Source organism: Bacillus sp. JJ1533, assembly GCF_036965045.1.
GTDB lineage: Bacteria > Bacillota > Bacilli > Bacillales > Bacillaceae_L > Ferdinandcohnia.
The window spans coordinates 1-57,671 of the sequence record NZ_JBALOV010000001.1; the positions used below are offsets into that span (position 1 = coordinate 1).

Annotated in this window: 48 protein-coding genes and 3 riboswitches (1 of these 51 running past the window's edge); of the genes, 11 read left to right on the forward strand and 37 right to left on the reverse strand. The window is 38.6% G+C overall.

Annotated elements, in window-relative coordinates:
- Positions 1 to 109 precede the first annotated feature (109 nt).
- The 10 genes from coaA to xylA all read right to left on the reverse strand — a co-directional run bounded on the left by coaA (position 110) and on the right by xylA (position 13,908).
- Positions 110 to 1,033, reverse strand: coding sequence for a type I pantothenate kinase (gene coaA / locus V7138_RS00005; protein WP_335393015.1), 924 nt, complete (start codon positions 1,031 to 1,033; stop codon positions 110 to 112).
- 276 nt (positions 1,034 to 1,309) lie between these two features.
- Positions 1,310 to 2,467 carry an acetyl-CoA C-acyltransferase gene (locus V7138_RS00010; protein WP_335393018.1) on the reverse strand — a complete coding sequence of 386 codons (1,158 nt, stop codon included), beginning with the start codon at positions 2,465 to 2,467 and terminating at the stop codon, positions 1,310 to 1,312.
- 20 nt (positions 2,468 to 2,487) lie between these two features.
- Positions 2,488 to 3,813, reverse strand: coding sequence for an MFS transporter (locus tag V7138_RS00015; RefSeq protein ID WP_335393022.1), 1,326 nt, complete (start codon positions 3,811 to 3,813; stop codon positions 2,488 to 2,490).
- A 49-nt stretch (positions 3,814 to 3,862) separates the two neighbouring features.
- On the reverse strand, positions 3,863 to 4,282 hold the full coding sequence (locus tag V7138_RS00020; RefSeq protein ID WP_335393024.1) for a Zn-ribbon domain-containing OB-fold protein: 420 nt from the start codon (positions 4,280 to 4,282) through the stop codon (positions 3,863 to 3,865).
- Complete coding sequence (locus V7138_RS00025) at positions 4,279 to 5,445, reverse strand: thiolase family protein (protein WP_335393027.1); 1,167 nt, start codon at positions 5,443 to 5,445, stop codon at positions 4,279 to 4,281. The genes V7138_RS00020 and V7138_RS00025 overlap by 4 nt, the downstream gene beginning before the upstream one ends.
- A complete protein-coding gene (locus V7138_RS00030; RefSeq protein ID WP_335393030.1) occupies positions 5,445 to 7,409 on the reverse strand; it encodes an acetoacetate--CoA ligase in 1,965 nt (654 codons plus the stop codon). The genes V7138_RS00025 and V7138_RS00030 overlap by 1 nt, the downstream gene beginning before the upstream one ends.
- A gap of 141 nt (positions 7,410 to 7,550) precedes the next feature.
- Entirely contained in the window at positions 7,551 to 9,350 is a 1,800-nt protein-coding gene (locus V7138_RS00035) for a PLP-dependent aspartate aminotransferase family protein (protein ID WP_335393034.1), read from the reverse strand.
- An 88-nt stretch (positions 9,351 to 9,438) separates the two neighbouring features.
- Positions 9,439 to 9,550: riboswitch (SAM riboswitch) on the reverse strand.
- 257 nt (positions 9,551 to 9,807) lie between these two features.
- Positions 9,808 to 9,913, reverse strand: a riboswitch (SAM riboswitch).
- 87 nt (positions 9,914 to 10,000) lie between these two features.
- A complete protein-coding gene (locus V7138_RS00040; protein ID WP_335393036.1) occupies positions 10,001 to 10,984 on the reverse strand; it encodes an aldo/keto reductase in 984 nt (327 codons plus the stop codon).
- Positions 10,985 to 11,029: 45 nt separating this feature from the next.
- Positions 11,030 to 12,529, reverse strand: a complete 1,500-nt coding sequence (xylB, locus tag V7138_RS00045; protein ID WP_335393037.1) for a xylulokinase — start codon at positions 12,527 to 12,529, stop codon at positions 11,030 to 11,032.
- A 62-nt stretch (positions 12,530 to 12,591) separates the two neighbouring features.
- On the reverse strand, positions 12,592 to 13,908 hold the full coding sequence (xylA, locus tag V7138_RS00050; RefSeq protein WP_335393040.1) for a xylose isomerase: 1,317 nt from the start codon (positions 13,906 to 13,908) through the stop codon (positions 12,592 to 12,594).
- A 268-nt stretch (positions 13,909 to 14,176) separates the two neighbouring features.
- Between xylA and V7138_RS00055 the strand changes: the two genes are divergently transcribed.
- A complete protein-coding gene (locus V7138_RS00055; RefSeq protein ID WP_335393043.1) occupies positions 14,177 to 15,322 on the forward strand; it encodes an ROK family transcriptional regulator in 1,146 nt (381 codons plus the stop codon).
- 68 nt (positions 15,323 to 15,390) lie between these two features.
- On the opposite strand, the gene V7138_RS00060 is transcribed toward V7138_RS00055, so the two are convergent.
- The 7 genes from V7138_RS00060 to V7138_RS00090 all read right to left on the reverse strand — a co-directional run bounded on the left by V7138_RS00060 (position 15,391) and on the right by V7138_RS00090 (position 24,677).
- On the reverse strand, positions 15,391 to 16,059 hold the full coding sequence (locus V7138_RS00060) for a P-II family nitrogen regulator (protein ID WP_335393046.1): 669 nt from the start codon (positions 16,057 to 16,059) through the stop codon (positions 15,391 to 15,393).
- Positions 16,049 to 17,539 carry a DUF1538 domain-containing protein gene (locus V7138_RS00065; protein WP_335393049.1) on the reverse strand — a complete coding sequence of 497 codons (1,491 nt, stop codon included), beginning with the start codon at positions 17,537 to 17,539 and terminating at the stop codon, positions 16,049 to 16,051. Before V7138_RS00065 ends, V7138_RS00060 begins: the two co-directional genes overlap by 11 nt.
- A gap of 253 nt (positions 17,540 to 17,792) precedes the next feature.
- A complete protein-coding gene (locus V7138_RS00070) occupies positions 17,793 to 18,965 on the reverse strand; it encodes a diflavin oxidoreductase (RefSeq protein ID WP_335393050.1) in 1,173 nt (390 codons plus the stop codon).
- Positions 18,966 to 19,323: 358 nt separating this feature from the next.
- Positions 19,324 to 20,712, reverse strand: a complete 1,389-nt coding sequence (locus V7138_RS00075; RefSeq protein WP_335393052.1) for a sugar porter family MFS transporter — start codon at positions 20,710 to 20,712, stop codon at positions 19,324 to 19,326.
- A 193-nt stretch (positions 20,713 to 20,905) separates the two neighbouring features.
- Positions 20,906 to 22,321, reverse strand: coding sequence for an L-arabinose isomerase (gene araA, locus V7138_RS00080; protein WP_335393054.1), 1,416 nt, complete (start codon positions 22,319 to 22,321; stop codon positions 20,906 to 20,908).
- Between the two features lie 20 nt (positions 22,322 to 22,341).
- The gene (locus V7138_RS00085; protein WP_335393055.1) at positions 22,342 to 23,052 is read right to left on the reverse strand and encodes an L-ribulose-5-phosphate 4-epimerase; all 711 of its coding nucleotides are present in this window, start codon (positions 23,050 to 23,052) and stop codon (positions 22,342 to 22,344) included.
- A gap of 14 nt (positions 23,053 to 23,066) precedes the next feature.
- Positions 23,067 to 24,677: a xylulokinase gene (locus V7138_RS00090; protein WP_335393057.1), complete on the reverse strand. Its 1,611-nt coding sequence runs from the start codon at positions 24,675 to 24,677 to the stop codon at positions 23,067 to 23,069.
- A 360-nt stretch (positions 24,678 to 25,037) separates the two neighbouring features.
- On the opposite strand from V7138_RS00090, the gene V7138_RS00095 reads away from it, so the two are divergent.
- Both V7138_RS00095 and V7138_RS00100 read left to right on the forward strand, forming a co-directional pair.
- Positions 25,038 to 26,129 carry a GntR family transcriptional regulator gene (locus V7138_RS00095; protein WP_335393059.1) on the forward strand — a complete coding sequence of 364 codons (1,092 nt, stop codon included), beginning with the start codon at positions 25,038 to 25,040 and terminating at the stop codon, positions 26,127 to 26,129.
- 305 nt (positions 26,130 to 26,434) lie between these two features.
- Positions 26,435 to 27,484, forward strand: coding sequence for a 2,3-butanediol dehydrogenase (locus V7138_RS00100; protein WP_335393062.1), 1,050 nt, complete (start codon positions 26,435 to 26,437; stop codon positions 27,482 to 27,484).
- Between the two features lie 135 nt (positions 27,485 to 27,619).
- Here V7138_RS00100 and V7138_RS00105 read toward each other — a convergent pair whose 3' ends face one another.
- From V7138_RS00105 to V7138_RS00130, 6 genes are all read right to left on the reverse strand, one after another.
- On the reverse strand, positions 27,620 to 29,350 hold the full coding sequence (locus V7138_RS00105; protein ID WP_335393064.1) for a glycine betaine ABC transporter substrate-binding protein: 1,731 nt from the start codon (positions 29,348 to 29,350) through the stop codon (positions 27,620 to 27,622).
- 1 nt (position 29,351) lies between these two features.
- A complete protein-coding gene (locus V7138_RS00110; protein ID WP_335393065.1) occupies positions 29,352 to 30,560 on the reverse strand; it encodes a quaternary amine ABC transporter ATP-binding protein in 1,209 nt (402 codons plus the stop codon).
- A gap of 198 nt (positions 30,561 to 30,758) precedes the next feature.
- Complete coding sequence (locus tag V7138_RS00115; protein ID WP_335393067.1) at positions 30,759 to 31,577, reverse strand: alpha/beta fold hydrolase; 819 nt, start codon at positions 31,575 to 31,577, stop codon at positions 30,759 to 30,761.
- Between the two features lie 131 nt (positions 31,578 to 31,708).
- Positions 31,709 to 33,094 carry an LLM class flavin-dependent oxidoreductase gene (locus tag V7138_RS00120; RefSeq protein ID WP_335393069.1) on the reverse strand — a complete coding sequence of 462 codons (1,386 nt, stop codon included), beginning with the start codon at positions 33,092 to 33,094 and terminating at the stop codon, positions 31,709 to 31,711.
- Positions 33,095 to 33,120: 26 nt separating this feature from the next.
- Complete coding sequence (ssuE, locus tag V7138_RS00125; protein WP_335393071.1) at positions 33,121 to 33,666, reverse strand: NADPH-dependent FMN reductase; 546 nt, start codon at positions 33,664 to 33,666, stop codon at positions 33,121 to 33,123.
- A gap of 105 nt (positions 33,667 to 33,771) precedes the next feature.
- Positions 33,772 to 33,954: a YezD family protein gene (locus V7138_RS00130; RefSeq protein ID WP_335393074.1), complete on the reverse strand. Its 183-nt coding sequence runs from the start codon at positions 33,952 to 33,954 to the stop codon at positions 33,772 to 33,774.
- A 135-nt stretch (positions 33,955 to 34,089) separates the two neighbouring features.
- A riboswitch (SAM riboswitch) is annotated at positions 34,090 to 34,190 on the reverse strand.
- Positions 34,191 to 34,438: 248 nt separating this feature from the next.
- Between V7138_RS00130 and V7138_RS00135 the strand changes: the two genes are divergently transcribed.
- A complete protein-coding gene (locus V7138_RS00135; protein ID WP_335393076.1) occupies positions 34,439 to 34,594 on the forward strand; it encodes a hypothetical protein in 156 nt (51 codons plus the stop codon).
- Positions 34,595 to 34,802: 208 nt separating this feature from the next.
- Here V7138_RS00135 and V7138_RS00140 read toward each other — a convergent pair whose 3' ends face one another.
- Positions 34,803 to 34,958, reverse strand: coding sequence for a Fur-regulated basic protein FbpA (locus V7138_RS00140; RefSeq protein ID WP_335393078.1), 156 nt, complete (start codon positions 34,956 to 34,958; stop codon positions 34,803 to 34,805).
- A 547-nt stretch (positions 34,959 to 35,505) separates the two neighbouring features.
- Positions 35,506 to 35,778: a hypothetical protein gene (locus V7138_RS00145; RefSeq protein ID WP_335393079.1), complete on the reverse strand. Its 273-nt coding sequence runs from the start codon at positions 35,776 to 35,778 to the stop codon at positions 35,506 to 35,508.
- Between the two features lie 354 nt (positions 35,779 to 36,132).
- Here V7138_RS00145 and V7138_RS00150 point away from each other — a divergent pair, with 354 nt between their 5' ends.
- Entirely contained in the window at positions 36,133 to 37,848 is a 1,716-nt protein-coding gene (locus V7138_RS00150) for a choice-of-anchor I family protein (protein ID WP_335393080.1), read from the forward strand.
- A gap of 361 nt (positions 37,849 to 38,209) precedes the next feature.
- Here the strand turns inward: V7138_RS00150 and brnQ are convergent, their stop codons facing one another.
- The 8 genes from brnQ to V7138_RS00190 form a co-directional block, all read right to left on the reverse strand.
- A complete protein-coding gene (gene brnQ, locus V7138_RS00155; protein ID WP_335393081.1) occupies positions 38,210 to 39,517 on the reverse strand; it encodes a branched-chain amino acid transport system II carrier protein in 1,308 nt (435 codons plus the stop codon).
- Between the two features lie 341 nt (positions 39,518 to 39,858).
- The gene (locus V7138_RS00160) at positions 39,859 to 40,713 is read right to left on the reverse strand and encodes a glycerophosphodiester phosphodiesterase (protein WP_335393084.1); all 855 of its coding nucleotides are present in this window, start codon (positions 40,711 to 40,713) and stop codon (positions 39,859 to 39,861) included.
- 130 nt (positions 40,714 to 40,843) lie between these two features.
- A complete protein-coding gene (locus tag V7138_RS00165) occupies positions 40,844 to 42,211 on the reverse strand; it encodes an ABC transporter substrate-binding protein (RefSeq protein WP_335393086.1) in 1,368 nt (455 codons plus the stop codon).
- 200 nt (positions 42,212 to 42,411) lie between these two features.
- Positions 42,412 to 43,221 carry a carbohydrate ABC transporter permease gene (locus V7138_RS00170; RefSeq protein ID WP_438824294.1) on the reverse strand — a complete coding sequence of 270 codons (810 nt, stop codon included), beginning with the start codon at positions 43,219 to 43,221 and terminating at the stop codon, positions 42,412 to 42,414.
- Between the two features lie 2 nt (positions 43,222 to 43,223).
- A complete protein-coding gene (locus V7138_RS00175) occupies positions 43,224 to 44,090 on the reverse strand; it encodes a carbohydrate ABC transporter permease (protein WP_438824295.1) in 867 nt (288 codons plus the stop codon).
- Positions 44,091 to 44,164: 74 nt separating this feature from the next.
- Positions 44,165 to 45,286, reverse strand: a complete 1,122-nt coding sequence (locus tag V7138_RS00180; protein WP_335393090.1) for an ABC transporter ATP-binding protein — start codon at positions 45,284 to 45,286, stop codon at positions 44,165 to 44,167.
- 242 nt (positions 45,287 to 45,528) lie between these two features.
- Positions 45,529 to 46,773, reverse strand: a complete 1,245-nt coding sequence (locus V7138_RS00185) for an MFS transporter (RefSeq protein WP_335393093.1) — start codon at positions 46,771 to 46,773, stop codon at positions 45,529 to 45,531.
- A 399-nt stretch (positions 46,774 to 47,172) separates the two neighbouring features.
- A complete protein-coding gene (locus V7138_RS00190; protein WP_335393094.1) occupies positions 47,173 to 47,373 on the reverse strand; it encodes a hypothetical protein in 201 nt (66 codons plus the stop codon).
- A gap of 524 nt (positions 47,374 to 47,897) precedes the next feature.
- Between V7138_RS00190 and V7138_RS00195 the strand changes: the two genes are divergently transcribed.
- Positions 47,898 to 49,832, forward strand: a complete 1,935-nt coding sequence (locus V7138_RS00195; RefSeq protein WP_335393095.1) for an endonuclease MutS2 — start codon at positions 47,898 to 47,900, stop codon at positions 49,830 to 49,832.
- 101 nt (positions 49,833 to 49,933) lie between these two features.
- Here the strand turns inward: V7138_RS00195 and V7138_RS00200 are convergent, their stop codons facing one another.
- Together V7138_RS00200 and nhaC are read right to left on the reverse strand one after the other, a co-directional pair.
- Complete coding sequence (locus tag V7138_RS00200; protein ID WP_335393097.1) at positions 49,934 to 50,800, reverse strand: MBL fold metallo-hydrolase; 867 nt, start codon at positions 50,798 to 50,800, stop codon at positions 49,934 to 49,936.
- Positions 50,800 to 52,218, reverse strand: a complete 1,419-nt coding sequence (nhaC, locus tag V7138_RS00205) for a Na+/H+ antiporter NhaC (RefSeq protein WP_335393099.1) — start codon at positions 52,216 to 52,218, stop codon at positions 50,800 to 50,802. Before nhaC ends, V7138_RS00200 begins: the two co-directional genes overlap by 1 nt.
- 326 nt (positions 52,219 to 52,544) lie before the next feature.
- Here nhaC and V7138_RS00210 point away from each other — a divergent pair, with 326 nt between their 5' ends.
- The 3 genes from V7138_RS00210 (at position 52,545) to V7138_RS00220 (ending at position 55,537) form a co-directional block, all read left to right on the forward strand.
- Positions 52,545 to 53,732, forward strand: a complete 1,188-nt coding sequence (locus tag V7138_RS00210; RefSeq protein WP_335393101.1) for a glycerate kinase family protein — start codon at positions 52,545 to 52,547, stop codon at positions 53,730 to 53,732.
- Complete coding sequence (locus tag V7138_RS00215; RefSeq protein WP_335393105.1) at positions 53,732 to 55,177, forward strand: SLC13 family permease; 1,446 nt, start codon at positions 53,732 to 53,734, stop codon at positions 55,175 to 55,177. Before V7138_RS00210 ends, V7138_RS00215 begins: the two co-directional genes overlap by 1 nt.
- 198 nt (positions 55,178 to 55,375) lie before the next feature.
- Entirely contained in the window at positions 55,376 to 55,537 is a 162-nt protein-coding gene (locus V7138_RS00220; RefSeq protein WP_335393108.1) for a hypothetical protein, read from the forward strand.
- 81 nt (positions 55,538 to 55,618) lie between these two features.
- Here the strand turns inward: V7138_RS00220 and V7138_RS00225 are convergent, their stop codons facing one another.
- Both V7138_RS00225 and V7138_RS00230 read right to left on the reverse strand, forming a co-directional pair.
- A complete protein-coding gene (locus tag V7138_RS00225) occupies positions 55,619 to 55,948 on the reverse strand; it encodes a hypothetical protein (protein ID WP_335393221.1) in 330 nt (109 codons plus the stop codon).
- A gap of 18 nt (positions 55,949 to 55,966) precedes the next feature.
- Complete coding sequence (locus tag V7138_RS00230) at positions 55,967 to 56,134, reverse strand: hypothetical protein (protein ID WP_335393110.1); 168 nt, start codon at positions 56,132 to 56,134, stop codon at positions 55,967 to 55,969.
- A gap of 178 nt (positions 56,135 to 56,312) precedes the next feature.
- On the opposite strand from V7138_RS00230, the gene V7138_RS00235 reads away from it, so the two are divergent.
- Both V7138_RS00235 and V7138_RS00240 read left to right on the forward strand, forming a co-directional pair.
- Positions 56,313 to 56,747: a CBS domain-containing protein gene (locus tag V7138_RS00235; RefSeq protein ID WP_335393112.1), complete on the forward strand. Its 435-nt coding sequence runs from the start codon at positions 56,313 to 56,315 to the stop codon at positions 56,745 to 56,747.
- 533 nt (positions 56,748 to 57,280) lie between these two features.
- Positions 57,281 to 57,671 carry the 5' portion of an SGNH/GDSL hydrolase family protein gene (locus tag V7138_RS00240; RefSeq protein WP_335393115.1) on the forward strand. 290 nt of this gene lie beyond the right edge of the window, so the window shows 391 of its 681 coding nt (coding positions 1-391); it begins with the start codon at positions 57,281 to 57,283; its stop codon lies off the right edge, out of view.

Consider the following 57,671-nt stretch of genomic DNA (forward strand, 5'->3'; position numbering starts at 1 on the left):
ATAGACCGCTAACTGCCTATACAGAGATCACCAGACCGTAAAACGGTAAACGATATACCGCAAACCGAGTAAACAGCATATCACCTGTGACCGGCTCGTCTCAATCCACCTAAAACTTCTTCAAATAGACTTTCTCCATTAAATGATCCTGGCCTTTTTTTAATACGATTTTGGCTCGGCGGCGTGTTGGCAGGATGTTTTCTCGTAAATTTTTCGCATTGATTTCTTCCCAGATGTCGGTCGCTTTTTGGATAGCTTCTTCAACTGACAATGTTGTGTAACGATGGAAGTATGACTTTGGATTTTGAAAAGCTGTTTTTTGTAGCATTAAAAATCGTTCAATATACCAATTTTTGATATTCCGTACATCTGCGTCAATATAAATGGAGAAGTCAAAGAAATCGCTAACGAACACAGAGTGAGCCTTACTTACTTGCAGGACATTAATTCCTTCTACTATTAAAATATCGGGTCGATCGATTACTTCAACTTTATCTTTCAGCACATCATATGTTAGATGGGAATACAATGGTGCTTCCACTTTTGGCTTACCTGATTTCACTTTCATCATAAACTGAATTAATTTTTGAGTATCATAGCTTTCCGGAAACCCTTTTCGACTCATAAGCCCCTTGCTTTCTAGGGTTGCATTTGGATATAAGAAACCATCAGTTGTAACTAATCCTACTTTTTTATGATTTTCCCACCGGGATAATAGAGTTTGGAGTACTCTCGCTGCAGTACTCTTACCTACTGCAACACTTCCCGCAATCCCAATAATATATGGAATCTTTTTCGCTTTATAGTCTAAAAAGGAGTTCGTTACTCCTTCCAACTGTTGGGAGGCTTCTACTTTTAAATTAATTAAACGAGTTAACGGCAGATAGATTTCTTCTACTTCTTGAAGTGAGATTTCCTCGTTTATACCTTTTATACGTTCAAGCTCTTCAGCGGTTAGCAACAAAGGAGTCTTATTGCGTAACTCCGCCCATTTTTCTCTATTAAATTCAATATAGTTTGATAACGGATTCATAATATTTACCTCAAATTTAGATTCTCGTTCATTTTATCAAATAGATACTCGTTTGAATACTTTAAAAAAATGATAAGAGTAAGCCTACCTATATAAATGGCGATGCAATTAGCCATGTTTCCTTCTTCTGAAAAATATTTCAAAATAATTACTTAATTATAACACTATGTCGAGAAAATACATAAAAAAATCGGAATCTATTCCCAAGGGAAAGACGCCGATTTTACGAAAATCATTTGACACTTTATTAAGTTATTAAATTATAAAAAAACCTTTTTAATCTACTTCAATCAAGACAGCTGCTCCTTGGCCACCACCACCGCACATGGATGCAATGCCTCTTCCGCCCCCACGTCTTTTAAGCTCATGGGCAAGAGTTAACACAAGACGGAAACCGCTCGCACCTAGAGGATGACCAAGCGCAATTGCCCCTCCGTTCACATTGACTACATCAGATGGGAGCCCTAACTCGCGCTGACTTGCGATAACTACACTTGCAAAAGCTTCATTAATTTCGAACAAGTCAATATCTGAAAGACGTAAATTTGTACGATTCAATAAGGCTTTAATCGCATTTGCTGGCTGAAGATGCAAGGATGGATCAGGACCGGCCACATATGCCCAATCGACGATTGTAGCAAGCGGCGACCTTCCTAATTTTTCACATCTATCTAAACTGGAAAGTAGGCCAGCACTAGCGCCATCAGACATTGCACTAGCGTTTCCAGGAGTAATTGATCCTCCCTGTTCAAATGCAGGATGAAGATTTTGTAATTTTGAAATGGTGGTTCCAGGTCGAATACACTCATCTTCTGTGACAATTTGCCCTGAAACATTAACTCCCGCAATTTCATCCCTAAAAACTCCAGCACTTTGGGCCTTTGCAGCAAGTAATTGTGAATTTAGGGCATATTCGTCTTGATCGACTCGACTAATATTTAGTTCACGATTTGTTTTTTCAGTTAACCCGCCCATTGATTGATCGGATAGTGCACACCATAAACCGTCATTTAATGTATCATAGAATTCTACTGCACCCATTTTAACTTCCCTGCGCAGGTTAGATACGTGAGGAGCATTTGTCATGGATTCAAACCCTCCGACAACGAACAGGTCCCCTTCTCCTCTTTCAATGCGACGGGCAGCATCAGATACAGCTGCTAAACTAGCAATACAAACACTGTTTAATGTTAAGGCTGGTGTGTGTATTTCAATTCCAGCATTAATCGCTACTTGACGTGCCGGATTTTGTCCTTGGCCTGCCTGTATCACTTGACCTAGGATAACACCATCGGCTTTGGCAGTTTCAGGCACACGGCGGACGAGCTCTGAAACTGCTGTTGCTCCAAGTTCAGCAGCGGTTTTTGTTTGAAAACTTCCCTTGAACCGTCCAATAGGAGTACGAACCCCATCAATTAAAACAGTTTTTTTCAATGAGATCACCTATCCTTTCTCTAGGTTAGTGAATCACGGTAAGTTTCCCGTGCGAATAACGTTGAAATGATGCTTATCACACCCAGTGCTACTAAATATAGAATGATTGGTAAGCTTTGCCCATCGTATTTTGCTAGTAACCAAGTCGCAATTAGAGGAGAGAATCCACCTGCTAAGATAGCCCCGATTTGATACCCAATGGAAGCACCGCTTAAACGAACCTTCGACCCAAATAACTCAGAGTAGTACACTGCCTGAGGGCCGTAAACCGAATCATGTATAACATTCAATCCCAGCACGATACCGATTGTGATCCAAAGTACGGATCCTGTGTCCATCAGCCAGAAAAATGGAAAAATGAACAGCGTCGTAGCGATTGTACCACCCAAATACACAGGTTTGCGACCAATTTTATCAGATAAGTAGGACCATAGTGGCATGGTTACAAAACCAACTGCTGAAGAGATCATAACCGCATTAAGACCAATAGATCGATCGACATTAACTGTACCTACGAGATACGTTAGCACAAATACAGAATAGATATAGAACGTTGCGTTTTGAACTAATTTCATACCAATTGTTAAGAATAATGGCTTTTTTTGAGCGCGCAGAACAGTAAGCACAGGCTTTTCCTCTATCTGCTTCTTTTCTGCCAATTCCTCAAATACAGGCGATTCACTCACTCTTAAGCGAATCCAAAGTCCAATGATGACAAGTATCGCACTGAGTAAAAATGGAATACGCCAGCCCCAGGCGAGGAAAGCCTCGTTTGACATACTATTATTTACCATTGAGAATACCAACGTGGATAAAAGAAGACCAGCAGGCACTCCCATTTGTGGAAAACTACCATATAATCCCCGTTTTCCTTTCGGTGCATGTTCAACGGCCATTACCACCGCTGAACCCCATTCACCTCCAACCGCAAATCCCTGTACAATGCGTAGAAGGCTTATTAATAGTGGGGCCATTAATCCAATCGTTTGGTATGATGGAATCAGACCCATTAAGAATGTAGCCACTCCCATTAATAAAAGAGACAAAGTCAGCATTTTTTTCCGGCCAATTTTATCTCCGAAATGCCCAAATACAGCACTTCCTAATGGACGGGCAATAAAACCTGCTGCATATGACCCAAAGGCCGCAAGTGTCCCATATAGAGGATCGAAAGTTGGAAAGAACAAGGCTGGAAATACTAAAGCAGCAGCTGTGCCATATAAGTAGAAATCATACCATTCAATCGTTGTACCAATAAAGCTAGCTAATCCGACCTTGCGATGTTCTTTAGAAAAACCTTTTTTCTCTGAATTTATATCCTCCTGAATTACTGGAGCTGTAGACATCGTTTTCCCTCCCTGTTTACGATGGTGTAATATGTCTTAAGGCCATTTTTTAGTCCTTACTTTCGAAGAATGGTAACCAGACATCATTAATCTTTATAGTTTTGACTTTCAACGGAAGGCCAATTTTTAATTCTTGATTAGGTTGAACCAATAGATGGGTCAGCATTGTTGGGCCTTCTTCTAGTTCAACAACCCCTAAGACATAAGGAGCAACTTCTGCCCATGCTAGGTGGCCCGGTCTATGTACAACGCTCCACGTCTTTAATCTTCCATTTCCAGAAGCCGGTTTCCACTCGAGGTGATTACTCCAGCAATGCGGACAGTGAGAACGAGGATAAAATACCCATTTTCCACAATCCTCACATTTTTGCAAAATAAATTCATTGCGGGCCACTGCATCCCAAAATGGTTTTGTTATAGGTGTCACCGTCGGTCCGGGAACTGTTAAATTCTCTAACTTGTCAATCATGATTCCACCCCCAAGATCAGAGCTGCGGCTTCACTCAGTGTCGCCCCATTCCCTGTAATGAGAGCGTGTCGCGCATTTGGAATTTGTCTTAGATGTGCTTCATGGCGCAATTGGCGAACCGCCTCAATAATATGTGACATGCCACCAGCAAGATCTGCCTGGCCAAATCCTAATTGTCCCCCGTGTGTATTCAGTGGCCAATCGCCATCATGACCGAAAGAATGCTCTTTCATCCAGGAACCAAATTGTCCTGGTGGGCATAAACCTGCATTTTCCAATGTTTGCGCCACTACACTCGTATAGCAATCATATATAGATAGTAAATCCATGTCTTTTACAGATAGACCAGCTTGATCAAGCGCAGCTGGGATTGCATAACTTAGTGGTGCATTTTCTAATGAAGGGGCTTGACTTGCAGCACGATGGGTGATTTTTTCTCCTGCACCCATTAAATAAACAGGCGGATGTCCTCCCTTTGATGCATTTTTAACGGAGGTAACAACAACTGCTGCGCCACCTGCTACTGGCATTACAATTTCAAATAGATGTAAGGGATCCACAACTAACGGTGAATTCAGCACATCCTCAACTGATGCAGGTTTTCCGTAAAAAATGGCTTCTGGATTTAGTTGTGCATTCTTTCGTGCCCAGTGGGCGATAAGTGCAAACTCTTCCTGAGTCGATCCATACTGCTCCATGTGTCGACGTTTTAATAGCGCATAGGAGGTGTTCGCTCCTGAAGCACCAAATGGTACATCAAATTCTCGAATCGGGTTTCTGTTTGGTGAACGTAAGGTTTTACCTTTTTCATTAATGTTTGCAAGCACACAAACGACCGTCTCACACATTCCCGCTTCAATCGCAGCTGCCGCCCTCCAAATCATCCCAGCGCCAGTCGCACCTCCAAGATCAACTACATTTGACATAGTCGGCTGGAGGCCGAGATATTCTGAGACTGTAGCTGGCACATGCTGCGGGGTCTCACCAACTTGAGGTCCAATTAACAGACCATCTATCTCGTCTTTTTCAATTCCTGCATCTTGAACGGCTTGCACAACAGACTCTGCAATCAGTCCGAGAGTTGTAGTACCCTCGGAATAACGAACTGGGGTCAGTTCACCAATTCCGATAATTGCAGCTTTTGGAACTCGTTTTCTACCCATTATAAGAAACTCCTTTCAGACAAGCTGCTATATTCTTCTAGGCATTCTGGATTGATAAGGGATCCCTTGTTCTTTACCGGTTGACCAACCGCACTTGAACGGGCTGCACCTTCAACCTTCTTGCCGTTAATTGTATAAGGAATTTCTTTCACACTGTAAATACGTTTAGGCACATGACGCGGTGAAGCTTTTTTCCTAACTTCCTTCCGAATCTGGTCCACTAATGAATGGTCAAGTTCCCCATCCTTAACAACGACACATAGAACGATCTCTTCATCATTATCGATTGGCAAACCGAAAACGATTGAGTCTTGTACCTGCGGAAGTTGCTCAACAACACGATAGATCTCTGCAGTGCCAATACGAACTCCACCTGGATTAAGAGTAGTATCAGCCCTTCCGTAAATGACCATCGTTTGTTCTACTGTCTGTTCAGCAAAGTCACCGTGAGTCCAAATTCCAGGACGTTCCGCAAAATATGCGGAAAAGTATCGCTTATCCCCGTCCTCTCCCCAGAAAGTAAGGGGCATACTTGGGAATGGTTTCGTACAGACTAACTCCCCTTTTTCATGAAGAACAGATACTCCACGATCATCGAGTACATCGACTGCCATCCCAAGTGCTTTACAGGTAATTTCCCCTCTCCTTACCGGATGTACGGGTGAACCCATTACAAAACAACCAATAATTTCGGTACCACCGGAAATAGATGCAAGCATCATATCCTGCTTGATATTCTCATATATCCAGTCATATTGTTCTGCCGATAAAGGTGCTCCGCATGAAAGGACGCTCTTCAAACGGAACAAATCATGCTTATGCCCGATCTGATATCCTGCCTTTGCTAAGGTATCTAAATACTTTGGACTTGTTCCGAAATGCGTCATACCAATTTCTTCAGCAATCTCCCAAAGAATCCCCATATTCGCCTTAGGTATTGGTGACCCATCATAGAGCAAAATCGCAGCACCACTTGCTAATCCAGAAATAAGCCACGGGTACATCATCCAAGCAGTATTTGTGTACCAAGACATCACATCTCCAGCTTTCACGTCACAATGCAGCTGGTGTTCCTTTAAATGCTGAATTAATGTACCACCGACAGAGTGAACAATCGCCTTCGGTAATCCAGTTGTTCCTGACGTATAAAGTATGTATAGGGGATGATTAAATGGAACTGGTGTAAACTCCAGTTTAGAAGAATCATTTTGACACAGTTCCTGCCAACTCATCACCTTCGTTGCTGGATGTATAGATAAACTTTTTGGTTCTGATAAAGTCACTATAGCGGATACATCTTCAAGCACCTTGCTTACGGCCGAGATGTTTTCACGGATATCAAAAAATTTGCCATTATATTGGTATTCCAGAGTTGCTATCAATACTTTTGGTCGTACTTGACCGATTCGATCAAGAATCCCTTTTGAACCAAAGTCTGGGGAGCAAGATGTCCAAACAGCTCCTAACGAGGTGGTTGCTAATAAAGCCACCAATCCTTCAATCCCATTAGTTACGACCCCAGCAACGCGATCCCCTGCCGTTACTCCTAAACTCTTCAACCCGTGTTGGGCCTGTGCCACCATATTGCGTAGCTCTCCCATTAAAATCGTACGAGAAACGCCGTTTTCATCTGCTACAAAAACAGCTGTCTCCCATTCATCACCACGTAACAAATTTTCGGCAAAATTCAATCTGGCATCTGGGAACCATTGGGTACCAAGCATTCCCCCATCGCTCGGGGGAACCATGACCCTTTCACCCTTTTCCCCAATAACACCAGCAAAATCCCATACTGCTGACCAGAATTTTTCAGGCTGGGCGACTGACCATCGATGCAGACGTTCATAGGGCAGGAGCGGAAAACCGACCTGTTGTGAGAACTTAGTCAAATTAGACTCCGAGATCCAAGTTTCATTCGGCTCCCAAAGAATCTTGGATTCTAGTAAACTTTGTTGTATTGTCATTACCTTTTCCTCCCTCAAACTAAGAGAAGCATCATTCGCAGTACGCACCCATCCCTTAGTTATTTATTGTAAAATCAGTCATCAGCTAATTTTGTTAGATTCCTAGTTAAATTCCGTCCTTTATCTGATTCCTTACCTGTATTAAATTTCACAGGCATAAGTAACAATGGAACCTCTGAGACGCTGTGCTTCCTTATACGTACATCTGTTTTGAACGACCTCAAGACCTGCTTCTTTCGCAACCTCAACTGCCCTTGGAGAAATAACACCTTCTTGTAACCAGAAAACTTTGGGCTGTATTTTTGCTGCTTCTGCCGCTACACCAATCGCTGCTTCAGGGCTGCGGAATACTTGAACAATATCTATTTCAAACGGAATAGATGCTAAGTCTGGATAAGCCTGTTCACCAAGTACTTCTGTTTCTCTTGGGTTAACCGGGACAATTTTATAGCCGAGTCGCTGCATTTTACGTGCAAGTCTGTAGCTTGGTCGCGCTGGATTACCGCTAAGTCCCACAACCGCAATTCGTTTTGGTCGCTGAACTTCCTTGCCGTCAACGATTTCACGAATAAATGTAGATTGAAGTGCCCAACGTATAACTCCCTCATCGTTAACCGCTGTTTCACCTTTTTGTTCACCCTTTGATGAAATGCCCGTCGCTTCATAGAATGCCTGGTCTAAATCATTTACTAAATCACGGTATGATTCAATTCCAACTGAAAGACGGATTAACTCTTCACTTACTCCTGTTTTTACTAACTCTTCCGCACTTAACTGCTGATGGGTTGTTGATGCAGGGTGTATAATAAGTGACTTAGCGTCTCCTACGTTCGCTACATGTGACCATAGCGCAATATTATTAATCACTTTTTTACCAGTTTCTCTACCACCCTTAATGCCAAAGTTTACGATCGAACCATATCCAGAACGTAAATATTTAGTTGCTAGTTCATGTGCTGGATGTTCTTCAAGGCCAGGGTATGAAACCCATTCAACTGCAGGATGGTCTTTTAAGAATTTGGCTACTTTCAGTGCATTTTCATTGTGCTTTTCAATTCGTAGGTGTAATGTCTCAAGGCCCTGTATCAATAGGAATGCACTATGTGGGCTTAAAGAAGAACCAAAATCTCTTAAAAGTTGAACTCTAAGCTTCGTACTGAACGCCAAAGTTCCAAATTCATTTGCGTATATTATTCCGTTATAACTTTGATCTGGCTCTGTAAAACCTGGGAACTTTTCACTGTTCCAATTGAAACGTCCTCCATCAACGACTAACCCACCAATTGTCGTTCCATGTCCGCCTATCCACTTTGTTGCTGAGTGAACCACGATATCAGCACCGTATTGGATTGGTTTACAAACATATGGAGATGCAAATGTATTATCAATAATGAGCGGTACTCCATTTTCATGTGCAATCGCTGATACTGCTTCAATATCTAATACATGCAAGCTTGGGTTTCCAATCGTTTCAGCAAATACAGCCTTTGTTTTCGGCGTGATTGCTTTTCTAAAATTTTCAGGATCTGTTGGGTCAACGAAATGCGTCTTAATTCCATATTTAGGAAGTGTAACAGCGAATAGGTTATAAGTTCCGCCATATAAATTAGAAGCTGCTACAATTTCATCTCCTGCTTCCGCCACGTTCATAATGGAAAGAGCAATCGCCGCCATCCCTGATGACGTTGCTACAGCTGCGACACCATCCTCCAATAATGCAATTCGTTTTTCAAGTACATCAACAGTTGGATTACCGATTCGAGAATAAATATTACCTGACTCATCAAGGCTAAATAGACTTTGAGCATGGTCAGTGTTATGGAATACAAATGAACTAGTTTGATAAATCGGCACTGCACGGGAACCCGTTGTCGGATCTGGGGATTGCCCTCCATGTAAAAGTATTGTCTCATCATCATAAGTTTCATATTGTTTTGTCATAATGTTCCCTCCAAATTTTTAAAAGTTTACTAGGATTTGATGCTCGCTATTATAAAAAAACCCCCTCAACATAAGAAGAGGGGGCCTCATCTTATCTTTCAGGTGCATTTGCACCCGCAGGAATTAGCACCTTTTCAAGCTTTCACTTGAAGGTTGCCGGACTTCTTCGGGCCTGTTCCCTCAGTCTCTCTGGATAAGAAATCTTTATTAAATTGACGCACTAATACGTTAATTCTTGAATTATATAAAGTATTATAGAATAGTTTATTTTTTCAGTCAATGTATTATTCGAAAAATATTTTTATTTATAAAATTAACACTTCCCTGAACTTATTTAATACTAGGAAAAGTGGTACCCTTGGTCACCTTTCTCTTAAATAAAACAACAAACCCCTTCTGTAAAAAAACAGAAGGGGTACAAGGAATATCCATAAATACATATTCGAATTCGTCCACCTTCTCATCTTCGGAATAAAAAACATCCTCTGAACTTGGCACCGGGCTTACATATGCTGGTTGCCGAGGCTTCGCAGGGTCAGTCCCTCCACCTCTCTTGATAAGAAGAATTTCATTATTAAAGTTTATAATAAGAATGTTAAACATTTTTGATAATTTAGTCAATAGCATTCGGATCCGTTCGTCAAAAAAATTTAATAAGCGCCTCTAATAACATCCTTCACACGCTCATGGTAAAAGTGTTGAATCCTTTCTTTTTCTTCATTTGAAAAAGTTTTTTCCTCTAATGCGGTTAAATTATCTTGAACTTGTTTGACGTTTTTGAATCCAGGAATAATACATGTTATTTCTTCGTGGTCTAAAATCCAACGAAGGGCTGCACTCGCCATTGAGCTTCGGCCTTCTGCAATCCATGTTAACTGGTCAGCAAGTTCCACACCTTTTTTAAAACCGAGACCGGCAAATGTTTCACCCACATTGAATGATTCACCATTTTCGTTATAGCGACGGTGATCATCTTCTTCAAAAACATGATTCGCTGTAAATTTTCCAGTTAGCAATCCGCTTGCTAGTGGCAATCTAACGAGTAAGCCGACACCTTTTTTGTAGGCTTCTGGAATTAAAGCTTCCAATGGTTTTTGACGGAATATATTAAAAATAATCTGCAAGCTCTTCACGTTAGGATTTCCCAAGCAAATTAGCCCTTCCTCTACAGTTTCGACACTTACACCATAATTGCGGATTTTCCCTTCACTTTGCAAGCGGTCAAGTACTTCAAACACGCTACCATCCCTTAATATCTCTGTCGCCGGACAATGAATTTGATACAAGTCAATAGCCTCTCGATTCAGTCTGCGAAGGCTGTCTTCACAGTAACGGCTTACTTGTTCATAGCTATAATTTTTCGGATCAAAAATATCACCCTGTCGACAGAACTTTGTCGCAATATGTATACTGTCTTCCTTGCCCTTTGTTGCTTTGGCCAACAGTTCTTCACTATGGCCATCTCCATATACGTCTGCAGTGTCAAAAAAATTAACCCCTTGATCAATCGCATATTCCAAGGATTTCAGTGCCTCAGCATCATTTGTTTTCCCCCAGGCACCGCCAATCGCCCATGTTCCAAAGCTCACTTCACTAATCTCTAACCCTGTGTTTCCTAGTTTACGATAGTTCACAGTTCTCTCTCCTTTAGAGAAACCCACGGTGCTGTGGGGTTCATTTTATTTTCTAAACTCTCTCAACTGCTCATTTAATCTATTTGTTTGTGTATAAACCTGTTGATACATTGCAAATAACTTCTGATAGGCTTCCACGTTTTCTTGAATTGGTTCGTATGTTTTGGAGGTTTGCAGGAATGCTTCAGCACATTCTTTTAATGATGCGAACCAGCCACAGCCATATGCAGCAAGCATGGAAGCCCCCATTCCAGGACCTTGCTCTGATGTAAGTTTTTCGATTTTTGCGTTAAAAATGTCTGCCTGCATTTGCAGCCAAGTTTCGTTTTTCGCACCGCCACCAATTGAAATGATGGTATCAATCGTTTTACCACTTTTTCTAAATATTTGAATCGACTCGTTTAAAGAAAAAGTAATGCCCTCTAGGACTGCACGTGCAAAATGCTTTCGTTCATGGGCTGCATCAATCCCGATAAAGCTACCGCGAATGTTTGAATCAGCATGTGGCGTTCGCTCTCCAACGATGTATGGAGTGAATAATAATCCGTTGCTTCCCGCAGGCACTGCGTCAATCCCTTCTAGAAATTGATCAAAGGCCTCTTCTTTTGCAAAAGTATCTTTAAACCAGCTTAAACTATAGCCCGCCGCAAGAGTAACACCCATCGTATAATACGTATTATCTTCTCCGTGGTTAAAGTAATGAACTTTACCTTCGAAGTCAAGGTCGTTTCTCTCTTCATAAGACAGGACAACCCCAGAGGTTCCGATGCTACAAAGGGTTTTCCCTTCTGATAAAATGCCTGAACCGATTGCACCGCAAGCATTATCTGCCCCACCTGCAAATACTTTAGTTGTCTCTACTAGACCTGTCGCTTCGGAAAATTCTGGTGTAATCGTGCCAACGAAGGCATGTGACTCCACTAATGGTGGGCAGAATTCAGATTTAAGCCCAAAAGTCTCTAATACTTCGCTGCTCCATTCCCTTTTTGCCACGTTCAACATCAATGTTCCAGCTGCATCAGAATAATCCATATTTACGGCACCTGTAATACGATAGCGTAAATAATCCTTAGGGAGAAGAAACACGCTGGAACGCTCAAAAATTCCAGGCTCGTTTTCTTTTACCCAAAGGATTTTCGGCAATGTAAATCCTTCTAAAGCAGGGTTCTTGGTTACCTCCAATAGTCTTTCTCGACCGAAGGTTTCATAGATATCTTCACATTGCTTCGTTGTTCTTGTATCATTCCATAAAATTGCATTTCTTAATACTTGATTCTCTTTATCCAGCAAAACAAGTCCATGCATTTGTCCGGAAAAACTAATTCCTTCGATATCTTTTACGTCACCATCAAATTGCTCAACAAGTTCCTTCAGACCAGCAGTTGTTTTTCCAACCCATTCCTCTGGATTTTGTTCACTATAGCCTGATTTTTCAATAATAAGAGGATATGATTTCGATACTTCGTTCGTTACTTCCCCATTTTGATTCACAAGCAAAATCTTTACTGCACTTGTCCCGAGGTCCACACCGATTACATATTTCATACGTATCATCCTTTACTATGAAAATGTGCTGGAGTATTAATACGTCCAGCACATTCTGTGAATTAAAGAGTTTCTAATAGATATTGGTTAATTAACGCTTTTAAGCGCTCAGTTCTACCTGATGTATTTTTAATTTCAGTTAATCCCAGTGCATATGCTTCAAGTTCGCGGAAGTTTGTTTTTCCTTCAACGATATCTAGACCGATGCCTTTAGTATAACTGCTATAGCGCTCTTCAACAAAGCCATCAAGGACTTTATCTTCGATTAATTTGTTAGCCACTTTTAATCCAATTGCAAATGCATCCATACCTGCGATATGTGCATGGAATAGGTCATCAGTATCGAATGAACCTCTTCGTACCTTGGCATCGAAGTTTAGACCACCCTTGCCAAGTCCACCATTTTTCAAGATTTCATACATCGCTAATGTGTTTGAGTATAGATCTGTTGGGAATTCATCCGTATCCCAGCCAAGTAGTGTATCCCCTTGGTTAGCGTCAACTGAACCAAGCATACCGTTAATGCGAGCAGTTCTTAATTCATGTTCAAATGTATGACCAGCAAGCGTAGCATGGTTTGCTTCAATATTAAACTTGAAGTAGTCTGTTAGGTCATATTTTTGTAAGAATGCTAGACCCGTTGCTACATCAAAGTCATATTGATGTTTTGTAGGCTCTTTTGGCTTAGGCTCAATTAAGAAAGGTACATTTAAACCGATTTCCTTCGCATAATCAACTGCCATGTGGAAGAATCGTGCTAAGTTGTCCATTTCTAATTTCATGTCTGTGTTAAGTAGTGTTTCGTAGCCTTCACGTCCGCCCCAAAATACATAGTTTTCTGCACCAAGTTCTTTTGCAACTTCTAGGCCCTTTTTCACTTTCGCAGCAGAATAGGCAAATACATCTGCATTTGGAGAAGTCGCAGCACCATGTGTATAACGTGGATTTGTAAACATGTTTGCTGTATTCCAAAGTAATTTAACCTTGCTTGTTTTCATGTAATCTTTAATCATCGCTACAATGACGTCAAGATTTTCATTGGTTTCCTTCAATGTGCTTCCTTCTGGTGAGATATCAACATCATGGAATGCAAAGAATGGAACATCTAATTTTTCAAAAAGCTCAAATGATGCCTCAACACGCGCCTTTGCTAAATCTAATCCTTTTAAATGATCCCAAGGACGGATTGCAGTGCCTACTCCAAATGGATCTGACCCATTTGCCGTAAATGTGTGCCAATAAGCTACTGAGAAGCGAAGGATTTCCTCCATTGTTTGACCATTGATCTTTTCTTCTGGGTTGTAATATTTAAATGCAAATGGATTGGTTGATTTTGATCCTTCATATTGAATTTTGTTAATTGATTCGAAATAAGCCATGGGGTTATGCCTCCTAATATGTAGTGTAAATGCTTTCAAAATAATTTTCAAACTAGTAATCTACAAGATTTATACAATCAAATTATAGCACCTGCACTTTAGTTTGTCTATGCAATAGACTAAGTTTAGGTAAAAATTAATAATCACACACTTTTTAATGGGAAAATTATTCTTTATACCTTAAATTTAAGAGGTTCACAGTTTGTCTATCAATTAAATTAAGTTTTATGATAAAATAGATACACTACCAAATAAGGAGTTTTTGCCAGTGGGAACGATAACATGGAATCAACAGGTTGTGAAAAAAAATAATAAAGCGCTCGTTTTGAAATTAATCATGGAACGAGAACCAATATCACGTGCTGACATCGCTCAAGTTTCTGGTTTAAATAAAACTACAGTTTCGACACTAGTAACTGAGTTATTAGAGGAAGATTTGATTTTCGAATCAGGGCCTGGGGTTTCGAGTGGTGGGCGCCGCCCTGTGATTCTCCATTTTAATAAGGATGCGGGATATGCGATCGGGATTGATATTGGTGTAAATTATATATTATCTATCCTTACTGATTTAAAAGGAAATATTCTAGCTGAAAAAAATCAAACTTTAACTCGCACCACATATGCAACAGTCATGAGTAATGTTCAAGATATGATTCAGTCGTTAATGGATGAAATGCCTAAAAGTAGATATGGGATTGTCGGCATTGGAGTTGGTGTGCCGGGACTCGTAAACAATGAGGGTGCCATCCTTCTAGCTCCAAACCTTGGCTGGAGCAATATTCAATTAAAAGAAGATCTTGAAAAGATTTACGAAATTCCTATTATCATCGAAAACGAAGCAAATGCAGGGGGCATCGGTGAACAGCAATTTGGTGAAGGGCAGGATCAAGAAAACATCCTTTATATAAGTGCTGGAATCGGAATCGGTGTTGGTATCATTGTCAATAAAGAACTATACAAAGGTAAAAATGGTTTCTCCGGTGAAATGGGCCATATGATAATTGATATAAACGGGAAACGCTGTAATTGTGGAAGCCGTGGTTGCTGGGAAGCCTACGCATCAGAGCAAGCATTACTAGAAATGGCTGACCAGATTGTTGATTCACTGGAGGAGCTCATTCAATTAGCTAAAAACGGTGATGAAAAAGCAAAAGAAATGTTTGATGAGATCGGCAACTATCTAGGTTTTGGTATTAATAATATCATTAATACATTCAATCCTGAACAAGTCATCATCGGAAACCGACTGGCTCTAGCAAAAGAATGGCTAGAGGAGCCAGTTAGGAATACGATTGTAAAACACACTCTCGCCTTCCACCAAAATGATCTCCAACTTCATTTTTCAAAGCTAGGAAAATACTCAACATCTCTTGGTATCTCTGCTTTTGTGGTTGATCATTTCATAAAAGGATAGGCGCTCATGTTTCCAAAAAGACGCCTGCCCCCCAGACGCATTTTCGTGACGGGAGCAGGCACCCCAATTTATTTATAAACCCCATAGGTTTTCTTGACATCTTGAATGAAGATGATTCCATTACCTGGTTCATCGATTCTGATTTTATCCCTAATGGATTCCACAATGGCTTCAGTGCTATCTTTTTCCGATAATATCAATACAATTTCTTTCTCTGGTTCAATTTCCATCGAAAATAGTTTGCTTGTTTCATGGATTCCAGAGCCTCTTGCATTGATGATTGTACCACCTTTGGATCCTGCTTCGACGGCTGCATCAATCACATTTTCCGCATTACCCTTTTCGACAATCACTGTAATAGCATGATACATTGTGTTGTCTGCACCTCTTCCTTCTTTAATATAATCACTTTTATAGCTGCTTGCTCCAACAATATGACCAACGGAAGTAGTAAACGCGATCCCATGATTTGGTTTGGTAAATTTATATTTCCTATCAAGCTGCTCAAGAGCTTGTTCCGCCGTGTTATTATCAGCAACCATTAGGACAATCTCTTTTCTAACATCATTTATCGCTAATAATTCCAAAAGGCGATTTTTTATCGTACCTTTTCCTAACAACACTGTGCCGCCAGTTATCCCATTTTTCTTAGCTGTTTGCATGATTTTGCTCCCTAAACCGTGGTTTACAATTACGCAAACCAGTTCAAAGTCGGCTGTTTCAGAATTACCCTGCATTCCTCTCCAGTCCTCCTTTTTTTGATTTTAATTTAAAAACCAACCCTAAAGTCTGTAAGGCAATCAGTGGTGTTAGCGCAACCATTGCAATCATACCAAATCCATCAATTAAGACATTGGCTCCTTCAATTGACTCTGCTGCACCTTGGATGAATGCTAATATAAAAGTAGCCGTCATTGGCCCAGAGGCAACACCACCTGAATCGAAGGCTATCCCCACAAACAGTTTTGGTACAAAATAAGACATCGCAAGGGCAATGAGATAACCAGGTAAAAGGTAATGCCATAACTGCAATGCAGGAATTAATATTCTTAGTATCGACAAAGCTACCGCTATACCCACACCTATGGATAAAGAAAACATGACCGTCTTTCTCGGTACATACCCACTTGTAACATCTTCGATTTGATGTGTTAACACATGAACAGCAGGCTCTGCCAAAATTGTCACAAGCCCTAAGATGAAGGCTACAATAACAACATATGCTTTATTATCTAAAGATGCAATACTATACCCAACAGCAGTACCCACATCCATAAATCCAGCATTCACCCCCACTAAGAAAAAGACAAGTCCTATAAATGTGAATAAGAGCCCCATTACTATTTTGCGAACTGCTTTTTTAGACATTTTAAATGAAATTTTTTGAAAGAGAAGGAAAAGCAATAAAATAGGTATCAACGCCACAATTATTTCAAAAGCGATAATCGGAAAATTATGTAAAAAAGGTCCAATAATTGAGTTTGAAACTTCATTCTGTTCCAGACTCCCTGATATTTTATCAGTTTTGACAATGATGTTCATGATCATGACAGCGATGATAGCACCTGTAGAGGCAATTGCGACTAACCCAAAGCTATCTTTTTCGGATGCTTTACTATCCTTTTTCAGAGAAGAAACGCCTAAGGCAAGTGCTAAAATAAATGGAACGGTCAATGCACCAGTCGTTGCCCCGGAAGCGTCAAATGAGATTGCTAAAAATTCAGGAGAGGTAAATAAGGCGAGTACAAAAATGATTAAGTATAAAATGCTTAACAATTTATATAAGGGAAAATTATAAACTATTCTTGCCAACCCCACAGCAATTAGGGCACCTATTCCAATTGAAACGATCACGACAAGACTGATCTTGGAAATCAATCCAGAAGTAACAAGATCGACCTGTCCTGCAAGGATATGTAAATCAGGTTCAGCGATTGAAATGAAAAATCCAAGGGCTAATCCAGCAATCCCTACAATCCATAGTTTATTAGTTTTCGCAATCGTAGCCCCCATCGACTGACCAATTGGAGTAATCCCTATATCGACTCCGAATAAAAATATTGATAATCCAATAATGATTAAAACAGATCCAATGATAAAGCGAATCAATAATGACATGTCTAAATGAACGAGTGTAAAATTTAAAATTAAGACGATGACTGTTATGGGGAGTACAGCATACAAAACTTCAATGAGTTTGGAAACTAAGACATTCAATTTTCAATCATTCCTTTCTATTAAGTTTTGAAAAGCTTACTAATCTAGTAGTTTGAATCAAGAGACTATATTATAAATATTAGGAGTTTTTTCCTATTTTTGTGTTACTTAACCTTATTTTACAATTCATGATGTTACATGACAATTCAAAAATTTTCTGAACGATGTGGTTGAACGGTCCGTTAGTCAGAACCCTAACTTTTAACCAAACAAAATACCCCTAGCACTCGGCGAGGGGCATTTATACAATATATTAATATACGTCACGCAGGTAACGGCCTTCTGTTTTCATGTCTTTTAGATAAGTTTCAGCAGCTTCTCGGTCCATTCCGCCTTCTTGTTCAATAATGGTCAGAAGGGCCTCGTTCACGTCTTTTGCCATATGGTCTTTATCTCCACACACGTAGAAATAAGCACCATTATCAATCCATTCGAACACTTCTTTACTGTGCTCAAGCATCTTATGCTGGACATATACTTTTTGATCTGAATCACGAGAGAATGCAACATCAATTTTTGTTAGAATTCCGTCTTGTTGGTATTTTTCCAATTCATCTCGATATAAGAAGTCAGTCGCCTCATGTTGATCTCCAAAGAATAACCAAGAACGGCCAGACGCTTTATTGATAGCAAGTTCTTCGATAAACGAACGGAATGGTGCGATCCCTGTTCCAGGTCCAACCATGATGATATCTTTATCAAGAGTTTCAGGTAAATGGAAATGTTTATTGACTTGAACGAATACTGGAAGGGTATCTCCTTCTTGAACACGCTCTGCACATTGAACAGAGCAAACTCCTTTACGTTCACGTCCGTGCGCAGTGTAACGAACAGCACCGATTGTTAAATGAACTTCGTCAGGATGTGCAGCTAAACTACTTGCAATGGAATAAAGTCGTGGTACCATTTTTCGTAATAAGGCAACGATTTCTTGAGCTGGAACCTTCCACGGACCAAATTCACGTAGCATATCAAGTAAGTCACGGCCAACGCAATATTCTTTCACCGCTACTGCATCTTCGACAAGCTTTTGGAGCTCCGCGTTATCAGTGAATGCTGCCGCACTTTGTAAAATCTTTCTTGAGAGTAACGTAATATCAAGGTATGTTTCCAATGCTTCTTTAAGTGGCATTAACTCTCCTTTACGGCCAACAGTTACAACCTCTTCTGCATCCCATTTCATTTCTTCTAGAATAGCTTCGACTAATTCTGGATCATTGGAAGGTGCAATTCCAAGCGTATCACCAGGAATATATGAAAATCCTGAGCCTTCTAATGATAACTCAATATGCCTTGTTTCCTTGCTTGAACCTTCCCCGTTTAAGTTAATGTTCTTAAGAACTTTTGCCGGAAATGGATTTGTTCTTGAATATGTTGCAGGGACAGGCTTTTGCGGATTTTTTTCATCATCTATAGTTCGTTGCATTTTCTAAAAACCTCCAACAGTTATATATATTTAGAATAACACATGTATAAGTGACCTGGTGTGCGTTTTGACACATTATTGGCATTGAAATTGCCAACAACACTCGCCCAATTATAGCATAAGTCAATTCAAATTATAGAATATATACATCCATTAATACAAACGAAAATAATGCGTAGTATTTTTCAGAGTAGTCTCTTTTAATATTATATTATTCAATGCTTAGATTCCGTGCATGAGAAGCTTCAGTAAAAGAAGAAAACTATAAGACCGTTAATACTTTGTCTAAGAGAAAAAGGAACGAAATCCGATTGGATTCGTTCCTTCGTTTTTTCTCGCTCAAACTTTATACATTTATTTACGCACTTTGTTTCTGTGCTTGTTTATTTTCTCCAATTTTTTCAATTTCCTCTAAAGTACGACCGCGAGTTTCAGGAACACGAATCCGGATAAATAAAACGCCAAGTAAACAAATAGCTCCGAAGATTGCAAATACAGCTTCTTGGGACATCGAAGCAGTCATAATTGGAAATAGCAATCCAACTAAGAAAGAACCTATCCAGTTAAAAGAGGATGCCAAGCCTGATGCACGTCCACGAATCATCAACGGGAATATTTCGCCGACAATCACCCATGTTAAAGGAGCCCAAGTGAATGAATAAAATGCTACATAAATACTTAAAAATACAACGATCATCATTGGATCAGCATTTGGAATTACTAAATTCAAAATTGCTGGTAAAATAAAGGACAGTCCCATCACCGTTCCACCTAATGTTAGTAAAGTACGGCGATTAAATTTATCAGCTATCCATAGGAATACTAGTGAACCTATAACTAGAATGATTCCTTGAATAATTGGCCACATCAATGCTGAACTAGCGGCATTTCCTGTTGCCTTTTCAACGATCAAAGGAATGTAATAAAAGATTGCGTTAGCTCCTTGGAATTGTTGGAAAGCAGCAACACCGACTCCAGCAATGACTAAATATCGGTATTTACTATTTAGTAGTGAACTCCAAGTTACATTTTGACCCGCCATTTTTTCCTCTTGTATGGCATCTTGAATCTGTTTAACTTCTATTTCGATTTTGTCCTTAGGGCGAATGAAACTTAAAACTTTACGTGCTTCATCTAGTCTATTATTCTTTATCAAAAATCGTGGTGATTCAGGTAGCTTTAATACTCCAATAAATAAAATCAAAGCTGGTACCGCTGCCATTGTTAGCATTAAACGCCATGCCATGGTTGTAGGTAAACCACTCAATAAATAATCAACAATGTACGAAAGTAACATTCCGGAAACTATCATTGTTTGATTTATACCTGACAAGCGGCCTCGCAAACGTGCAGGTGCCATTTCCGACATATACGCCGGTACCAACGCGGAAGCTGCTCCGACAGCCATTCCCAAGAATACACGAACAACAATCAAAAATATATTTCCATTATGAGGTGCCATTCCTGACAGTATAGACCCAACAACAAAAATTACTGCAGATAGTAAGATCATTTTGCGACGTCCTAATTTATCAGAAAGTTGGCCGGCCATAGCCCCTCCAAAAATCGCACCAAACATGATTGAAGAGGTTATCCAACCAATCACCGCAGCGCTTTCAAGATTCCAATCTTGTTGCAGGAAAGGCAGAGCCCCTGTCATAACACCAATATCATAACCAAACAAAATTCCGCCAAAAGCCCCGAAAAAATAAATGAAACCGCTTGAGACTTTCTTTTCGTTAACCATATCGCTCACCTCAAGATGTTAGAATTATATTGTTTAAGAATTCAATTTAAAAGTATACTTATGGATTTTCATCTTATATAGAAAGTGCTTTCATCTAGAAATATATACTAGTATACTGTTTAATTTAATAAATACTACTAGATTACCTATTTTTACCTCCAAGGAAGTAGAGCTCCCATGGAGGGTAAGGCTACTACTTAATTACGACATATTCCAAGTCAACAAGTTTTGCATAAGTCACGATTTGGTCTGTCGTTAAATTTAATGATACAACTGTATGGTGACCACCGCCGTTTTCAATCCAAGCTTTGACCCCGTCTTGGAAGTTCGGCTTAACCTCCCAAAGTACACGTGCAACTGGAAGATTTGGAGCTGGAACATTTGGTTCAAATGCAGAAACTTCATTAATCAATAGTTTGTAATGAGTACCAAAGTCAGCCATGGAAACAACAACACCGTCTCCAGCTTTACCATCAAACACTAGACGTGCTGGATCTTCTCTATCACCAATACCTAATGGAGATACGATTATTTTTGGTTTGTTGCTTGCTAAAGTTGGATCTACCTCAAGCATATGGGATTGTAGGATTGATTCTTGTCCAGCAGCTAATTCATATGTGTAATCCTCCATAAAGCCCGTAGATTGGTTATGACTCATTACCTTTAGTAAGCGGTCGAGTGCTGCAGTCTTCCAATCTCCTTCACCAGCAAAACCGTAACCTTGTGCCATCAAACGTTGAACGGCTAGACCTGGTAGCTGTTTCATTCCATATAAATCTTCAAAGTTTGTTGTGAAGGCATTGTATCCACCCTCATCAAGGAATCGTTTAATTGCAATTTCATAGCTTGCTTGTACTTTTACGCTCGCTTCCCAATCTTCTTTACTATAAGTCCCATAATCAAAATCATAAAGCTCTTCATACTCTGCAAACAGAGCATTAATTTCTTCGTCTGTAACAGCATTTACATATTGAACTAGATCTCCTATACCGAAATAGTCAACTGTCCATCCAAATTGAATTTGTGCTTCAACCTTATCCCCTTCAGTAACCCCAACATTACGCATGTTATCACCGAAGCGAGCGACCTTAATATTAAAGCTTTCATTATAAGCGACCGCTACGTCCATCCACTGTGCAATTTGCTTCTGTACTTCTGGGCGTTGCCAATAACCGACTACTACTTTATTTTGTTTCTTTAATCGAGCATTGATAAAACCATATTCACGGTCACCGTGAGCAGCTTGATTTAAATTCATAAAATCCATATCTATAGACGCCCAAGGAATGCTTTCATTGAATTGAGTAGCTAAGTGAAGCAAAGGTTTTTGTAATAGTTTTGTTCCCCGAATCCACATTTTTGCAGGTGAAAATGTATGCATCCAAGTAATGACACCCGCAACCTCATCACGGTAATTAACCTCTTTCATGATGTTTGTAATTTTATCCGCACTAACAGCCAAATCTTGTAACACGAGTGGATAAGGAAGCACACCGCTTTCATTTAAAGCATTCGTCATTTCTTGTGCATGCGCTTTAACTTCTGCTAAAGCTTCTTCTCCGTAAAGGTGCTGTGAGCCTACAACAAACCAAAATTCTTTTTTCAACATGATTATCCTCTTCTCCTAGATTAATAGTTTTCTATTATTTTTTGTCCGTAATACGCGTTTTTCCCATGCTTACGTAAATAATGCTTATCTAGTACACCTTGTGGCAAAGTTGGAGCAAAATGATTTAATTCTCGTGCGAATAAATTCATTTTTGCTACTTCATCTAATACAACACTGTTCATGACAGCTGATTTAACATCCTTGCCCCATGTAAATGGACCATGACCTTTGAGCAGAACACCCGGAACTGCTAAAACATCTAAACCACGCTCTTCAAATGTTTCAATAATGACATGACCTGTTTGCGCTTCGTAGCCTTTATCAATTTCCTCCTGTGTTAAGAAACGAGCACAAGGTATAGAACCATAGAATGTATCTGCATGAGTAGTCCCCATCGCTGGAACATCGAGGCCTGCTTGGGCCCAAATTGTCGCCCATGTAGAATGAGTGTGGACAATACCACCGATTTCTGGATAATGGTTATAGAGTACTGCGTGAGTCATTGTATCTGAAGAAGGGTTCAATTCACCTTCTACAACTTTTCCGTCTAAATCAACAACGACCATGTCACTAGGCTTTAACGTTTCATAATTAACACCACTAGGTTTGATAACAAATAAACCACTTTCACGATCAATCGCACTTGCATTCCCCCATGTAAATTTCACTAGTCCATGCTTAGGCAAGTCCAAATTTGCTTGATATACTTCTTCTTTAAGCTGTTCTAACACGTTATTCCCCCCTCTTATAAAACCAGATGTTCAACAGCGGCCTGCTCAATTTTTAAGCCTTTTTTGTACCTTTCAATAAAATTCTCAAACCCTTTAACGTCATATCCGTCTGGATATATTTCTTGTCCATCCGTATCTACGAAAACTTTCTTGTCGAGGAAGTCTTCTAAGCTCTCTTTTTGATCTTTATTCTTCATGTAAGATGCTAGAATAGCCATACCCCATGCACCGCCTTCTCCGGCTGTCGCCATAACTGAAACTGGAGTATTCATTGCGGCTGCAACAATTTTCTGTCCTACTACAGGTGTTTTAAATAAACCACCGTGAGCTAAAATACTATCAATTGCTACGTTTTCTTCCTTTGTCAAAATATCCATTCCAATTTTCAATGCACCAAAGGCAGTAAAAAGATGAGTCCTCATAAAGTTTGCTAAGTTAAAATTACTCTCGGGGGACCTGACAAATAGTGGTCTGCCTTCTTCTAATCCTGTAATATTTTCCCCTGAGAAATAACCGTAGCTAAGTAAGCCACCACCATCTGGGTCCGCTTCCAAAGCTTTATTTAACATCACTTCAAATAATTTATCGGTATCGACCTTTTGTCCCATTGCCTCAGAAAACTCCCGGAACAATCCCAGCCAAGCATTGATATCACTTGAACAGTTATTCGCATGAACCATTGCAACTGGACTTCCGTCTGGTGTGGTGACCAAGTCGATTTCGGGATATACCTTTGAAAGTTCCTTTTCTAATACAATCATCGCAAAAACAGAGGTTCCTACTGAAACATTTCCGGTACGTTTTCTCACACTATTAGTAGCAACCATTCCAGTTCCTGCATCACCTTCTGGAGGACAAATCGGAATGCCTGGCTGCAAATTCAGAGATCGATCTAGAATCTTTGCTCCAACTTCCGTTAATTCTCCAGCTTTTTCACCTGAGATATGTACTTTAGGAAGGATATCTTTTAACTTCCAAGGATAATCTTTACTAGCTATTAGTTCGTCAAACTGCTTTAGCATTGATTCAATATAGTCATGAGTAACTTCATCAATCGGGAACATACCAGAAGCATCACCTATACCAATGGCTTTATTTCCAGTCATGAGCCAATGAATGTATCCAGCTAAAGTTGTAATGTAATTAATTCGTGATAAATGTTTTTCGTCGTTTAATATCGCTTGATATAGATGAGCAATACTCCATCTTTCAGGGATATTGAATTGAAATTTATTGGTTAATTCCTTTGCTGCAACAACAGTTGTTGCGTTTCGCCAAGTACGAAATGGGACTAATAGCTCCCCCGTCTCATCAAATGCCATATACCCATGCATCATTGCAGAAAATCCTATAGATCCAACTGTTCGAATCGTGATTCCATAATTTCGTTCAACTTCTTGTTTCATTTCACTATAAGCTGTTTGCAAACCAGTGATAATATCAACTAAGTTGTACGTCCAAAATCCATTTTCCAGCCGATTTTCCCACTCGTAACTTCCGGTTGCAATTGTTTCATAATCCTGATCAATCAACACTGCTTTAATACGGGTGGATCCGAATTCAATTCCAAGTGACGTATTCCCCATAGCAATCGCTTGTTTTACATCTACCCGATTTGTTGTCATATAAACATCCCTCCCTGATAACGGTTTCTTTATGTAAAAGGATGCGCTTTCCTTTTTGCTAATAGCAACTACGAATAGTATATTTTTTGTACGTACATTTGTCAATATTAAATTAAAATTATGCTATCAACTTTTGATAATTGAAATTCCGCTACTCTTTTATGCATTAAGAATACAATGGTTGAAGAGTGAAACTTATTTACACTAAAAATTAGGGGGAGTTTGTATAATTATTCAGTGCTTTCCCTTGATATTAGAACAAAAACTTTTATTCAAATTCGAAACATGATAAAATATGTCCATACAACTTATTTAAATGGAAAAATTTGAACATGAACAATTATGAAAGTAGAGAGATTAATGAAACCAAAATATCAGGTCATCATCGAAGATATAAAAAGTAAAATCCTTTCGGGTGATTATGCTGTTGGTGAGCAAATCCCAACTGAATTTACTTTGCAGGAGACGTACAATGTTAGCCGTCATACAGTTCGAAAGGCAATTTTAGAACTTTCTAATGATGGTTATTTAAGAAGTGAAAAGGGTTCAGGTACTTATGTTAGTAACCAATATCGGTCAAAATCCGGTGGAAGTTCAACTAAGAAAACAATTGGTGTAATCACAACCTACATTTCCGATTATATTTTCCCCTCCATTATTCGCGGAACCGAAGGAAGATTAAATGAGGATGATTATTCATTACTTTTAGCTAGTACGAATAATGATGTTGAACAAGAAAAGAAAGCTTTGGAAATGATGCTATCCTATGGCGTGGATGGATTAATCGTTGAACCTACCAAAAGCAATCTTTATAATCCTAATATCGCATATTACCTCTCTTTTAAGGAACAAGATGTACCCCTCATCATGATCAATGCTTATTATGAAGAACTGGAGGTGCCTTTCCTTCGTTTAGATGACGTACAATCTAGCTATACAGCAACAAAAGAATTAATTTCAAAAGGCCACACACAAATTGGACTTATTTCTAAAACAGACGATTTACAAGGTAAGTTTCGAATGAAGGGATACATTAAAGCGCTTGGTGAAGCAAAGTTACGTTTTCAACCAGATCAAGTGCTTTCCTACAACACGGAGACCAAGCATGACTTATCCATTAATTTGAAAGAATTTCTAATAAAAAATAGAGACGTATTGACTGCAATTGTTTGCTATAACGACGAAGTAGGGTTGGAAGTCGCAAATGTATGCAGACAACTTGATATTTCCATACCAGACAAATTATCAATAATTGGGCAGGACAACTCCTATATTGCGAAAAATGCTAATATCAAACTAACCACATTAACACACCCACAAGAGCAAATGGGACGCGATGCGGCGGATTGGGTCATTAAGAAACTTCAAGGAAAAAAGGATTTGCCCAACGAAACCCTTTACCAACCAGTATTGATTGAAGGCGAAACGGTAAAAGAATTAGACGAGCAATGAACTGGGTGTAATAACTACCATATAAAAGAACCCTAACTTAGTTGGACAATTACTATGGTGAAAAGTCTTCGATGCTTCGTGGGATCAATTAAAGTAAAGTGAAGTTCCTTGCTGTAAAAACTACCCTCTTTTCAGGAAATACGAGGGTAGTTTTATTTGCTTTAGACTGAGTTTTCGTTGGGTAATTAAAAAGTATGTGAAAAAGTTCACAAATTCTTGCTATTAAACTCATTTTTTTAGAGAATCTATTGTTATACTGATATTGTATTGAGAATCTACTATTCTATATTGAAAGGTTGAGGATCATGAAAGCACTTAGATGGCACAAGGCAAAAGATTTACGATTAGAGAACATCGATGAACCTAAGGCGAAAAAAGGGGAGGTCAAACTTAAAGTAGAGTGGTGTGGAATTTGTGGAAGTGATTTACACGAATATACAGTAGGCCCTATTTTTATTCCATCTGAAACCCCACATCCAATCACAGGCGATAAGGCACCAATTGTATTGGGTCACGAGTTTTCAGGTCAAGTTGTTGAAATTGGTGAAGGCGTATCGAAGGTACAGATTGGTGACCGTGTTGCCGTTGAACCTATCTTTTCTTGCGGGGAATGTGAAGCTTGTAAACAAGGTAAATATAATCTTTGCGATAAAATGGGGTTTTATGGCCTTTCTGGAGGCGGTGGAGGATTTTCAGAATTCGCTTCTGTACCTGAGCATATGTTACATAAGCTTCCTGAAACAGTATCTTATGAACAAGGAGCACTTGTTGAACCAGCTGCAGTTGCACTTCATGCAGTGAAACAAAGCAAGCTCCAAGTTGGTGATAAAGCCGCAGTATTTGGCACCGGTCCAATCGGTCTTTTAGTGATCGAAGCCCTCAAGGCTGCTGGTGCAACCGAAATCTATGCAATAGAGCTTTCAGAGCAACGAAGACAAAAGGCTGAAGAACTAGGGGCAATTGGAATTAATCCAAGTAATGGTGATGTAGTAGAGCAAATTCAACAGCTTACTAATGGCGGAGTAGACGTTGCATACGAAGTAACAGGGGTTCCACCTGTTTTGGTACAAGCCATAAACTCTACAAAATTCAATGGTGAAACCATGATTGTCAGCATTTTTGAAACCGAGGCTACGATTCACCCACAAAATATCGTAATGAAAGAACGGACGGTAACAGGTATTATCGGATATCGAGATGTATTCCCAGCTGTTATTCGTTTAATGGCTGAAGGTTATTTCCCTGCTGAAAAACTGGTAACAAAACGAATTACACTTGATGAAGTCATTACTGAAGGGTTCGAAAGTTTACTTAAAGAAAGAAATCATATAAAAATTCTCGTCAATGCTGAATAAAAATAGGAATGAGCCAATAGAACATGATCTATTGGCTCATTTTTTATTTAACGATCATGATTAATATAAAACTTCATAGCCTTAAGTATTGTCCCTTTTCTCCCAATAATGGTATCATGACCACCTCTGATCCATTTATTTCAAATCTTCAATGGAATTAATGTCGACGTATTCCGGTACTACTAAGCCATTCTTTGTTCCGTGAAGATTTTTTCCAAGATCAATTAGATCGTTTTTATACGTATTATAGTATTCAATATGGGTGCTTGGAAGCCACGCACCAACCATTGCATCGGAGCTGCCGTTGGCAACACCCGCAAACATTGGTCCAACTTCTACCTGGGTTAAGGTTACATCATAGCCATTTTGCTCAAGAACCTTTCCAATTACATTTGTACTCGCTATCTCCGTATCCCAGGCAACAAAGACAAGATTGATACTTTCTCCATTTCCCGATTGGACACCTTTCGTCCACTCCGACACCTTATCAGGATTGGCCTCAATCCATTTTTCTGCTGCTTCACTCGCATTCATACCATCTGTTACATCAACCATTACCGCTTCCATGTCATTTGGTTCCCATGAGAATTGGTCAAGAATTGTATAAGCCCCAGGTGCATCCTCCTCAAGACCTTTTCTAACAAGTGTATGGATATCTTCAGTACCCCCAAAGGAGCCTTGTGGATCGTCCAGATATTTCAACTTAAAAGAAGCGAACATCCAGTGCGGTGACCAGCCTGTCACAATAATCGGTTTTTTTGCATTATAGGATTTCTTTAACTCCGCTACCATAGCTGCTGAAGATCCTTCCACAAGGGTCCATTGGTCTAATCCATAAGCTTCCAGTGCATCACTAGCTTGCTGCATAATGCCTGCACCAGGCTCTATCCCGATAATTTCATACTCCGTTCTTCCCCCAATGCTGTTGGCATTTTCCGGAGTGATTGTCTCACCCTTTTGAAAGGCTAACACAATTGCCGTGCCTACTACTAGAACAGCTAATATCGAAAAAGCTAGTCTTGGTTTTAACATATGCTTATATGCTGGATTACGTAAGTTTTGTGTAATCCGATCGAGTATGATTGCTATAAAGACAATTGATAAACCTGCTTCAAAACCTTTTCCTACATCAATTTGACTTACTGCTCGATAAACATCTGCTCCAAGTCCTGGCGCTCCAACTAATGAAGCTGTTACGACCATTGATAGAGCAAGCATTATACTTTGGTTAATTCCAGCCATAATTGTTGGAGTCGCCAACGGTAATTGAACTTTGAACAATTTCTGACTTCTAGTCGATCCAAAAGCATCCGCTGCCTCAATAAGATCCCCTGGCACCTCTTGAATCCCAAGATTGGTCATACGGATGGTTGGTGCAATCGCAAATATGATCGAGGCGATAATCCCCGGCACAACGCCAATCCCAAAAAATAATATGGACGGAATTAAATACACAAAAGCAGGCATTGTCTGCATAAAGTCTAAAATAGGTGTGACAATGTTTTGGATTGTTTTTCGCTGGGCGCACCATATCCCAATTGGAATTCCGATGACTATCGTAATTAATCCAGATAAGATAACAATCGCCAATGTTTGAATACTTGATTCCCAGTAACCCAGATTATCTATTAAAAGCAGACTGACTATGGTAAAAATCCCTAACGGCCACCTGCTAGTATAGGTTACTAATAGTGCGAGGATGATGATTAAGACAATCGAAGGCCCTACGCTTAATACATCAACTAAAGTGTTCAATAAACCATCAATCGTATTTGTTAAAAATGTAAAGAAGCCGGAAAACGCTACAGTTACCCATTGGACAAGAGAGTCCACCCATTCCCCTAATGGAATTTTCGGCATATTCATTTCATCCCTCACTCTCCAGGTCGTTCAACGAATCTTTATTTCCTGCTAACGCTCCAACAACAGCTCCGCGAATCACTATTCCTTTTAATCGATGTTCTTCATCTATAACAGATATTGGTAGGCTTGATGTCGCCATCACATCCATTAAATCGGTAATTAGTGTATCCTGTGAAACTGTTGGAATGTCTGTTGTCATGACTTCAGAAATGGGTTGATTTTGATCGATAGCCTGTTTAGCTTGTTCAGCGGTCAATGCTCCCAATAGCTTTTGCTTCCGATCAACGATGAATATGCTAGAGTACCCTTGCTTGCGCATTATTTCTAAGGCAACCCTTGGTCCTCGGTCAATACCGATTTTTTCTCCTCTTTTCATGACATGTGAGGCCGTGAGTACTTTTGATAAGTCAACATCCTCCACAAACTTCTCAACAAATTTATTCGCAGGTTTCATCATAATTTCTTCAGGTGTTCCAAGCTGAATCACACTACCGTCCTTCATGAGGGCAATTCGATCACCGATTCGTAAAGCTTCATCTAAATCATGAGTAATAAAAATAATCGTTTTCTTGTACTGTTCTTGAATTTGAATTAATTCATCCTGCATATCTTTTCGAATAAGTGGATCGAGTGCACTGAATGCCTCATCCATCAGGATAATATCGGTATCGCTTGCAAGAGCCCGTGCGAGACCTACCCTTTGCTGCATTCCGCCACTTAATTGTGATGGAAGCTGGTGCTCGTACCCTTTTAACCCGACGGCCTCGAGAGCTTTCATTGCTTTTTCCCTGCGTTCATCAGGTGAGACCTTTTTGATTTCAAGACCGAACTCCGTATTTGCTAATATGGTACGATGCGGAAATAAAGCGAAATTTTGAAAGACCATACTGATTCGCTTTTGCCTAATTTCTCTGAGCCGGGCAGCATTCATCTTCACAATATCTTCGTTTTTTATCAAAATCTCTCCAACCGTCGGATCAATCAGCCTGTTAAACATTCGGATTAATGTAGATTTGCCACTTCCAGATAAACCCATAATCACAAAGATCTCACCGGGGTAAATTTTGAAATTGACATTATTCACACCGACTGTTTGCCCTGTAGCTTTCAGGATTTCTTTCTTTGATTTACCTTGCTTCAATAAATCAATGGCTGTTTTAGGAGATTTGCCAAAGATTTTCGAAACATTTCTGACCTCTACATACGGATCCATCCAATCACCTCAAAGTGTTTATTGCCTATGCTGTTCTTACCTTTACCTACTTTGTATGCTTCTATGAAATTTCCATAGAAAAAGAGGATAGGATTGAATAATCAAAAGCAGACAATACTTTATCACGAAATGAAAAAGGGTTGTCAAAATAGTGTTGGATAACACTATTTGACAGCCCTATAAATCCATCTTAAATTCTTAATTTTTATTTAGAAACTCTTTGACCATTTCATTGAACTTTTCATCATGCTCCCAAAACATCATATGTCCTCCAAGAACCTTCACTTGGGATTCAGGTGTTAATTGGTTTGTATAGTTTTTAGCAATATCCGCCCAGTGCTCTGCGACAATTGTTAAGGTAGGAACTGCTTTACTTGCCTGTTTTGCTTGCTCTCGATAATCAGAAAACATACCTGATGCAAACAAATTTCCTGCAATGTAATAGGGTGTTTTTAGTGATTGTTCGACCAGCCAGGTTAGCTCTTCTTTCTCAAGCTCTCTTTGTACCATGACTTGTGTGATATAGCTTGTTATGAACTCCCGATGTCCTGCTGAATTACGTAAATAGCTATTATAGATTGCTGCAATATCGTCTAATGGTCCTTCCACCCAATCATCATTGACTGATAAAGATTTAGGCGGCATATCCACAAAAATTAAAGATTTAATCTGATCAAAGCCTTTTTGCTTCACATACTCCCAAACTGTAAAACAACCAAACGACCAGCCTACAAGTGTTGCATTTTTCACATTCAATTGATGGAGAATGGAAGCTAAATCCGAACCGTGTGTAACATAATCATTTCCATGAAGAGATATCGTTGATCTCCCGTGACTCCTTGGATCAATTACGATAACCCTGTTCGTTTTTGAAAAATATTCAATTTGCTTTGAAAAAACCTCAGTAGTGAATGTAAAACCGGGAATGAAAACAAGGGGTTCTCCTTCCCCTACATCTTGAACAAATAATTCGACCCCTGAATCAACTTCAATATATTTTCCATCAATCAAACTCATCATCATCCCCCCAAGATTTTGCTTTTACACACTATATTCACCTTTTAGATTCTAAATTCCTTCTATTAAGAGACAATTAGAAAAAGCCTCCGTAAACTACGAAGGCTTAACAAAATATATTTCGTACTATTTTAATTTACGGTTAAGACGGCAGTTTTTGAATATTGCTTACCAGGATGATGAGCAGGAAGCTGGCTTCCTTGACCAAATAGGCTATCCCTTAATGTGTCACCTTCATACTCTTTTCGTACAAGACCTCTTTCTTGTAATACCGGAACAACAAGCTCTACAAAATCAATAAACGTACCAGGCGTAATCGCATACGCAATGTTAAATCCATCTACTCCGGTTTCTGCCACCCAACTCTCTAAATCATCTGCAACCTGTTCCGGGCTTCCAACCGTGACGGGACCTAATCCACCAATTCCGGTATACTTTTTAATTTCTTCGACCGTCCAATTTTTATCAGAATCAATTCTCGTAAAGTTTTCTACGGTTGACTGAATCGCGTCATTTTTTACAAACTTAAGATTTTCATTCGGACCATATTCCGAAAAGTCAATTCCTGTCCAACCACCCAAAAGCGCTAGCGCTCCTTCATAACTTACATGTTTTTGATAATCATTGAACTTTTCATATGCTTCTTCTTCAGTCCGGCCAACAATCGGAGTGATACAAGCCAGGATTTTTATTTCCTCTGGTGCTCTACCAGCTTTTATGGCTTCTTCACGCAGTTTTTTTACAGAATGCTTTGCGGCATTTTTAGTCGGTGCCCCAATAAAGACTAATTCTGCATTTTTACCCGCGAAAGCACGCCCCTTTGAAGAGGTTCCTGCTTGATAGAGTACCGGTGTTCTTTGTGGGGATGGCTCGCATAAATGTGCACCCGGAACTTTATAATACTTTCCTTCATGGTTGATATCATGAACCTTACTTGGGTCTGCGAAAATTCGATTCTCTTTGTCTAGTAAAACAGCATCATCCTCCCAGCTACCTTCCCATAATTTATAGCAAACCTCTAAATACTCTTCAGCGATATCGTAGCGTTCATCATGTTTAATTTGGTCTTCCAACCCCATATTAACAGCTGCACTCTTTAAATATGAAGTGACAATATTCCAGCCTACACGCCCCTTCGTTATATGATCTAGCGTAGACATCCTCCGAGCAAATGTATAAGGATGCTCATGTGTGACAGATGCAGTGACTCCAAAGCCTAAGTGCTTTGTCACAGCAGACATTAAAGGAACGATTAGGGATGGGTCGTTAACAGGTGTTTGTGTACCTTGACGGATAGCCGCATCTCGAGAGCCTTGGTATACATCATACGGACCCAGTACATCTGCTAGGAAAATAGCATCGAATCTCCCCTTTTCTAAAATCTTCGCCAGTTCAATCCAATATTCGCTATCTTTATAGCGATAGGATTGATCCTCTGGATGGGTCCACAAACCTGGAGACTGATGGCCAACACAGTTCATATCAAATGCATTTAAATAAATTCTTTTCTTTGTCATTGTAATTAGCTCCTTTTTAATGAATGTTATAAAACAAAGTTCTTTTTCTGGTTTACTGCTTCAACAAAGTAATAAAGCTCCTTTTTCAATCTTTCTAAAACATTCACGTCGATTATCGGGTTGACGACTTGTGTTTTATCGATTTGGCAATCCTGGAAGTAAACTCCTTGGAGGCTTTGCCCCTTTAATGCTGCCAATAAAGGTTTGAGGCTGAAGTCAATCGCAAGTAAATGAGCTGGGCTCCCACCTGTCATGATTGGCAAAACGGTTTTTCTCGCTAATACATCCTGGGGAAGCAAATCCAATACCGCCTTCAGAACTCCTGTATACGCTGCCTTATAAACAGGTGATCCTACAATCACTCCATCTGCACTTTGAATGAATGAAGTTAGGTCCTTAAGGGCTGGACTATCAAACTTCAGATTAAATATGTCATCAGATGGAATATCTCTTACGGACACATGTGTAACAGAAAATCCTTCCTGCTTAAGTTTCTTGCCAGCATATTGCAGAACTAAATCTGTTCGAGAATTTTCTGAAGGGCTTCCCGATAAAATTACGATTTCGCTCATTTTGATCATCCTTTCTTTTTTTGCAAATCAAAAAGGCATCTTTATACAAAACGTCATAAATGGACGCTTTGAAAATAAAGATGCCTTTAGTCGTCTAATCGGCAATTATTTAGTATTTTTTGATAATTTTTGAGTTGAAGTGGATTTTTGTAATGAAAAACGCTTCTTTTCTGTCGCATCAATTTGAGTAATTTCCCCATCATGGACGGTAATTACAATAGATCCAAAATCCAGCTTTTCCAATGTTGATAAAATATGTTTCACCTTTGATTCATCAAGCTTCGCCACGTAACTCCCCCTCGTTGTAAAATGTGTATTATTTCATTGCCATTGGTTGACCAGTGCGGCAATAAATTCTTGGAGCAACATAAAAAACCCTCTTCTAGACAAGAAGAGGGCGTACGTAAATAGTTCAATACACTCTTCTTATCTTTCAAGCTTCACGCTTGCTGGAATTGGCACAGTACAAAATGTCTGTTGCCGAGGCATCGTCGGGCCAGTCCCTCCACCTCTCTTGATAAGAACTAACTGGTTATGAAGTTGTTGTTTGTTGATACTAAATTACACTCAAAACGTTTTTCTGTCAATCACTTTATTCAAAAATTTTCAAAAGAGGTAATTTTTAGTTATTTAGTCATGGTTACTGTGGGGACAAATTAGAACAAGTAAAGACCAGTAAATTCTTTGTAATGATTGTAGTAGAAACTTAATTCAAAGATTCCATGCACTAAAGCATAAGATACAATAAAACACTTTTATTGAAGGAGGAATGATGGATATTTTAGCGAAAATCAATTGTAAATTAAAAGGACATGATTTTGAAGAAATCAATCAGAAACCTGATGGTTGGGGATATATTGCAACCTATTTTATATGTAACCGATGTGGTCACGAAAAGGTAGTCACGGAGCGAGAGGATGATGTGTAAATGTTGACTAACATGTAAGGTTCGGTTTTTATCAACAACATTATCTTACGGCTTACATGAACAATAGCACGTTAAACAACCCTATTTAGCAGACATTAAAGTGCACTATGTAGGGTTGTTTTTATTACAATGTCCCGGTAGGCCTATATTAATAACCATGCTTACAGAGTTTTTTTAAGTTTGATCTTTTCTTTATATTGTCACAAAGTTATTCGTGGCCATATAGTTTATACTCTTGTTCAAGTTCACTTAAAGTTAATTCATAAAGATGCTTATCATTTTTCTTATAAATTCCTAGATTAATTAGCCTGATAATTAGTTCTTTCTTTTTTAATTGAACAGCGTTTCTTAAAAGATTCCCCATTTTTATCACCTCAATTTAGAAAAAAGCTATAAATCATGAATAAGTTTATGACTGAGTATATTATGTTGTCAGTAAAGTATTATCCAAACAGTTCTTTTCGACTTTCTTTTATTCTATCAACCTATATTTTTATTCTTCTTTGATTCTAGAGATTGTGTAGCTTAACTGATTGAAAACTTTATTTATCAGCCAAATTATACAAATGGAACTTAAGAAATAAGTGATTAGATAGCTTAAAATGACCAACATTTAAATTCCTCCATCATCATCATTTGACCTTATCCTCTGACTCTAGTCATTATAGACGAGGAATCTCTTGAAATTTGTCGATTTATCTAGAATTTACAACTCTTAATCGAATTGTTAACCTGCTTTAATAAAAGAAAAACTTGTAATTAATTCTTAACCCTTTGCGCTTTGAATATAAAAAAGGCCCCGAATCTTATAATTCGAGACCACAATAATAAATAATTTATAGATTAAGAAGTATTCGCCCAAGCTCATCCATATTTTAATATTATTATCCATGTGTATACTTCTAGTTCTATTACTTGAGGTTACTTAAAAAAACCTCATACTGTTCTCGAACAAAACCTTTTACAAGTTCAAGTTTTTCTTTCGTATTTATTACTTCAAACGGAACATAAATTTCATGTTTTTTTAATGCAAAACTTCTCATTTTTTCAATTTCAAAATCCAATAGTTTTTGAATTCCTTTCTGAATCTCTTTCCCTTTTAATGATTCCTTATTACCTGGATCGACATGGAGGATTAAACAGCTGTATCGTTTTTCTCCATACAGTGTGGCAAACTTCGGCATTTTCCCCCAAAAAAGGATTGGTTTCTATCCTAGTGTTAAACTTTTTGGGGCCAAGGTGAATTCCATTCGACCCAATCCACTTAGAAATTTATGTAGTTCACTAAATACATGTAATTCGTTCATTTATCTCTCTCCCCCTAGCATAATATTTTCATTTAATGTTAGATTAACTCCAAAAAAATAAAATGATAATAGCATATTCATTTTCCCACCTTTCACCCTTACAATCTTTTAACAAAGAATCAACTATTCTTTACAAATATTAAATGCCCTTGAAATATTGCTAGGTTAAGATTTCTATATCTATCGTACCATTTTGTATTTGGATAGAAAATAAAAGGTGGAGGCAATAAAATGCAGAGTCATAAAAAGCTTAAAATGTTCAGCAAAGTACTTTTAGCTGGTTTTTTACTAGGTTCAGCAAGCTCAATTATTGGTAATCAGGCACATGCAAAAATGGAAATTCAAAATCAAGATGAGGTTAAAAAGATTGCAGGCTATAGCATAGGTTCAATCAATGAAGATGGCGGTGTTGCTGAAATAGTTAAGTATAATGCTGCTAACCAAAAGTTTTACGTGATTAATGGCCATGGACAGACAATTGATATTGTGAGTCTAAAAGGTTTAACCTCTACGGACACAGTGCAGAAACTACAAAAAGAAAAGTCTATTAATATTGCAGACGCTGTGAACTCCGATACTTTTACTTATGGAGACTTAACAAGCATTGATATAAATAACTCACAAGATTTAATTGTTGCAGCGGTACAAGATGCGGATTATACAAAAAACGGAAAAATTGTTGTCATGAATCCTAATGGTGAAATTCAAAAAACGTTTGATGCAGGTGTTCAACCTGACATGGTTAAAATTACAACTAATGGAAAGTACATTTTATCAGCGAACGAAGGGGAACCACGTAATGGTCTTCGAGGGGAGGACCCTGAGGGATCAGTTACAATAGTTGAAACCACATCTGGAAAAGCGACACACCTTACCTTCAATGATGCAAGTGTGATTGATGATGATGTACATATTCGCAACAATGGTACAAAAGCAGATGCTAGTAAAGATTTTGAACCTGAATACATTGCGGTCTCAAAAGATGGTAAAAAGGCATATGTAACTCTACAAGAGAATAATGCGATTGCTACAATTGATATTCAAAAAGCCAAAGTTTTATCTGTTAAATCTCTAGGTTATAAAGACCACTCCATCGCAGGTAATGAATTGGATGCAGCAAGAAATGGTGAGATAGAATTTGAAAGACTACCAATTTTGGGAGCTTATATGCCCGATGGGATTGCACATGTAACCATCCGTGGTGTCGATTATCTTGTTACTGCAAATGAAGGAGATGCGACAGAGTGGCCTGAGGATGACTCGGATTTTATTAATGTTGCAGATTTTAAAGATGAAAAAGATAAAATTACACTTGACACAAGTCTGTTTAAAGGAATGACAGCAGAGGAAGCACAAGCAACATTCGAAAGTATGAAAAATTCAACGGATTTTGATAAGCTTGAAGTGCTAACAGATCGTGGAAATGATGCCATTTATACGTTGGGAGGGCGCTCTTTCTCTATTTGGAAGGCTGATACAATGGAACTCGTTTACGATAGTGGAAGTGATTTCGAAACGATCACTTCAAGCCGTTTCCCAGATGTATTTAACTGGTCTAATGACGATGATGCATTTGAAAAGCGTAGTACAAAAAAGGGACCTGAGCCTGAAGATGTGAAAGTTGGGATGATTGGTAATCAAGTATATGCATTTGTAGGACTTGAAAGAATTGGTGGAGTAATGACATATAACATTACCGACCCTCAGAATCCACAGTTTGCAAACTATAATAATACTAGAGACTTTTCACAAGCGATAGCTGGTGATGTATCACCTGAAGGACTAGAATTTATCGCACATAATGAAAGTCCTACTGGAAATCCACTTGTTTTAGTAGGTAACGAAGTAAGCGGCACTGTTTCTGTTAATGAAATCCAAGTAAAGCACGGGAAGCTTGGCAAAACACACCCCGCAAAGAATGGCAATAACGAATACAAAGTTAAATAAGAACATATCTAATACAAAGCTTAATTTCTTAAGGGAGAGGTTAAGCTTTTGTATTTTAAAGAATCTGTACAACTTTCAAAAAAATGGTGGGACACGGTACCTGTCCCCGCGTCCCACCCCTTTATACTAATCCGTATCGCCCTATCCGGAAAATCCGTTATAATCGCTTCGACTTGTAAAATTAGTAATCTTTCAATATCAGTTGGTTCATTGACAGTCTAGACCCCTAATTGATTATAGAGACCATGAAAATTCTTGACATTATTAGTAGTCATAAAACATAAAACACACTTCGCTTATCTCTTTAGAAAGAGGGAAGTGTGTTTTATGTTCAGAAACCTTTATTTAACGAGAAAGCTACTTAATTAGCAACCGAATGCTCTTTTGCTTTCTCCTTTTCTTTAAATCTTCCAATCACTGCGCCGCCGACGAAACCAATTATTGCTGGAATTAACCATGCGAACCCATTACTGCTCAATGGAATCATCCCAATTATACGAGATAAAAATGGTATATTTACGGCTGATGTCAAAGCTTCAGTTACGCTAATAATCACTGTTAATAACACGGCACCTTGAAAGGAGGCAGTGTTTGGTAAGTGCCTGTGGAAGATCCCAACCAATATGACTACGATACAAATCGGGTAGATTGCCTCATAAAGCGGTGTTGCGATAAATACGATTCGATCTACACCTAATAATGCAATGGCAATGCCAAGGACGCAGACGATGGCCGCAGTTGTTTTATAACTCAGCTTTCCATTTGTTAAACTATCAAAAAATTGAGCAACAGCTGTAGTCAAGCCAATCGCAGTAGTCAAACACGCTAATGCTACCACGATCCCTAAACCGTAAAGCCCGCCATTACCTAATATCGATTCTACAATCCCTAATAATAGTTCGGCCCTATCTATGTTTTGAGGATACATCCCACTGCCTGAAGCCCCTAAATATAAAAGCCCCGAATAGATGATAACTAAAAAGGTAAGGGCGATGAGCCCAGCATAAGCGGTCATTTTATTTCTTTCCTTTTCAGACCGATATCCTTTGCCAACAATATGTGAAATAAACACACTTGCAACCATAAAACTTACTAATAAGTCTCCTGTTTGATATCCGCCGAGAAAGGCATTAACAAAACTACTTGAAATATCTGTGTCCACTGGTTGTCCAACCGGCTTTATGATTCCATTTATGATGATGGCAATTAAAATGACAACCAATGCAGGTGTTAAAAAAGCTCCCAATTTATCGATAACATTGTTCCTGTCATTTACAAAATAAAAAGTTAACGCAAAGAAAATGATGACAATAGGTGCTGCCGGAATCGATGGGAAAACTGCCTGAATACCTAATTCATGAGTAACAGCTCCTGTTCTTGGAATGGCGATAAAGCTTGAAAATAACATAATGCCTAGCAGTATCCATTGTGAAAATTTAGGATGTACTTTTTTAGTCAATTGATCTACGGTACCACCTGCATAACCGATAATATAAATCGCTACTATAGGGAAAATGACCCCTGAAATAATGAATCCGATGCTGCCGCTAAACCAATCTGCACCGGACTGTAACCCTAAAAATGGTGGAAAAATTAAATTCCCTGCACCAAAGAATGTTGCAAAAAGCGCAAGTCCAATTATAATGCTATCTCTTAGAGGTTTTTTCATATGGTAATCAGTCCTTCTCTCTTATGTACTATTTGTTTGAATTACTTTTAAAGATTTTTTTATTAGATAACCGTAGATGATTTCAAATTCCGATTTAATTATTCAATTATTACCCCTTTTCTGAAATATTTGGATAAACTTTGCTGCATCGGCTACCTCGTGCTGGTAACAGTACAGTTATTTAAAAATATTTTTTAAATATAACACATAATTCACAAAAATGGAAATTCTATCTTTTCATTTCACCGATAATATCCAACCAAACAAAAAGGAAAATGAACAAAATAAAAGACCCTGAATTCACCGCAATTCAAGGTCCCTATGTTTATAGTTTTTCAGCATTATACTAAGTTCAACTGTTCATTTCTTATCCGTATTGCCCTATCAGGAAAATCAGTGATAATCGCATCAACCTGCAATCTTAGTAAACTTTCAATTTCATTTGGCTCATTGACAGTCCAAACTCTTACTTTATTGTAAAGACCTTGCAAACTCTCATCATTGTCCTCAATTGCCTTCTTGTTGAGGTAATTGATTATTTCCATTGGAAGGTACATTGGAAATTGTTTGTTGAATTGTAGCAGTTGTTGGAATATTTCGTTCTTTGGTAAAAGAATCGTTTTGTTTAAATGTAAAGCCTCTAAATCTAAGGCTTGAATATAATCGTAAGGAAGGGAAATCACATCATTTAGCAACCAGGCTATTTTCGCATTGGAATCGAGCTGCTTCATTCGCAAAATTGATGGCAAATGGAACGAAGAATAAATGATACTCCTATTCTTTCCATATTGTTCAACGATTTTTAGAATCTTCTCCTCAATTCCTTCGTAAGGTATGGCATAGGTTTTTAGTTCGATATTAAGTTCGACAGCAGACGGAGCCAATAAAATGAGGACCTCTTCTAATGTTGGGACCTGTTCCTTATCCCAAGCATCTTCGTATTTGTCAAAGTGAGTAAACCGTTTCCCAGCGCTACATTTTTTGATTTCAGCTAAGGTCAAGTCTTTAATCCACCCTGTTCCATTTGTTGTTCGATCAAGGGTTTCATCATGAATCACAACAACTTCCCCATCCTTTGTCAAATGGACGTCTAATTCTAAACCGTCAACACCTTGATCAATAGCCTTTTTAAAACCAAGTAACGTATTTTCCGGATAAATCCCCTTTGCTCCGCGGTGCCCGTAAATTTTTGTCATCGAAAACCATCCCTTCCTTGCAATTTTAATTCAATAAACTGAAACGAAAAAAAGCGGGGTATCTAACTTTTCGTGGGATTTTATTGTAAAAATGGGCGGGACACGGTACTTGTTACCGTGTCCCTAACCATTACTTCGCTCTTGCTTTGTTTGCTTGTTCAATTGCCTTGTTGAATTGTTCCACTGACGTATTATAGGCCTCATCTACAGAGCCACCGTTGTAAACTGATTCAAGTGCTGTTTCCATTACTTTTCTTCCTTGTGGAAGCATATCCATTAACGCACCTTGTGTAGCAAATGATGATTTAGTTGCTTGTAATTGTTCAACTGTTACACGTAATTGTGGTTTTTCAGCATGCGCATCTATTACCGATTGTTCCTCGTATGCATCTGGATTGATGGCGAAGTAGCCTGTACCAACATGCCATTTAGCTTGAACTTCTGGAGTCTGTAAATATTTCATAAATTCCCATGCAGCATTTGTTTCTGCTTCTGGTTTTCCATCAATCATCCAAAGACTTGCTCCACCAATTACGACACCTTCACGTTCCTTATTTTCAGGGTGTGGAAGGAATGCAATCCCTACTTCAAATGGAGCATTATCGATAACATCTCTTGCACTTGCTGAAGATTGTAAGAACATAGCGACATCGCCCGCTAAGAATCCAGCAACCATGTTATCTCCATTTGTCCCATAATTCGCAAATGTCTTATCATCTACCATTCGCTTAACCCATTCAAAAATGGACTTTCCTTCTTCTTCTGTCCAGCCAATTTCAGTAGCCGTGTCTGAACGTCCATTGTCATTGTTTAGCAGTAATGCACCTTGGTTTGCTAATAATTGCTCCCACAACCAACCATATGCTTGTAAAGCGAAGCCTTTCATTTCCGGATTGGATTCAACGATTGCTTTACCAGCTGTTTCCACTTCTTCATATGTTGCTGGTGGTGTTTCTGGGTCTAAACCAGCTGCTGTAAATGCATCCTTGTTATAATACATAACTGGTGTAGACGAGTTAAACGGCATCGAATAAAACTTTCCATCTAATGAGTAGTAATTAATAATGTTTTCTTCTAAACCACTCATATCGTAACCATCAGCATCTACTAATTCCTGAATTGGTTTGATATTTCCACTATTAATCATGGACATCGTTCCGATTTCGAAGGTTTGAATCATTGTAGGTGCACTATCTGTCCCAGCAACAGCATTAAATTTGGTTAATGATTCATCATAGGTACCTTGATATTCAGCATTTACTTGAATCTCTTCTTGTGAATGATTGAAGTCTTCTACAATTCCATTCAATGCTTCTTGGCCCGCTCCACCCATGGAGTGCCAGAATGTAACAGTCTGTTTTTCACTTTTTTCTTCAGAATCTGAACCATTTCCTGAGCCAGTGTTTTGCTCACCTTCCCCAGCAGTGGATTCGCCTCCTGCACAAGCGGCTAGGAGTAAAACGAAACCTAAGGCAAGGGTCATCATGATTTTTTTCATCAAAATAGCTCCTTTTTTAGAGGTTGTTCAAACAGTCGGCTGAAAATGACACATCGAATTTCTGCGTTGGCTTGCTTCTCCGTTCCTCACGTATTAACTGCATACGCTCCGGTACTCAAAGCTGCGCCGCCTTGAAATTCTTGGTCCTTTTTACCCTCCTTTTTGAACACTCATTTTATTGATATTTTTCGAGGAATCTGTTATTTTACAGCTCCCTCTGTTAAACCTGTTTGTAGCTTCTTTTGTCCTAGGAAAAGCAATATTAATGTTGGGATGATCACGATAACGGCACCTGCCATGATGACGCCCCAATCATTCAATTGTTCCTGTGTTTGCAATTGCTTTAAGCCGATTTGTACTGTACGGACCGTATCATTGGTGGTCGCCAAAAGCGGCCATAGATACATATTCCACGATGTTAAAAATCCATAAATCCCTAGTGTAACTAAGCTCGTCTTAGTTACAGGCAAAACGACTGTTAAATAAAACTTAAAATCACCAATTCCAACAATCTGACTTGCTTCCCTTAATTCTTTAGGAATTTGTTTAAAATTCTGTCGTAATAAAAATGTTCCAAAGGTTGTTGCAAAAAATGGAATCGTTAGTCCAGCATAGCTATCAAGCCAGCCTAAATCACGGACAATATGAAAGTTTGGAATAATAGACGCCTCAAAAGGAACCATCATTGTAGCAATAAATAAATAGAACAAAACATCTCTTCCCTTAAACTCTAAAAATACAAAAGCATACGCCGCTAGACTGGATAATGCCAATTGTCCAAGCATGATCGCAATCGACACTACAAAACTATTAATCAAATACTGAATTAAAGGAAATCGTTCAAAAGCTGCAACATAATTATCTGCAGTTAGTGTAGTCGGTAAACTGGCCGTTAGAATATCTTGGTTCGTCATGAAGCTCATGACAATCGCCATTACCGCCGGTCCGGCAACTAAAATAGCCGATACGATCAATAATAGATAGAAGATTACTTTTCTTCCAAATGGCATCATCATTGATAGTGGACCCTCCTCTCACCCAGCTTAAATTGCAGTGCAGTCATTACTAAAATAAGAATGAATAACACGATTGCCTGGGCACTAGCAGAACCAAACTGGTAATTCACAAAGGCCTCACGATAAATAGAATATACGATTAAATTCGTTTCATTCGCTGGTCCACCTTGGGTTAAAATATCGATTTGGCCAAATGTTTGGAACGAATTGATAATCGATACCGTAATCACAAAAAATAAGGTCGGTGAAAGCATAGGAACCGTAATTCTTCTAAACTTATAAAAGTAACCTGAACCCTCAATTTCAGCACTCTCATATAAAGAGGTGTCTATAGACTGTAAACCACCTAACAAAATTAAGAATGTAAACCCGATATTCATCCAAATCGTAGTAATCGCAATTGCAATCATTGCCCTTTTCGGATCCGTAAGCCAGCCTATCGACTCTGCCCCAAAAACGTTAAGGATTTGGTTTAATAACCCCATTGTTGGGTTGAATAAGTACAGCCAAAATACGGATGCGGCTGCAACCGATACACCCATAGTTGAGGTGAAAATGGTTCTAAAAAAACCAATTCCCTTCAGTTTTTCATTGGAAATGACGGCTAGAAACAAGCTGATAACAACCGTAACAGGTACAGTATAGATTACAAACAAAAAGGTATTTTTAAAGCTTTTTAGAAAAATCGGATCTGAAAACATAAATAAATAGTTTTCCAAACCGACAAATACAGTTGTTGCTCCCTTTGCGTCTGTTAAAAAGAAACTTAAATACATAGTCTTAAACAAGGGGTAAAACACAAAAACGCTGAACAAAACAATCGATGGCAATAAAAATAAAATCCCTTTAAGCAAACTAGACATTCGTTTTTGCTTTTTTGCTTTCTCAATTTGAACAGTAAAGGATTCTTTATTTTCAATGATTGGACTGATCATACTCATATCGCTACAACCTCTTGTTTCTTCCCAAGGTCAGCAGATTTAAGTAATTTGCCCGTCTCTCCATCAAAGAATAATAAGTATTGAGGCTTAATTTGTACAGGAACATTTTGTCCAAAATGGATATTCCATTGTCCTGGCCATTTAGCCGTCCATAATTCAGAACCCACATCAAAAGCAATCGATGTTTCATTTCCTAGTTGTTCAATATTTACGGCTTCTAAATATGTAAGATGTTCTTCTTCTTCGAAACCCGAAAACAAATGCTCTGGTCGAATTCCAACAACTAAGTTCGAATTTCTTGGTACATCCTTAACTGTCATTGGATCTACTGATATATGTATTTGATTTTCTATAATCAACCTTGTACCATCTTCTGAAAATACAGCCTTCCCCAGATTCATTTTTGGTGAACCAATAAAAGATGCAACGAATAAATTTTCCGGTTCATTATATAAGGTAATCGGTTTACCTACTTGTTGGATTTTACCTTCATTTAGCACCATGATTCGGTCACCCATCGTCATTGCTTCGACTTGGTCATGAGTAACATAGATCATTGTGAGCCCCAGACGTTTTTGCAATCGACGAATTTGAACACGCATATTAGCACGAAGCTTTGCATCCAAATTGGATAGTGGCTCATCCATTAAACATAAAGGGGCGTGACTTACAACCGAGCGTCCAAGTGCGACCCGTTGTCGTTGACCTCCGGAAAGCTCCCTTGGCTTTCGCTTCAATAATCCGCTTAACCCCAACATTTCAGCTGCTTCTTTAAGCCTTTTTTGTTGTTCTTGTTTATTCACTTTCCTTGCTTTTAAACCAAACAAGATATTTTGCTCAACCGTTAAATGCGGGTATAATGCGTAATTTTGAAAGACCATCGATAGATCCCGATTTTTGGGTGGGAGATGGTTCACAACTTCATTATTAATCTTTAAGATTCCCCCTGAAATTTCTTCAAGTCCTGCTATCATACGAAGCAATGTACTCTTCCCTGAACCAGAAGGACCGACAAGTACGAAAAATTCACCTTCCTCAATTGAGACATTGATTCCATTTAATACATCTTTTTGCTTATCATATGACTTCGAGATGTCAGCCAACTCAACCCGACTCATGCCAAACCTCCTTTCAAATTACAAAACCATTTAACCACATTTAATGCTCAAAAAAAGCAGATTTACAGGATCTTGACAATCTTTAACACTAAATTGAACAATTAAAATTCACCTTCATAAACTAAACAAATTTTTCACAATAAATCAGACTGATGTACTATTTACTTCGGAAAGAGGGACAGATTCATTTCCATAAAAAAAGGACAAACCTTAGCTAGGTCTGTCCTAAATTTTTTATTCTATTATGATTCTGTCAAAGCTGGTCTCCCCGCTTCAAGTAAAACTTTATTTCGGCCAAGGAAAATGGCGAGAATAACAATAAATATTCCAGTTCCAATTAGCAGCCATTCAATTTTGATGTAATCTGCAATTGGACCGAAGATGAGCATTCCAAGAGGCATCATTGAGGTTGAAATCATCCCCATTACACCAAATACTCTTCCTAAATAATCTTCTTCTACTTTCTCCTGCAACAAAACGGTTGCTGGTGTATTAAATATTGGCATGGCAACTCCGAATAAAGCCATAAAGGCAAAGTAAACCCAAAAGTTCGGAACGATACCTAGCGCTAATGTGCAGGCACCCATTATGACACTAGCGAATCCCAATGTTTTTATTTTATTTTCGAAGCCACCCCAGGAAGCAATTATTCCTCCACCAACCATCATGCCAATCGAGAAGGCAATTTCAATTGCTGCCAAGCGCCATTCATCTCCGCCAAAACTGCGTGTAACCTGCAGGGGTGTCAAAAATGCTGCTGGTGCCATTAAGACAAAGAATACCGCAAAGAATAGGAAGAATGTCTTTAGAAATTGATGGTTATTCACATAGTGTAATCCTTGTTTAAAATCACTAAAATAGCTTGTTGTTTGTTTTTCTGCTGCCTTCTCATGCACGGAAATTTTCAAGAAGAAAAGCAGAGTGAAAATTGCAATTGCTGCCGTAATGACATCAATAAAGAAAATCATCTCAATCGAGGTGAATCCTAATAATGCCGCACTCACCATCGGTGATATGAACATGATAATGGCCTGAATACTTCCATTTGTTCCGTTCACCTTTGTCAATTTATCCTTAGGTACAATTTGCGGAAGTATTGCACCTACAGCTGGCATTTGAATACCCGTTCCAAAGGCACGAACCGCTGCCATCACAAATAACAGCCAGATCGCATCATAACCCATTAAAAAGAGTATAGCTAGGATTAAGGTTGAGATAGCGATAAGTCCATCTGCTAAAACAATCAAGATTTTTCGGTTATAGCGATCCGCCCAAACACCTGCAACTGGTGACAAAATAAAGGTTGGAATAAATCCGCAAATAATAAATAACGTCATCATCAAACCTGATTCAGTTGTTAAAGTGATGTGCCACATGATGGCGTACTGAACCAAAGAAGACCCAAATAGTGAAATCGTCTGGCTACTTAGAAAGAGAATGATATTCTTTAACCAATTCTCCTTACTATTGCTTTCAACTGTTTTCATGAACGAACAACTCATTTCTTTTCATATTTTTCAAATATGCTCTTCACCTGCATTCTTTCACTTCGCACCAATCTGATCATACATACTTTTTCAGACAACAAAAAAGAGGGAATCCTCGCCCCCTCTTTTAAATAACCGTCAAATATAGGTTTCCTTAAATTAGACAGACCCATCCCGCTGCTCTGAACGTAGGCAGAGCTTTCATACGTATTCAATTAACGGATGAAACTGGGAATCGTAATCTAATTGAAGCTGTCACAAGGAAAACCTCCATTTCTTCATAATCGATTTAATAATAACAAAAGTCAGCTTTAAATACAATTTCTATTTTAAGTATAACTCCATTAAAATAGACCCCCATACGGGAGTCTATTTCTACATTAAGTATAGGTTACACTTTTACTTTTCCTCTTGATCTACAGCCTCATCAGCACCCTCGCCCGCCTTATTGCCTAAGGCTCCACCAGCAACAGCGCCCGCAACTGTACCAAGTGGACCTAACACAGATCCCACCATTGCACCTGCAGTAGCACCTGCACCCGTTCCTAGTGCCTCACCTGCAGTGATATCATTATCACGATTTCGTTTTTGATCAGCCAATTCATACACCTCCTTGTTGGGAAATGCTTTTCATTTTCACACTTCCCTCAGACATTAGTTTGCTCAAGCAGGTAGTTATTTATCTCGTGTATAATTCCGTATTCCCCTAGTCTCGCCATCATCCATTTCATCTGCACTTGACTTCTGATAAAAACATAGGATATAAAGTAAGTAGAAGTAAAAAATTCCTTCACTAAAGGAGTATGAGTTTATGTTATTGGTGGTTCTTAACTAATCCATAATTGGATAGCTGGAAGAAGCAAAAACGTAGCAATCGCTATGTTTATTTCACTATGGCTTCTTTTAGAAAGTTAAGAACACGCATCATAGCTACGAATAGTAGATCTTGCTATGGCATGTTTGTCATGGTTTTTTTGTATTTAAAACCATTCTAGACAAATCAAGCCCCAGGTCTATCTTCTGCCGTCATGAGCGCTTTGTTCATGGCGGCTTTTTACTTCTATCCAGCCATGAACAAGTCCTCATGAAATGATTTTTTCACACATAAAAAGGAGGATTTACCATTGAACACTCAAACAATGGAAGCATTAGAGTTTTACCGTATTTTGAATGATATCTCACAATTCGCAAGAACAAACAGAGGAAAAGAAACACTTCTCTCGTTAAGACCAACACAAAATAAAAAGAAAATCGAGCATTCTTTACATGAAATTTCAGAAGCGATGAACATCCTTGCCATTAGCGGAAGTATACCTATACACTCTTTGGATCAAATTGGACATTACATTGCACAAGCCAAAAAAGGCATGGCTCTAAAAGTAGACCAATTCACACAAATTGTTTCATTCTTAGACCACTGCCAAAAAGTTAAGCAATTTATGAAAGATAAGGAATATGCAGGTCCAACGGTAAGCATGTACGCTTCATCAATCGGTGATGTATCAGAACTTGAAGCAGAAATCAGCCGTTGTTTACGAAATGGCCAAGTGGATGATTATGCATCAAGTGACCTGAACTATTTGCGAAGACAGCTAGCCACCGGACAAGAAAAATTAAAGGAGAAAGCACAGTCTTTAGTTAAAAGTAGAAGAATTGCTCCGTACCTGCAAGAAACAAACGTCACTGAACGGTCTGGTCGTTATGTGTTAGCCGTGAAAAAAGAATATAGAAAGAAGATTCAAGGTTCAGTATTAGATACTTCGGCATCTGGCTCCACCCTCTTTATCGAGCCTATTGAATTAAGCTCGCTGCAGGAGGATATTGAGCTTATTAAAATCGCTGAAGAAACAGAGGTAGAGCGAATTTTATATGAACTCACTCAGCTATTTCTTTCATATGAACAGGTTATCCATGTCGCCATTGAGACCATGCATCATTATGATGTTCTTTTTGCCAAAGCGAAGTACAGCCAAATGATTCAAGCAGAGATACCTGTGATCAATGAAGAGTTCAGAATAGATCTTAAAGAAGCACGTCATCCAATGCTTGGAAGCAATGCCGTCCCGCTTTCTATTCCGATTGGTGAAAAGGAGCGTGCTTTAGTGATAACTGGTCCGAACACTGGCGGAAAAACCGTTACATTAAAAACGGTGGGGCTGTTAACATTGATGGCCCAATCCGGCCTCCCTATTCCAGCCAAAAAGGGAAGTGAACTTGCGATCTTCCAACATATCTTTGTCGATATTGGAGATGGTCAAAGCATCGAGCAAAACTTAAGCACGTTTAGTTCCCGCATGGTCAATATTATCGAAATTTTACAAGCGACAAACGATACGTCACTTGTATTAATTGATGAACTCGGTTCAGGTACTGACCCAAGAGAAGGAATGGCCCTGGCCATCGTCATTTTAGAGCAGCTATATGAAAAAGGGGCTACTTTATTTGCGACTACCCATTATAGTGAAATGAAGAAATTTGCTGATGAAACGGAAGGGTTTTTGAATGGTTCCATGGAGTTTGATATCCATACATTACAACCAACCTATAGACTATTACTTGGAAAAAGCGGACAAAGCCAAGCTTTCGATATAGCCGCAAAGCTAGGAATGCACCCTTCACTGCTCGAACGCGCACATCAAAAAGCATATCTAGAGCATAAGGATTATCATCAAAACATAACTCAAGAAACGTTACAATTACCATCTTATCAAAAACAGGTTATTGTGAATAAATATGCTCGAAGTCATATAGGAAAAAAGAAACTAGAACAGCCTGTATCTAAGGTAACACTCTACAACCAAGGAGATAATGTCCTCCTCCTTGCAACAGGCGAAACCGGTATTGTTTACAAAGGACCAAACGATCATGGTGACTACATTGTACAAATCAAAGGAGAAAAAAGAACAATTAATTTTAAAAGAATGGAACTGAAAATTGCGGCTAAGGACCTCTACCCACCTGAATACGACTTTGACATCATATTCAAAAGCAAAGAATACCGCAAAATAAAAAAAGACATGAACCGCAAACATGTCGAAGGCAAATGGTTAGAGGAGTAAGGATCGCGAATGCTATCTGCCCCACCACCGTTATTATAAAAATCCAAAACGATAAAAAAAGATGTTCAAATGGGAATCCTTCCACTTGAACATCTTTTTTATCATAATCTGAATTCCATCTCTTCATCAGCAATATAGAAACCTTTTGCCTCGATTTCTTTTCTTAATGCTCCATCTTTTTGTAAGACCGGATTTGAATGGTTAAGATGCGTAAAATAAATCTTCGTTTCCCCTGTTAAATCTCCAAGGAGTTCAATTGTCTCCGTCATGAGCGGATGGGGGACTTGTCGATAATCACGGCCAATCTTCGCAAGATCCTGTGGAGAATGAAACGTACCGTCAAGAAAACAAATGTCCGCCGCCTTCGCTGCTTCACGAATATCAATATCCCATTCATCCCAACGATCAATATCTGGAATAAATAGAACCTTTTTATTCGGACCTTTGATCCAAAAAGCAAAAGTCTCAGAGAACTCATTTCGATGCGGAACGAGGATTGGGGTAACGGTTACTTCTGAAGAAATGCTCACCTGTTGTCGATCAAAGACTTCTTGAACCACGATGTTTTCAAGTGCAGTTAACTGACTCCATGGGGCATTATTTTCCAGTACCTCTTTCATTTTTGTTCCTGCCTTCACAGGTAATTGCCTGGAATTAATTGCTTCCTTCCCTAAATACATCAAACCAGGATAATGACCGATATGAGCATGTGATAAAAAAATAGTGTTCATTAGCTTTGATTCCATTCCATATCTCATCTGTAATCGCGCCATCTGTTCCCGCAAATCAGGGGTGGCATCAATTAAATGCCATTTCTGTTCTTCAGGTAAGATAATCGCCAATGATGCGGCTGTTCTTTTATACTTTGGATCTTCTAATGCCCTTTTACAATTGTCACAAAAGCAATTCGCCTGTGGCAAACCTCCATCTTGTGCAGTACCAACCACACTTAAAATCACTTCGCTCACTATACAACTTCCCTTTCTACATGTGCCAATTCTTTTTCTTTGCTGTAATCCTTCCTAGCAATTGTCCACCCAGTGTAACCAAATAGCAGGTTTACTAATGGTACAAGATAAATAAAGAACGCAAACGGGATAAATTCCCATGCACTTACCCCTAAAATACTTGTCGCAAATACTGCAGGAACACTCCATGGTACAAGATTAATTCCGACCGTCCCCATTGCCTCAACTGTTCTTGAAAGATTTTTCGTATCAATATTCATGTCTTTATACTTTTGAACGAAGGTTCTTGCAGGAAGAATGATCGCCAAAAATTGAGCACCACTTGCTAATGCAACAATAAATGTAGATAAAAGAGTAGAACCAATAAGGGATCCAGTTGTTTTTACTTTCTTCATCATTTTACCTGTTAATACTTCAAATGTTCCCGTTTCTTCCAAAATGCCACCGAGAGCTGTCGCAATCATAAGCATTCCAACGGTTCCAAGCATCGAAGTGAGTCCACCGCGATTTAACAGTGAATCAATTTCACCTACTCCGGTTTCAAGATTAAAACCACTCGTCATAAATTGAACAATTGAGCTTACAGATGTTCCTTGAACCAAAACAGCAATAACCGCACCTAATAAGCCAACACCCATTAATGCAGGCAACGCTGGAGTACGCTTAAGCATTAAAAAGATTGTAAATATCGGTAGCAACAGTAATAAAGGATGAATGACAAAAGCATCATCCAAACCTGATAAAATGGTTTCAATCGTCCCGGAACTTATGCTAGTGCTAGATTCCTCAAAACTGCCGAATACCCAAAATAATACAAGAGATAGTAAAAATGCTGGAATCGTGTCCCAAAGCATGTGCTTGATATGACTAAATAAATCGGTATCTACCAATGCAGCTGCGATATTAGTTGTATCTGATAAGGGAGATAGCTTGTCTCCTAAATACGCACCAGATATGACTGCCCCTGCAACTAAAGCTGGAGAAAACCCTAAGCCTTCCCCAATTACCATGAATGCTAGTCCAACAGTTGCGATAGATGTAAAGGATGTTCCTAACGTAATTGAAACAATTCCCGTTACGAGGGCCACGATTGGAACAAACCATGACGGATCTATTATCGATATACCGTAATAAATCATGGTTGGAATCACACCACTCGCAATCCATGACCCGATTATTGTCCCGATTACCAATAAAATAAACACAGCCGGTAAAGCCCTTGTTACCCCGTTTACCATCATTTGTTGTATATCATTCCATTTCCATCCACAGCTAATCGCAATGATGGAAGCCAAAATTACTCCAATCAATAATGGAAAGTTCATCCCTGCGTTCCAGATAAAGATCGAACACGCTGCAGCTAATATTAAACCTAATAATGGAATGATTGCTTTCCAAATTGTAAGATTTGTCTTCATCTTATTCCCCACCAGTCAAGAAAATTGAACTTTATGATTCTATTAGTTTATAAAAAATACTTTATCACTTTAAAGCTTTTATGCTTTTAAGTGAATTATCATGGAATAATAATAATTTAAAATGTTTCATTAGTCAAATCGAACAGTGGAACAGGTTCATTGTCTCGTTTTCCACAAATAACGGGACTCGATACTTTCCCACTTTCCAACCTCTCCTCAAGCACTTTTCACTGATTTTTTCATATTTTCTCATCAATCTCTCATGGTCTTCTAATTTTTGTTTAGTAAATTACAAAGTATCAAAGTTTTCTAGGAGGATTTTAGAAATGAAAATTGTTATAGTGCCCTCGGGCTTTAAAGAATGTCTAGATGCGCAGGAAGTTGCTTTGGCCATGGAAAGAGGGGTGAGGCGTTTTGATTCGTCGATTGAACCAATTGTTATCCCCATGGTTGATGGTGGAGAAGGATTTGTTAAGACAATTATTAGCATAAAAGGTGGAGATTTAATTTATAAAAAGGTGACAGGACCTGTCGGGAGGAAAGTCAGTAGTTATTTTGGTATTTATGAAGAGAATGGTAAACGGATAGCTGTAATCGAAATGGCGGCCGTATCTGGGTTAAAGCTTGTACCTCGTAACCTAAGAAACCCGTTAAAAACTACTACCTATGGGGTAGGAGAATTAATTTTAGCTGCCCTTGATATCGGTGTGGATCATATCTTGATTGGCTGTGGAGATTCTGGAACTTCAGATGGTGGTGCGGGGATGGCCCAAGCGTTAGGAGCTGAGTTCTTTAATAAGAAACAACAACTCGTCCAAATCAAGGGTGGCGAAGATTTATTAAAGGTGGAATCCCTCAATACAACAAATATTGATAGACGATTAAAGAATGTAACCATTGATGTGGCGTGTAACTGGAAGAACATATTATGTGGGGCAACTGGAGTGGCACGCGTGTTTGGGCCGCAAAAAGGGGCAACTCCAAAACAAGTTGAAGTCTTATCATTAGCATTAGAAAATTATGCCGATGTCATTGAAGAGGCAACAGGTCAGGATGTTCGCTCATTACCAGGCAGTGGTGCATCCGGAGGATTAGGTGCAGGATTAGTGGCATTTACAAACGCCATTTTACATCCTCGATTTGAAATTATTATGAACTTCATTAATATCGAGGAAGAAATTTCAAAAGCAGATATCGTTTTTACTGCTGAAGGCAGTTTAGACTTTCAAACTCCAAACGGAAAAATCCCAGCGGAGGTGGCTAGGATTGCAAAAAAGAATCAAATTCCTGTGATTGCTATTACTGGAACAATCGGAAAAGGAGCGAATCTAAATTATCAAGCAGGAATTGACGCATATAGCAGTATTATTAAAAGACCAGTTTCTTTAGAGACTGCCATGAAAAATGCACCGAAATGGATAGAGGAAAGCACGGAGTCCGCATTACGGAAAATTGCAATCGGCTGGGGAATGGCAAATAAAAACATGTTAAAAGAAAGTGTTTATTTAACATAATGACAGGGTTGGAGAAACAAACCGAAAAGAGTCATCCATTAAAATCAGGGGTCCAATCATTTTCAAAGCTGTCTGTTCTCGTTGCATTACATATTCTCATTTTTGCAGGCATTTTCTTAAACAATGGCCTGGACTATCGTTCAAAAATTGCATTATTTGCATTTTTATCAGCCATGACTTTATGGATTACAACAAAAATATCTGCTGGATTTGTAGCTATTTCACTTATAGTGTTCATCATTATTATGAATGCAAGTGAACCCATTGTATTATATGAATCACTTTCAGAGGAAGTCGTATGGTTGATGATTGGATCTTTTATTATTGGCGAAGCGGTTAAAGAGTCTGGATTATCAGAAAGAGTAACCCATATCATCTTGAGTAAAACGAAGGATAAAGGAAAAGTACTCACAGGGGTAAGCTCCATTTTATTCGCATCCGTATTTTTCATTCCGTCTACTTCCGGTCGGGCAGCATTATCCTCGCCAATTATTAATCAATTAAGCCAAAAGTATACAAAAAAAGAACAAAGTGTTTTGGTACTATTAGCACCGATCATTATTTTAATGAGCACATCCGCTACCATTATTGGAGCAGGTTCTCATTTAATCGGAATTGGTTTACTTGAAAGCACTGTTCAGCAATCAATTTCATTTTTTAAATGGTTTGTATGGGGATTTCCATTTGCGCTGGTAATAACACTACTTTCCCTCTTTATTGTAAAATGGATTCTTTGGCCTAAAGATGGATTAAAAGTGTTGAAAAATAATCAAACGTTTGAGCCAACTCCATTGAAAAAGCAGTTGAATCAAACGGAAAAAAAGACCTTGGTATTGATGATTCTTTTAATAGTAGGTTGGATGACAGAAGGTATACATGGCTATGATATTGCTTTTATTACGATGATAGGCGCAATCTTAGTCATGACGCCGAGTTATGGAATCATTAACTGGAAACAAGGAATGAAATCAGTTTCGTGGAATTTGATTGTATTTGTTGCGGCAGCAGCAGCACTTGGAAAAATAGTAGTAGAGACAGGTGTAGTTAAATGGATGGAAAGTGAAATTTTAAGCTTTCTGTACTTGTTTACAGGCGCCCCAGAATGGCTGATTGTTTTGGTCATTTTACTCGTAACGGTGACAAGCCATTTATATATTACATCACACACGACACGTGCTATCGTCTTTATTCCAGGTTTATTGTTATTTAGTGAAGCAATTGGAATAAACCCTTCAACTGTTGTGTTTTTAAGTTTATTAGGGATGAACTATTGTCTGACATTTCCTGTAAGTTCAAAAGCATTACTTCTCTTTTATGAGGAAGAAGGAACTTCTTATGATGCAAGAAATTTATTAAAAATAAGTGCAATATTAATGCCTATTTACATTGTAGTAATGATGGTATTTTATTTTACCTATTGGCAATGGACAGGGCTGCAATTGTAAAGAAGATCATCTCTAATAATCGCTTTACCACAGAGTCCGTTCGTTAATAAAAAGAAACGTCAATCTATCGTGGTATTTTGTGTACGTATCGCAAGATTATTGTATGTATTTTTCAACTAAGAGAAATTGTAAAAAATCTAATTTCAAAAGGTGTATATTATCTTTAATTGTACGCATTCTATAATGGGAGGTGTTAAAATGAACAATCAAAACAATCGACAAAATAACAACAATAATAATCGTGACAATAATGGTGGCTTTATGAATAAAGTTGGCCAGACTATCGAAAATGTTGTCGATACGATTACCGGTGATAACGAAAATAATCAGAATCAACAACAAGGTAAAAATAATCGTTAATGATTACATATCTAAAAAAGATAAATCTAAAGGCATGATTTCGATTTTGTTAATCAAATCATGCCTTTTACTTATTTCTATCTACTTTTCAGTAAGTTCTTTGTACTCCTTATTAATAACTTTCATTGTTTCGTCTAACTGCTCGCCCCAGTGGTCGTTGACTTTGTTGAATACAACTTGACCATCTGTATCTAGCATCCCATAACCTCTATATGCGACATCTCCATTTTTCATATTGAACAGATCTACTACCTCTAAATCTGGGTCTGATACGAAAGGAAGACTTTCCCCATAGAGTTCTTCTAAAGCAGTGTACAACTCTAATTGTTGATCTGGAGTATCGCCACTAATAATATATGCGTTAACGTCTAATTCCTTTAAGACATCTAAATTCTGATGCAACTGAACCAGTTGCTGTTGGCAAAGACTTCAGGTGTATGTCGTAATAAAGAAAAATAGAGTTGGTTTCTCCTGCGGGAAGGTAACTTCTTGTTTATTTTGATCCAATAAAGTGATCGATTTACTCATTTCATTAGATCCACAACCTGTAAGGATTACAGCAGTGATTAATAAAAGGATGAGTAGCTTTAATTTCATGTATGACCCTCCTCTCTTTACGAGTTTACGTACAAATTTTTCTAATTATATCATTTACAAAGTGGCTATACAATTAATCTATTTTTATTTCAATTCCAACAAGAAAATTTTCCCACTAATAATTTCAAAAATACTCCCCATTCTATAAAAGGGTTTAAAATATTAGGAGGTAATTTTTATGGCACAATTAAGAGATATCATGACATCAAATGTAGTTACAGTTAACGAAACACAATCTGTCCAAGAGGCTGCGGCATTAATGAGCCAATATAATATTGGGGCCATTCCAGTAGTAAATAACAGTGGACAAATGGTTGGGATTGTCACTGATCGTGATATTACCCTTCGTACTACTGCACAAGGAGAAAGTGTACAAACACCTGTTTCTCAAGTCATGACCGCGCAGCAAATTGTACAAGGTACACCAGACATGGATGTTCATGAAGCAGCAAATTTGATGGCACAGCAGCAAATTCGCCGATTGCCTGTAGTTGAAAATGGACAACTAACAGGAATGGTTGCTTTAGGTGATCTAGCTGTACAAAATCAATATGCAAACGAGGCTGAACAAGCACTACAAAACATTTCGACCCCTTCCGCACCTCAACAATAATACATGTTTTATCCTTATGATAACCTTTTGGAAAAAACGGTGGGACGTGTATCTAGCCGCGTCCCTAAAATATTATTTGAACCAAAAGTATTGAAGATAACGAAAGAGCTGATCCCCCCCAATCGTTGCGCCCAATACCGAATAACAATGATTGAAAAGTATAACGAAGAACATTTCCCAGTCCTTATGCAGCATTCTCCGGCACTTGAATAGAACAGTTAAACGCAAAAGATTCATCGCACATCCCCTTATTTTAGATCAAAAATTCCACATAATAAAAGAGATTGTTTTCGTACTACAATTTCTCTTATATAGTAGAACTCAGGTATTTGTTAAAATAGTAGTAATTGTACTAATAAAGAGAGTTAGTCTTTTTTATAAACAGGTGAAAAGTTTGTCCAGATTATCACGTGAATTTACAATAAAATGGTGGGACTCAGAACCTCTGTCCCTTAAAGAAGGAGATTTATATGAGGAATCCTCCAAGAGTTTACCTCTTTTATTTTATATCAATACTCATATGTGTATTTGTGTTGTTAACCATACAACAGAGGAGTAAAGCTGCTAAACCAGTATCAGGTTCAAACCACGAGTATTCTGTAATTGAAAAGCTTACTTATAAAAAACCTGTAACTATTGTGGCCTATGGTGATTCAATTACATGGGGATATGAAAGGGATAAAAAAGGAAAAGTGAATCAGGTTAAAAATCCTTATCCAAAAGCCCTAGAACAAGAGCTCAGGAAAAGATATGGCTACGATCAGATAAAAGTGATTAATAAAGGTCATCCCGGCTGGACCTCGATTCAAGCACTAGAAAATATAGAAGAAGAAGTACTTAGCTATCATCCGGACTTAGTTATTTCTATGTTCGGCATAAATGATGCTAGAGGGCATAATAAATATAGCCCACATGCACTTCCCG

Bases quoted from the DNA above. Each gene is read 5' to 3' on its own strand.
- V7138_RS00135 (WP_335393076.1), top strand. From the start codon at position 34,439: ATGGATATTTTAGCGAAAATCAATTGTAAATTAAAAGGACATGATTTT.
- V7138_RS00145 (WP_335393079.1), bottom strand. From the start codon at position 35,778: ATGCCGAAGTTTGCCACACTGTATGGAGAAAAACGATACAGCTGTTTA.
- V7138_RS00165 (WP_335393086.1), bottom strand. From the start codon at position 42,211: ATGAAAAAAATCATGATGACCCTTGCCTTAGGTTTCGTTTTACTCCTA.
- coaA (WP_335393015.1), bottom strand. From the start codon at position 1,033: ATGAATCCGTTATCAAACTATATTGAATTTAATAGAGAAAAATGGGCG.
- V7138_RS00095 (WP_335393059.1), top strand. From the start codon at position 25,038: ATGAAACCAAAATATCAGGTCATCATCGAAGATATAAAAAGTAAAATC.
- V7138_RS00235 (WP_335393112.1), top strand. From the start codon at position 56,313: ATGGCACAATTAAGAGATATCATGACATCAAATGTAGTTACAGTTAAC.
- V7138_RS00140 (WP_335393078.1), bottom strand. From the start codon at position 34,958: ATGGGGAATCTTTTAAGAAACGCTGTTCAATTAAAAAAGAAAGAACTA.
- V7138_RS00060 (WP_335393046.1), bottom strand. From the start codon at position 16,059: ATGCAGGGTAATTCTGAAACAGCCGACTTTGAACTGGTTTGCGTAATT.
- V7138_RS00090 (WP_335393057.1), bottom strand. From the start codon at position 24,677: ATGACAACAAATCGGGTAGATGTAAAACAAGCGATTGCTATGGGGAAT.
- V7138_RS00035 (WP_335393034.1), bottom strand. From the start codon at position 9,350: ATGACAAAACAATATGAAACTTATGATGATGAGACAATACTTTTACAT.
- V7138_RS00170 (WP_438824294.1), bottom strand. From the start codon at position 43,221: ATGCCATTTGGAAGAAAAGTAATCTTCTATCTATTATTGATCGTATCG.
- araA (WP_335393054.1), bottom strand. From the start codon at position 22,321: ATGTTGAAAAAAGAATTTTGGTTTGTTGTAGGCTCACAGCACCTTTAC.
- V7138_RS00230 (WP_335393110.1), bottom strand. From the start codon at position 56,134: ATGAAATTAAAGCTACTCATCCTTTTATTAATCACTGCTGTAATCCTT.
- V7138_RS00030 (WP_335393030.1), bottom strand. From the start codon at position 7,409: ATGACAATACAACAAAGTTTACTAGAATCCAAGATTCTTTGGGAGCCG.
- V7138_RS00115 (WP_335393067.1), bottom strand. From the start codon at position 31,577: ATGAGTTTGATTGATGGAAAATATATTGAAGTTGATTCAGGGGTCGAA.
- V7138_RS00070 (WP_335393050.1), bottom strand. From the start codon at position 18,965: ATGCAACGAACTATAGATGATGAAAAAAATCCGCAAAAGCCTGTCCCT.
- V7138_RS00015 (WP_335393022.1), bottom strand. From the start codon at position 3,813: ATGTCTACAGCTCCAGTAATTCAGGAGGATATAAATTCAGAGAAAAAA.
- V7138_RS00215 (WP_335393105.1), top strand. From the start codon at position 53,732: ATGACAGGGTTGGAGAAACAAACCGAAAAGAGTCATCCATTAAAATCA.
- xylA (WP_335393040.1), bottom strand. From the start codon at position 13,908: ATGGCTTATTTCGAATCAATTAACAAAATTCAATATGAAGGATCAAAA.
- V7138_RS00210 (WP_335393101.1), top strand. From the start codon at position 52,545: ATGAAAATTGTTATAGTGCCCTCGGGCTTTAAAGAATGTCTAGATGCG.
- xylB (WP_335393037.1), bottom strand. From the start codon at position 12,529: ATGAAATATGTAATCGGTGTGGACCTCGGGACAAGTGCAGTAAAGATT.
- ssuE (WP_335393071.1), bottom strand. From the start codon at position 33,666: ATGAGCGAAATCGTAATTTTATCGGGAAGCCCTTCAGAAAATTCTCGA.
- V7138_RS00175 (WP_438824295.1), bottom strand. From the start codon at position 44,090: ATGTCTAGTTTGCTTAAAGGGATTTTATTTTTATTGCCATCGATTGTT.
- V7138_RS00100 (WP_335393062.1), top strand. From the start codon at position 26,435: ATGAAAGCACTTAGATGGCACAAGGCAAAAGATTTACGATTAGAGAAC.
- V7138_RS00220 (WP_335393108.1), top strand. From the start codon at position 55,376: ATGAACAATCAAAACAATCGACAAAATAACAACAATAATAATCGTGAC.
- V7138_RS00160 (WP_335393084.1), bottom strand. From the start codon at position 40,713: ATGACAAAAATTTACGGGCACCGCGGAGCAAAGGGGATTTATCCGGAA.
- V7138_RS00075 (WP_335393052.1), bottom strand. From the start codon at position 20,712: ATGGTTAACGAAAAGAAAGTCTCAAGCGGTTTCATTTATTTTTTCGGG.
- V7138_RS00105 (WP_335393064.1), bottom strand. From the start codon at position 29,350: ATGAATATGCCGAAAATTCCATTAGGGGAATGGGTGGACTCTCTTGTC.
- V7138_RS00150 (WP_335393080.1), top strand. From the start codon at position 36,133: ATGCAGAGTCATAAAAAGCTTAAAATGTTCAGCAAAGTACTTTTAGCT.
- V7138_RS00110 (WP_335393065.1), bottom strand. From the start codon at position 30,560: ATGGATCCGTATGTAGAGGTCAGAAATGTTTCGAAAATCTTTGGCAAA.
- nhaC (WP_335393099.1), bottom strand. From the start codon at position 52,218: ATGAAGACAAATCTTACAATTTGGAAAGCAATCATTCCATTATTAGGT.
- V7138_RS00020 (WP_335393024.1), bottom strand. From the start codon at position 4,282: ATGATTGACAAGTTAGAGAATTTAACAGTTCCCGGACCGACGGTGACA.
- V7138_RS00120 (WP_335393069.1), bottom strand. From the start codon at position 33,094: ATGACAAAGAAAAGAATTTATTTAAATGCATTTGATATGAACTGTGTT.
- brnQ (WP_335393081.1), bottom strand. From the start codon at position 39,517: ATGAAAAAACCTCTAAGAGATAGCATTATAATTGGACTTGCGCTTTTT.
- V7138_RS00180 (WP_335393090.1), bottom strand. From the start codon at position 45,286: ATGAGTCGGGTTGAGTTGGCTGACATCTCGAAGTCATATGATAAGCAA.
- V7138_RS00185 (WP_335393093.1), bottom strand. From the start codon at position 46,773: ATGAAAACAGTTGAAAGCAATAGTAAGGAGAATTGGTTAAAGAATATC.
- V7138_RS00025 (WP_335393027.1), bottom strand. From the start codon at position 5,445: ATGGGTAGAAAACGAGTTCCAAAAGCTGCAATTATCGGAATTGGTGAA.